At 64.8% G+C, this 54,936-nt stretch carries 50 protein-coding genes, 2 tRNA genes, 2 pseudogenes and 1 riboswitch (1 of these 55 only partly in view); of the genes and pseudogenes, 32 read left to right on the top strand and 22 right to left on the bottom strand.

What is annotated here, in order from left to right; all coding sequences use genetic code 11:
* Nucleotides 1–396 precede the first annotated feature (396 nt).
* The 3 genes from gndA to PARACOCCUSGL_RS0113695 all read right to left on the bottom strand — a co-directional run bounded on the left by gndA (nucleotide 397) and on the right by PARACOCCUSGL_RS0113695 (nucleotide 3,580).
* A complete protein-coding gene (gene gndA / locus PARACOCCUSGL_RS0113685; protein WP_010397615.1) occupies nucleotides 397–1,797 on the bottom strand; it encodes an NADP-dependent phosphogluconate dehydrogenase in 1,401 nt (466 codons plus the stop codon).
* A gap of 127 nt (nucleotides 1,798–1,924) precedes the next feature.
* Nucleotides 1,925–3,229, bottom strand: a complete 1,305-nt coding sequence (locus tag PARACOCCUSGL_RS0113690; RefSeq protein ID WP_010397616.1) for a class I SAM-dependent methyltransferase — start codon at nucleotides 3,227–3,229, stop codon at nucleotides 1,925–1,927.
* Between the two features lie 276 nt (nucleotides 3,230–3,505).
* Nucleotides 3,506–3,580 (bottom strand) — tRNA-Gly (locus PARACOCCUSGL_RS0113695).
* Nucleotides 3,581–3,768: 188 nt separating this feature from the next.
* Between PARACOCCUSGL_RS0113695 and PARACOCCUSGL_RS0113700 the strand changes: the two genes are divergently transcribed.
* Nucleotides 3,769–4,389 (top strand): DUF5671 domain-containing protein, encoded by a 621-nt coding sequence (locus tag PARACOCCUSGL_RS0113700; RefSeq protein ID WP_010397618.1) that lies wholly within the window; start codon nucleotides 3,769–3,771, stop codon nucleotides 4,387–4,389.
* Nucleotides 4,382–4,816 carry a hypothetical protein gene (locus PARACOCCUSGL_RS0113705; protein WP_010397620.1) on the top strand — a complete coding sequence of 145 codons (435 nt, stop codon included), beginning with the start codon at nucleotides 4,382–4,384 and terminating at the stop codon, nucleotides 4,814–4,816. The genes PARACOCCUSGL_RS0113700 and PARACOCCUSGL_RS0113705 overlap by 8 nt, the downstream gene beginning before the upstream one ends.
* Here PARACOCCUSGL_RS0113705 and PARACOCCUSGL_RS0113710 read toward each other — a convergent pair.
* Nucleotides 4,813–6,171: a condensation domain-containing protein gene (locus PARACOCCUSGL_RS0113710; RefSeq protein WP_010397623.1), complete on the bottom strand. Its 1,359-nt coding sequence runs from the start codon at nucleotides 6,169–6,171 to the stop codon at nucleotides 4,813–4,815. The genes PARACOCCUSGL_RS0113705 and PARACOCCUSGL_RS0113710 overlap by 4 nt on opposite strands.
* Nucleotides 6,172–6,363: 192 nt before the next feature.
* On the opposite strand from PARACOCCUSGL_RS0113710, the gene PARACOCCUSGL_RS0113715 reads away from it, so the two are divergent.
* Both PARACOCCUSGL_RS0113715 and PARACOCCUSGL_RS0113720 read left to right on the top strand, forming a co-directional pair.
* Nucleotides 6,364–7,986, top strand: a complete 1,623-nt coding sequence (locus PARACOCCUSGL_RS0113715; protein WP_010397625.1) for a (2,3-dihydroxybenzoyl)adenylate synthase — start codon at nucleotides 6,364–6,366, stop codon at nucleotides 7,984–7,986.
* 11 nt (nucleotides 7,987–7,997) lie between these two features.
* Nucleotides 7,998–8,240 carry a phosphopantetheine-binding protein gene (locus tag PARACOCCUSGL_RS0113720; RefSeq protein WP_227493394.1) on the top strand — a complete coding sequence of 81 codons (243 nt, stop codon included), beginning with the start codon at nucleotides 7,998–8,000 and terminating at the stop codon, nucleotides 8,238–8,240.
* A 19-nt stretch (nucleotides 8,241–8,259) separates the two neighbouring features.
* On the opposite strand, the gene PARACOCCUSGL_RS0113725 is transcribed toward PARACOCCUSGL_RS0113720, so the two are convergent.
* From PARACOCCUSGL_RS0113725 to PARACOCCUSGL_RS0113735, 3 genes are read right to left on the bottom strand one after another with little or no spacing between them, the layout of a single operon-like run.
* Nucleotides 8,260–9,030: a 2,3-dihydro-2,3-dihydroxybenzoate dehydrogenase gene (locus PARACOCCUSGL_RS0113725; RefSeq protein WP_010397630.1), complete on the bottom strand. Its 771-nt coding sequence runs from the start codon at nucleotides 9,028–9,030 to the stop codon at nucleotides 8,260–8,262.
* Nucleotides 9,031–9,034: 4 nt separating this feature from the next.
* A complete protein-coding gene (locus tag PARACOCCUSGL_RS0113730) occupies nucleotides 9,035–9,676 on the bottom strand; it encodes an isochorismatase family protein (RefSeq protein ID WP_010397632.1) in 642 nt (213 codons plus the stop codon).
* Nucleotides 9,676–10,884 carry an isochorismate synthase MenF gene (locus tag PARACOCCUSGL_RS0113735; RefSeq protein ID WP_010397634.1) on the bottom strand — a complete coding sequence of 403 codons (1,209 nt, stop codon included), beginning with the start codon at nucleotides 10,882–10,884 and terminating at the stop codon, nucleotides 9,676–9,678. Before PARACOCCUSGL_RS0113735 ends, PARACOCCUSGL_RS0113730 begins: the two co-directional genes overlap by 1 nt.
* 338 nt (nucleotides 10,885–11,222) lie before the next feature.
* On the opposite strand from PARACOCCUSGL_RS0113735, the gene PARACOCCUSGL_RS0113740 reads away from it, so the two are divergent.
* Entirely contained in the window at nucleotides 11,223–12,197 is a 975-nt protein-coding gene (locus PARACOCCUSGL_RS0113740; protein ID WP_010397636.1) for a diacylglycerol kinase family protein, read from the top strand.
* Nucleotides 12,194–12,982: a metallophosphoesterase gene (locus PARACOCCUSGL_RS0113745; RefSeq protein WP_010397638.1), complete on the top strand. Its 789-nt coding sequence runs from the start codon at nucleotides 12,194–12,196 to the stop codon at nucleotides 12,980–12,982. The genes PARACOCCUSGL_RS0113740 and PARACOCCUSGL_RS0113745 overlap by 4 nt, the downstream gene beginning before the upstream one ends.
* On the opposite strand, the gene PARACOCCUSGL_RS0113750 is transcribed toward PARACOCCUSGL_RS0113745, so the two are convergent.
* Complete coding sequence (locus PARACOCCUSGL_RS0113750) at nucleotides 12,979–13,782, bottom strand: VOC family protein (RefSeq protein ID WP_010397641.1); 804 nt, start codon at nucleotides 13,780–13,782, stop codon at nucleotides 12,979–12,981. The genes PARACOCCUSGL_RS0113745 and PARACOCCUSGL_RS0113750 overlap by 4 nt on opposite strands.
* 163 nt (nucleotides 13,783–13,945) lie before the next feature.
* On the opposite strand from PARACOCCUSGL_RS0113750, the gene PARACOCCUSGL_RS0113755 reads away from it, so the two are divergent.
* On the top strand, nucleotides 13,946–15,130 hold the full coding sequence (locus tag PARACOCCUSGL_RS0113755; protein ID WP_138918353.1) for a class I SAM-dependent RNA methyltransferase: 1,185 nt from the start codon (nucleotides 13,946–13,948) through the stop codon (nucleotides 15,128–15,130).
* A gap of 104 nt (nucleotides 15,131–15,234) precedes the next feature.
* Nucleotides 15,235–15,984 carry an SDR family NAD(P)-dependent oxidoreductase gene (locus PARACOCCUSGL_RS0113760; protein WP_010397645.1) on the top strand — a complete coding sequence of 250 codons (750 nt, stop codon included), beginning with the start codon at nucleotides 15,235–15,237 and terminating at the stop codon, nucleotides 15,982–15,984.
* A gap of 6 nt (nucleotides 15,985–15,990) precedes the next feature.
* Here the strand turns inward: PARACOCCUSGL_RS0113760 and PARACOCCUSGL_RS0113765 are convergent, their stop codons facing one another.
* Nucleotides 15,991–16,506, bottom strand: coding sequence for a L,D-transpeptidase (locus PARACOCCUSGL_RS0113765; protein WP_138918354.1), 516 nt, complete (start codon nucleotides 16,504–16,506; stop codon nucleotides 15,991–15,993).
* 17 nt (nucleotides 16,507–16,523) lie between these two features.
* Nucleotides 16,524–17,585: a GTP cyclohydrolase II gene (gene ribA / locus PARACOCCUSGL_RS0113770; protein WP_010397650.1), complete on the bottom strand. Its 1,062-nt coding sequence runs from the start codon at nucleotides 17,583–17,585 to the stop codon at nucleotides 16,524–16,526.
* 133 nt (nucleotides 17,586–17,718) lie between these two features.
* Here ribA and PARACOCCUSGL_RS0113775 point away from each other — a divergent pair, with 133 nt between their 5' ends.
* The 5 genes from PARACOCCUSGL_RS0113775 (at nucleotide 17,719) to PARACOCCUSGL_RS0113795 (ending at nucleotide 21,267) form a co-directional block, all read left to right on the top strand.
* A complete protein-coding gene (locus PARACOCCUSGL_RS0113775) occupies nucleotides 17,719–18,405 on the top strand; it encodes a response regulator transcription factor (RefSeq protein WP_010397653.1) in 687 nt (228 codons plus the stop codon).
* A gap of 247 nt (nucleotides 18,406–18,652) precedes the next feature.
* On the top strand, nucleotides 18,653–19,438 hold the full coding sequence (locus tag PARACOCCUSGL_RS0113780; RefSeq protein WP_010397655.1) for an exodeoxyribonuclease III: 786 nt from the start codon (nucleotides 18,653–18,655) through the stop codon (nucleotides 19,436–19,438).
* Nucleotides 19,439–19,524: 86 nt separating this feature from the next.
* Nucleotides 19,525–20,439 (top strand): co-chaperone YbbN, encoded by a 915-nt coding sequence (locus PARACOCCUSGL_RS0113785; protein WP_010397657.1) that lies wholly within the window; start codon nucleotides 19,525–19,527, stop codon nucleotides 20,437–20,439.
* 1 nt (nucleotide 20,440) lies between these two features.
* Nucleotides 20,441–21,079, top strand: a complete 639-nt coding sequence (locus PARACOCCUSGL_RS0113790; RefSeq protein WP_010397659.1) for an LON peptidase substrate-binding domain-containing protein — start codon at nucleotides 20,441–20,443, stop codon at nucleotides 21,077–21,079.
* Nucleotides 21,076–21,267, top strand: coding sequence for a Trm112 family protein (locus PARACOCCUSGL_RS0113795; RefSeq protein WP_010397661.1), 192 nt, complete (start codon nucleotides 21,076–21,078; stop codon nucleotides 21,265–21,267). Before PARACOCCUSGL_RS0113790 ends, PARACOCCUSGL_RS0113795 begins: the two co-directional genes overlap by 4 nt.
* A 61-nt stretch (nucleotides 21,268–21,328) precedes the next feature.
* Here PARACOCCUSGL_RS0113795 and PARACOCCUSGL_RS0113800 read toward each other — a convergent pair whose 3' ends face one another.
* From PARACOCCUSGL_RS0113800 to PARACOCCUSGL_RS0113820, 5 genes are all read right to left on the bottom strand, one after another.
* Complete coding sequence (locus PARACOCCUSGL_RS0113800; protein WP_010397664.1) at nucleotides 21,329–21,658, bottom strand: DUF779 domain-containing protein; 330 nt, start codon at nucleotides 21,656–21,658, stop codon at nucleotides 21,329–21,331.
* Nucleotides 21,659–21,714: 56 nt separating this feature from the next.
* Nucleotides 21,715–23,241, bottom strand: a complete 1,527-nt coding sequence (gene adh / locus PARACOCCUSGL_RS0113805; protein ID WP_010397667.1) for an aldehyde dehydrogenase — start codon at nucleotides 23,239–23,241, stop codon at nucleotides 21,715–21,717.
* Between the two features lie 105 nt (nucleotides 23,242–23,346).
* Nucleotides 23,347–24,345: a helix-turn-helix domain-containing protein gene (locus tag PARACOCCUSGL_RS0113810; protein WP_010397670.1), complete on the bottom strand. Its 999-nt coding sequence runs from the start codon at nucleotides 24,343–24,345 to the stop codon at nucleotides 23,347–23,349.
* 85 nt (nucleotides 24,346–24,430) lie between these two features.
* Nucleotides 24,431–29,932 carry an alpha-2-macroglobulin family protein gene (locus PARACOCCUSGL_RS0113815; protein ID WP_010397673.1) on the bottom strand — a complete coding sequence of 1,834 codons (5,502 nt, stop codon included), beginning with the start codon at nucleotides 29,930–29,932 and terminating at the stop codon, nucleotides 24,431–24,433.
* Nucleotides 29,933–29,991: 59 nt separating this feature from the next.
* Nucleotides 29,992–31,050 (bottom strand): quinoprotein relay system zinc metallohydrolase 2, encoded by a 1,059-nt coding sequence (locus PARACOCCUSGL_RS0113820; protein ID WP_010397675.1) that lies wholly within the window; start codon nucleotides 31,048–31,050, stop codon nucleotides 29,992–29,994.
* 142 nt (nucleotides 31,051–31,192) lie between these two features.
* On the opposite strand from PARACOCCUSGL_RS0113820, the gene pqqA reads away from it, so the two are divergent.
* From pqqA to PARACOCCUSGL_RS0113850, 6 genes are all read left to right on the top strand, one after another.
* On the top strand, nucleotides 31,193–31,285 hold the full coding sequence (gene pqqA, locus PARACOCCUSGL_RS0113825; protein ID WP_010397677.1) for a pyrroloquinoline quinone precursor peptide PqqA: 93 nt from the start codon (nucleotides 31,193–31,195) through the stop codon (nucleotides 31,283–31,285).
* Nucleotides 31,286–31,351: 66 nt separating this feature from the next.
* Complete coding sequence (gene pqqB / locus PARACOCCUSGL_RS0113830) at nucleotides 31,352–32,242, top strand: pyrroloquinoline quinone biosynthesis protein PqqB (protein WP_010397679.1); 891 nt, start codon at nucleotides 31,352–31,354, stop codon at nucleotides 32,240–32,242.
* Nucleotides 32,239–33,018 (top strand): pyrroloquinoline-quinone synthase PqqC, encoded by a 780-nt coding sequence (pqqC, locus tag PARACOCCUSGL_RS0113835; protein WP_010397681.1) that lies wholly within the window; start codon nucleotides 32,239–32,241, stop codon nucleotides 33,016–33,018. The genes pqqB and pqqC overlap by 4 nt, the downstream gene beginning before the upstream one ends.
* Nucleotides 33,015–33,314 (top strand): pyrroloquinoline quinone biosynthesis peptide chaperone PqqD, encoded by a 300-nt coding sequence (gene pqqD / locus PARACOCCUSGL_RS0113840; RefSeq protein ID WP_010397683.1) that lies wholly within the window; start codon nucleotides 33,015–33,017, stop codon nucleotides 33,312–33,314. The genes pqqC and pqqD overlap by 4 nt, the downstream gene beginning before the upstream one ends.
* Nucleotides 33,311–34,447: a pyrroloquinoline quinone biosynthesis protein PqqE gene (gene pqqE / locus PARACOCCUSGL_RS0113845; protein WP_010397685.1), complete on the top strand. Its 1,137-nt coding sequence runs from the start codon at nucleotides 33,311–33,313 to the stop codon at nucleotides 34,445–34,447. Before pqqD ends, pqqE begins: the two co-directional genes overlap by 4 nt.
* The gene (locus tag PARACOCCUSGL_RS0113850) at nucleotides 34,444–35,214 is read left to right on the top strand and encodes a quinoprotein dehydrogenase-associated SoxYZ-like carrier (RefSeq protein WP_010397686.1); all 771 of its coding nucleotides are present in this window, start codon (nucleotides 34,444–34,446) and stop codon (nucleotides 35,212–35,214) included. The genes pqqE and PARACOCCUSGL_RS0113850 overlap by 4 nt, the downstream gene beginning before the upstream one ends.
* Here PARACOCCUSGL_RS0113850 and PARACOCCUSGL_RS0113855 read toward each other — a convergent pair.
* From PARACOCCUSGL_RS0113855 to PARACOCCUSGL_RS0113865, 3 genes are read right to left on the bottom strand one after another with little or no spacing between them, the layout of a single operon-like run.
* Nucleotides 35,202–35,792 (bottom strand): ATP-binding cassette domain-containing protein, encoded by a 591-nt coding sequence (locus PARACOCCUSGL_RS0113855; protein WP_010397689.1) that lies wholly within the window; start codon nucleotides 35,790–35,792, stop codon nucleotides 35,202–35,204. The genes PARACOCCUSGL_RS0113850 and PARACOCCUSGL_RS0113855 overlap by 13 nt on opposite strands.
* Nucleotides 35,782–36,564, bottom strand: a complete 783-nt coding sequence (locus tag PARACOCCUSGL_RS0113860) for an ABC transporter permease (protein WP_010397691.1) — start codon at nucleotides 36,562–36,564, stop codon at nucleotides 35,782–35,784. The genes PARACOCCUSGL_RS0113855 and PARACOCCUSGL_RS0113860 overlap by 11 nt, the downstream gene beginning before the upstream one ends.
* A gap of 7 nt (nucleotides 36,565–36,571) precedes the next feature.
* Nucleotides 36,572–37,561 (bottom strand): ABC transporter substrate-binding protein, encoded by a 990-nt coding sequence (locus tag PARACOCCUSGL_RS0113865; protein WP_010397692.1) that lies wholly within the window; start codon nucleotides 37,559–37,561, stop codon nucleotides 36,572–36,574.
* A 188-nt stretch (nucleotides 37,562–37,749) separates the two neighbouring features.
* Between PARACOCCUSGL_RS0113865 and PARACOCCUSGL_RS0113870 the strand changes: the two genes are divergently transcribed.
* From PARACOCCUSGL_RS0113870 to PARACOCCUSGL_RS0113915, 10 genes are all read left to right on the top strand, one after another.
* Entirely contained in the window at nucleotides 37,750–38,460 is a 711-nt protein-coding gene (locus PARACOCCUSGL_RS0113870; protein WP_010397695.1) for a response regulator transcription factor, read from the top strand.
* A complete protein-coding gene (locus tag PARACOCCUSGL_RS0113875) occupies nucleotides 38,457–39,659 on the top strand; it encodes an FIST N-terminal domain-containing protein (protein ID WP_010397696.1) in 1,203 nt (400 codons plus the stop codon). Before PARACOCCUSGL_RS0113870 ends, PARACOCCUSGL_RS0113875 begins: the two co-directional genes overlap by 4 nt.
* A gap of 3 nt (nucleotides 39,660–39,662) precedes the next feature.
* Nucleotides 39,663–40,988 (top strand): hybrid sensor histidine kinase/response regulator, encoded by a 1,326-nt coding sequence (locus tag PARACOCCUSGL_RS0113880; protein ID WP_010397697.1) that lies wholly within the window; start codon nucleotides 39,663–39,665, stop codon nucleotides 40,986–40,988.
* 85 nt (nucleotides 40,989–41,073) lie between these two features.
* Nucleotides 41,074–41,688 (top strand): hypothetical protein, encoded by a 615-nt coding sequence (locus PARACOCCUSGL_RS0113885; RefSeq protein ID WP_010397698.1) that lies wholly within the window; start codon nucleotides 41,074–41,076, stop codon nucleotides 41,686–41,688.
* Nucleotides 41,685–42,020 carry a hypothetical protein gene (locus tag PARACOCCUSGL_RS0113890; protein WP_010397700.1) on the top strand — a complete coding sequence of 112 codons (336 nt, stop codon included), beginning with the start codon at nucleotides 41,685–41,687 and terminating at the stop codon, nucleotides 42,018–42,020. Before PARACOCCUSGL_RS0113885 ends, PARACOCCUSGL_RS0113890 begins: the two co-directional genes overlap by 4 nt.
* Before the next feature lie 58 nt (nucleotides 42,021–42,078).
* The gene (locus PARACOCCUSGL_RS0113895) at nucleotides 42,079–42,861 is read left to right on the top strand and encodes an SDR family oxidoreductase (protein WP_010397701.1); all 783 of its coding nucleotides are present in this window, start codon (nucleotides 42,079–42,081) and stop codon (nucleotides 42,859–42,861) included.
* A 55-nt stretch (nucleotides 42,862–42,916) separates the two neighbouring features.
* Nucleotides 42,917–43,006: riboswitch (glycine riboswitch) on the top strand.
* A 131-nt stretch (nucleotides 43,007–43,137) separates the two neighbouring features.
* Nucleotides 43,138–44,250 carry a glycine cleavage system aminomethyltransferase GcvT gene (gcvT, locus tag PARACOCCUSGL_RS0113900; protein WP_010397702.1) on the top strand — a complete coding sequence of 371 codons (1,113 nt, stop codon included), beginning with the start codon at nucleotides 43,138–43,140 and terminating at the stop codon, nucleotides 44,248–44,250.
* A 10-nt stretch (nucleotides 44,251–44,260) separates the two neighbouring features.
* Nucleotides 44,261–44,617 (top strand): glycine cleavage system protein GcvH, encoded by a 357-nt coding sequence (gcvH, locus tag PARACOCCUSGL_RS0113905; RefSeq protein ID WP_010397703.1) that lies wholly within the window; start codon nucleotides 44,261–44,263, stop codon nucleotides 44,615–44,617.
* A 189-nt stretch (nucleotides 44,618–44,806) separates the two neighbouring features.
* Complete coding sequence (gene gcvP, locus PARACOCCUSGL_RS0113910; protein ID WP_010397704.1) at nucleotides 44,807–47,635, top strand: aminomethyl-transferring glycine dehydrogenase; 2,829 nt, start codon at nucleotides 44,807–44,809, stop codon at nucleotides 47,633–47,635.
* A gap of 121 nt (nucleotides 47,636–47,756) precedes the next feature.
* A tRNA-Ala gene (locus tag PARACOCCUSGL_RS0113915) sits at nucleotides 47,757–47,832 on the top strand.
* Between the two features lie 203 nt (nucleotides 47,833–48,035).
* Here PARACOCCUSGL_RS0113915 and PARACOCCUSGL_RS20655 read toward each other — a convergent pair.
* Nucleotides 48,036–48,251 (bottom strand): hypothetical protein, encoded by a 216-nt coding sequence (locus PARACOCCUSGL_RS20655; protein WP_040602125.1) that lies wholly within the window; start codon nucleotides 48,249–48,251, stop codon nucleotides 48,036–48,038.
* A gap of 997 nt (nucleotides 48,252–49,248) precedes the next feature.
* Here PARACOCCUSGL_RS20655 and PARACOCCUSGL_RS0113930 point away from each other — a divergent pair.
* Nucleotides 49,249–50,739 (top strand): annotated as a pseudogene (locus PARACOCCUSGL_RS0113930) (glycoside hydrolase TIM-barrel-like domain-containing protein); the annotation flags it as partial.
* A gap of 1 nt (nucleotide 50,740) precedes the next feature.
* Here the strand turns inward: PARACOCCUSGL_RS0113930 and tnpB are convergent.
* The 3 genes and pseudogenes from tnpB to PARACOCCUSGL_RS0113950 all read right to left on the bottom strand — a co-directional run.
* Nucleotides 50,741–50,932 (bottom strand): annotated as a pseudogene (gene tnpB, locus PARACOCCUSGL_RS20660) (IS66 family insertion sequence element accessory protein TnpB); the annotation flags it as partial.
* Complete coding sequence (locus PARACOCCUSGL_RS0113940; protein WP_010397711.1) at nucleotides 50,929–51,324, bottom strand: transposase; 396 nt, start codon at nucleotides 51,322–51,324, stop codon at nucleotides 50,929–50,931. The pseudogene tnpB and the gene PARACOCCUSGL_RS0113940, both read right to left, overlap by 4 nt.
* Nucleotides 51,325–51,920: 596 nt before the next feature.
* Nucleotides 51,921–52,817, bottom strand: a complete 897-nt coding sequence (locus tag PARACOCCUSGL_RS0113950) for a LysR family transcriptional regulator (protein WP_010397713.1) — start codon at nucleotides 52,815–52,817, stop codon at nucleotides 51,921–51,923.
* A 181-nt stretch (nucleotides 52,818–52,998) separates the two neighbouring features.
* On the opposite strand from PARACOCCUSGL_RS0113950, the gene PARACOCCUSGL_RS0113955 reads away from it, so the two are divergent.
* Nucleotides 52,999–53,721, top strand: a complete 723-nt coding sequence (locus PARACOCCUSGL_RS0113955) for an isochorismatase family protein (protein WP_010397714.1) — start codon at nucleotides 52,999–53,001, stop codon at nucleotides 53,719–53,721.
* 92 nt (nucleotides 53,722–53,813) lie between these two features.
* Nucleotides 53,814–54,936: the 5' portion of a hydantoinase/oxoprolinase family protein gene (locus PARACOCCUSGL_RS0113960; protein ID WP_010397715.1), read on the top strand. It continues 953 nt past the right edge of the window; only the first 1,123 of its 2,076 coding nucleotides appear in the window; it begins with the start codon at nucleotides 53,814–53,816; its stop codon lies off the right edge, out of view.

Genomic DNA, 54,936 nt, shown 5'->3' on the forward strand with positions numbered 1-54,936 from the left:
ACCATCAGGATCCACATGCTGGCCGATGCTCTGGGCAGACCGTCGCGGTTCATCATAACGACCGGCCTGGTTGGCGAGATTACGCAGGCCTCGTCCCTCCCGCAGCGACAGAGCGGTGATCTCGTGCTGGCCGATAAAGCCTACAGCAACGCCTGGCGGCAAATCATTGCCGGCATCGGAGCCGAAGCGGTCATCCCGTCAAACGGCTTGCGTAAAATCATCATTCCACACAATGAGCGCGCCTGTGCGCGTCGCAACCACATCGGACGTTGCTTCAGCCAGATGAAGCTCTTCCGCCGCTTCGCCTCTCGATACGACCGAAGAGCCGTTCACCTTCCGGGGCTTCGTTTATCTCGTTGCCGCTATGCCCCGGATGCGGTGAATGTCCGATCCGGCCTAGCTCGTCTTACCCCACGGTCCGTGGTGGCTGTCCTGACCGTCCAGCCTGTCAAAGCCGTGGGCACCAAAGAAGTCGCGCTGCGCCTGGATCATGTTCGCGGTGCCACAGCCGGTGCGCATCAGGTCGAACCAGCCAAGGCCAGCTGCCAACGCGGGCACGCCGTGACCGTTCAGCAGGGCGGTTGCCACCACACGGCGCAATGCGGGGATCGTTGCCTCAAGCCGCTGCGCAAAGAAGGGCGCGAGTACGAGGTTGCGCGACGGGTCTTCGGCCAGGGCAGCCGCCATGTCGTTGAGCATGGCCGAGCGGATGATGCAGCCAGCGCGCCAGACCCGTGCAATCCCCGGCAAGTCGAGTTGCCAGCCAAAGGCCCGGCCAGCGGCCTCGATCATCGCGAAACCCTGCGCATAGCACAGGATCTTGCCTGCAATCAGCGCGGCCTCAAGCTCGGTCAGGGCCAGATCCAGCGGCTGGAGACCGGCACCGAAACGCGCCTCGCCGGCCTTACGTTCTGTGACGCGGGCCGAGACGTTGCGTGCCATCACAGCCGCGTCGATTACCGGGATCGGTGCGGCCAGATGCTGCGCCTCGATCGCGGTCCAGCGGCCGGTGCCCTTTTGCCCGGCAGCATCCAGAATCACGTCGAGCATCGGCGCGCCCGTCAACGGATCAGCAGCGCGAGAAACGGCGGCCGAGATCTCGATCAGATAGGACTTCAGCGGCCCCTGATTCCATGTGGCAAAGGCTTCGCCAATGCCTGGGGCGGGCATCGCCATCCCGTCACGCATCAGTCCATAGATTTCGGCGATCATCTGCATATCGGCATATTCGATGCCGTTATGCACGGTCTTGACGAAATGGCCGGCGCCAGCCTCGCCCATCCAGGTCGCGCAGGGGGTGCCGTCCTCGGCGCGGGCGGCGATGGCCTCCATGATCGGGGCAACGCGATCCCAGTCGGCGCGGGCACCCCCGCCCATGATGGCCGGTCCGTGACGCGCGCCCTCTTCGCCGCCCGAGACACCCATGCCAAGAAAGCGCATCGGCAGACCGGCAGCGGCGCGGCGGTTGGTGTCATGGAAATTGGCGTTCCCGGCGTCGATCACCAGATCTTCGGGGTCAAGCAACGGGGCCAGCGCAGCGATCTGGTCATCGACGGCCTGACCGGCGGGGACCATCAGGATGATGGCGCGCGGCGGGGCGATGGCGGCGACCAGATCGGCCAGGCTTTCGGTCGGGATGACGCGTTCGGCCAGAGCCTCGGCTTCGGCGTGAAAACGGCGGGTGACCTCGGTGGTGCGGTTCCACACCACGATGGGAAAGCCTTTTTCGGCGATGTTCAACGCCAGCGCCGCGCCCATCGTCCCAAGGCCGATAAGGCCGATTCGTGCCTGTGTCATGACGGTTCCGCTCCGTTCCGCTTGGCATCGCCCGGCGCTTTTCCGGACAATGGAGGTTACAGGTCTTTAGCCCATCCGGGCTTATGTTACCGTTAACTACGCCGTGCGGAGCTGGTTTTCCAGAGGGTCATTCGGCACTGTTGCGCCAGGCCTCCTTCTCTGATCCTGCGGGCTGATAGATATAGTTGCGGCGGAAGGGATAGGCGGAATGCGCGCCGGGCAGATCGGGCGTTACCTGCCCCTGATCGGGATGGGTCATCAGGATCTGGTAAAGCGCCACCCAGCCTTGCTCAAAGGCCAGGGCGCAGCCCGCAAGGTACAGCCTGTAGGCCTGCAGAACTTCGGCGGCGCGGTCAGGGGGCATCGAGCGGGCCAGCACCTGCTCGGCCTCGGGCAGCCGCGCCTCAAGCGCGTCGGACCAGGCCCAAAGGGTCCGGGCGTAGTGCGGGCGCAGGTTTTCGGTATCGACCATTTCAAGCCCGGCTTGCGACAGGCTGCGGATCGCCTGGCTGACATGCACCAGCTCACCGCCCGGGAAGATATATTTCTCGATGAAATCGCCAAGGCCGCCGCCGACCATCGCGTCGTCCAGACCCGAGGCGGCGATGCCGTGGTTCAGCGCCATGCCGCCCGGCCTCAGCAGCCGGCGCAGGGTCTGGCTGTAAAGACCCAGATTGGCGCGGCCGACATGTTCGAACATTCCGACCGAGGCCAGCTTGTCAAAGGGCCGGTCTGGCGTCAGGTCGCGATAGTCGCACAGCAGGATGCGCACGCGATCGCCCAAGCCTTCGTCGGCAATCAGGCGGCTGACATGGTCGAACTGATTCTGCGACAGGGTGATGCCGGTTGCGTCGACGCCGTAATGACGCGCCGCATGCATCAGCAGCCCGCCCCAGCCTGCGCCGATATCAACGAAACGCTCGCCGGGGCGCAGGTCCAGCTTGCGGCAGATCAGGTCCAGTTTCGCCTCTTGCGCATCGGCCAGTGTCATCTGCGGATCGGCGAAATAGGCGCAGGAATAGACCCGTCGCGGGTCCAGCCACAGGGCATAGAATTCGTCCGACACATCGTAATGGGCGCGAATCTGGTGGGCGTCGCGTTCGCGGCTGTGGCGCAGGACAGAGTTCAGGCGATTGATCAGCCGCTGCCAGGCGTTGGGGCGAATCATCTGCCCCTCCTGGGGTATCAGCGCGGCGACGACCCGCATCAGATCGCGCATCGAGCCCTCGATCCGGGCGCGCCCGCGCACGATCTCATCCCCGAGCCGCCCCAGCTTAGCCGAGGCAAGCAGCGCCAAAGAAGTCACGTCCTGAAAGGCGATGGTTACGCGTGCATCCTGCGGACCCAGCCGCCGGCCCGAGGGCAGGCGCACCGCCAGAGGGACCGGGAGTTGCTGAAGTTTTCGTTCGATCAAAGTTTCCAGAGCCGGCATGATCACCTCACGCTTGGGCTGGCCGCGATGCAGGGGTGGAGGGGACGCAAAGCGCGGCAGCGTGTTCCTGACGTCTGTCCCGGATGCTGTTGCCGGGGCAACCTCTCCACCATACTAGCCCTGATTCCCGGAAAATGACCAGAGGCAGGAAGACCTGTCAGCAACGCGCTGACTTTGCGGTGTGGCGGCGGGCTTTGCGATGAGCGCTTTGTGCTGGGACCGGAAACGCCGAAAGCGGCCCGGAGGCCGCTTTTCGCCATTCCCGAAGGAAAATTTTGGAGCGGGCGATGAGATTCGAACTCACGACCCTTACCTTGGCAAGGTAATGCTCTACCCCTGAGCTACGCCCGCACTCCGTTCCGATGGCGCTTCGCCTTCGGTGAGGCGGCATTTATGGGACCGCGCAGGGGGATGCAAGAGGGAAAAAGCGGCCTGCCGAAAATTTTTCACAAAGGACCCGCAAAGGCCCTGTGATCGTAACGACTTGACCGCAGCCGCGCCTTGCCGAAAGGTGCGACGCCAGGAATGGGGAGGGGCCGATGAAACCGTCCGACCAGCTCTCGGAGTTTGTCCAGCACGCGCTTGCACAGGGTGGGGACCGCGACGGTATCGCCCATGCGCTTGCCGCTGCCGGCTGGTCCGCACCCGAGATCGAAGAGGCGCTGGAAAGCTGGGCTTCGGTGCCCGGCCTGCCGCCCGTGCCGCGGCCGCGCCCCTATGCCTCGGCGCAAGAGGCGCTGCTATATGGCCTGTTGTTTCTGTCGCTGGGCGTGATCGTCTGGCACCTTTGCCAACTTGGGGCAGTCCTGATCGACTGGCTGATTCCCGACCCGTTCGACGGCCCGCATTACGGCTGGGACAGTTCGGTGCGGTGGTCCATCGCCTCGCTGATCGCCTTTGTGCCGCTGTTTCTGGGGCTGAACCGCAAGGTGGCGCGGATGAGTGTCGGCGACGCCGGCAAGCGCCGCTCGCTGGTGCGCAAATGGTTCGCCTCACTGACGCTGCTGGTTGTTGCGTTGGTGTTTCTGGGCGATGGAGTCCTTGCCATATTTGCGCTGCTGAACGGCGATCTGACCCTGCGCTTTGCCGCCAAGGCGGTGCTGGTGGCGGGGGTTGCTGCGCTGGTCTTTGCCTATTACCGGGATGAGCTGGATGATTAAGGGCCGGGTCGCCATTGCCATCGCGCTTTTGGCCGCCTTTGCCATCATAGTCGGCCTGGTGCTGACCGGAGGTCCCGCTCAGGCCCGCAAAGAGCGGCGCGACCGCCAACGTGAAAGCGATATCGCCCATCTCAGTCGCCTTGTCGGCTGCCTTGCGCGCGAAAACGGCAACCGTCTGCCCGAGGAATTGCAGATCACGCCGCAATGTGACTGGCAGGTGCAGCTGGCCGATCCCTTTACGGGCGAACCCTATCGCTATGAGGTGACAGGACCGCGCAGCTATCGGTTATGCGCGGATTTTGAGCTGCTGCCGCACCACCCCTCGGGACTGGCGGTGCGCGATGAGCAAGGCTGTACCAGCCGGTTCTTTATCCCTACCGGCGCAGAGCGGCATGGTACCCGCCTTGCCCCCACCTCGCGCGGCTAGGGCTGCCAGGACGCCAGTTTTGCCAGCGGGCGCGACAGGCTTTCCGGTGCAGCCGCCAGTGCCAGAAAGTGCGGCAGTGCTGCCGAGAGGCGCGCGAAATCGGCGGGTGGAGTCAGGGTCGGATCGGCCTCGATCAACAGATCCAACCCCCGCGCTTCGCCATCGCCACGAATGGTGATGTTGAAACCGTCGCCGGGGCCATTCGACAGCACATGTCTGGTTGTTTCGCATCCGGCAAAGCGCGGCTCGTCAAAGGGCAAAACGTTGATCAGCGGGGAAAAGAAGAACCGGCTGCGCGGCTCCATACCCCAGTCCCCGGCGATCTGTTCGATGCGATAGCGTCCATGGCGGCGCAGCTTGCGCAGCCGTGTGCCCAGCCGGGCCAGCGCCTCGGATAAGGGTTCGGCCTCGTGCAACGTCACGTCAAAGGGCAGGATGTTCACCACCAGCGCCGGGACCGAGATGCTGACGCTGCCCATCCGGCTCATATAAGGCAGCCAGACCGGCATCGAGATTCGACCCTCGCCATCGCGCAGCCGCTGGGCCGAAGCATCGGTCAGGCACAGCGCGGTCCAGGCTGAACAAAGCACGGTCAGCAGATCGGGCCAGCCCATCTGGACCGACTGTGCCTGCTGCATCAGTGCCGGGTGCAGGTCCGACAGGTCGTGCATGACCGACAGCGCCTCGGTCGGGTAATTTTCCGAACCTTTACGCAGCACGCGCGGGCGCGGTTCATTTGCCAGCACCTCGGCCCAGTGGTGGCCATCTGCGGCGTGGCGTGGGCTGGCGCGGTAATCCAGCTCTTCGTTCAGATAATCGGCAAGCGGGCGCAGGGGGGCTCCGGCATCGGCACCGCCAAGTGCCGCAGCATAAAGCCGGGCGCATCGCTGTTCGATCAGGCTCATCGCATAGCCGTCCAGCGCAATGTGATGGCCGCGGTTGAACCAGAGGTAATGCCCCTCGGCCAGCCGGATCAGCCACTGTGCGGCAATCGGTTGCTCCATAAGGTTCAGCGGGGCCTCGACATCGGCCTGCATCAACGCAAAGGCGTGCTCGCGTGCATCCGCCCTCTCTGTCAGGTCAAGGACGCGCAGTTCTGGCCGGTAGGCGGGATCAACCCGCTGCACTGGTTGGCCATCGCTGCCCAGTGCAAAGCGCAGCGCCATGATGTCGGTTTCAGCGATTGTCGTCCGGATCGCCTGAATCAGCGCGTCGGGTTGGGCGACGCCGCCCAGTTCGACCGCATGGGCGACGGTCGAAACCGCTTCGCCAGGATGCAGCCGGAACTCTTCCCAGAAATCCAGTTGAGCCAGGGTCAGAGGCAGCCAAAGCCCCTCGGGCAGATGATGCGTCATTAAGTCCTGTCCCTGTTGCCGGACGTGCTGTTATTGACCTGAATGAGGCTGGCTTTGTTACGCCCCCGGGGGGCGAGGGCGCTGCTGGCTTGCTTCGAGAGAGAAAGCAAGATAAAAATACTCAACTATTGATCTCCGTCAAGGTGCCGTGGGCGCCTGTGGCGGGTCTTTGCTGTCAGGACAGGTATCCCGATGATTGAATTCAGCCCTTGGCCTCAGGACCTCGCGCAGCGCTATCGCGAGGCCGGTTACTGGATCGACCAGCCGCTGACCCACATTCTGGACGCGCAACTGGCCGCCAACCCCGAGGCCGAGGCGCTGGTCTGCGGTGACCGGCGTTTCAGTTATGCCGGTCTGGATCGACTGTCGCGCAACCTTGCCGCCCGGCTGGCGGCGCAGGGACTTGGCCATGGTGATACGGCGGTGGTGCAGCTGCCGAACGTGGCTGAATTCTACGTCGTATTCTTTGCCCTGCTGCGAATCGGCGTGGTGCCGGTGAATGCGCTTTTCAGCCATCGCCGGCTGGAGCTTGCCGAATATGTCCGCCAGATCTCGCCGCGGCTTGTCATCGCCTCGCGCGGGCATGAGCTGTTCCGCGACGATGCCTTTGCCGATGAGCTGCGTGCGGGTGGTGTCGTCCATCTGTTGCTGTTGGAAGAGGACGACCCGCAGCGTAGCCTTGCCCATTGGCTGACCTTTGGCGGTGATCTGCCCCAAGGTGTGGGGCCGACCCCAGCCGATCAGGTCGCCTTTTTCCAGCTTTCGGGCGGCAGTACCGGTACGCCCAAGCTGATCCCGCGCACCCATAACGACTATGATTACAGCATCCGTGCCAGCGTCGAGATCAGCGGTGTCACCTCTGCCACGCGCTTTCTTTGTGCGCTGCCGGCGGGGCATAACTTTCCGATGAGCTCGCCCGGCGCGCTGGGGGTGTTCCATGCCGGGGGCACGGTGGTCATGGCGCCGAACCCCGATCCGCTGACCTGTTTTGACATCGTGGCGTGTGAACGGGTGACGATGGTGCCGCTGGTCCCGCCTGCCGTGGCGCTGTGGCTGCGCGCGGTCGAAGAAGAGCCTTCGCGCCGCGCCGGGCTGGACAGTCTGGACCTGATGCTGGTCGGGGGCGCCAGCTTTGCCGAGGCCATGGCGCGGCGGGTGCCCGAACTGCTTGGCTGTCGCCTGCAGCAGGTTTTCGGCATGGCTGAGGGGCTGGTGAACTACACCCGGCTGACCGATCCCGAAGAGGTGATCTTTACCACTCAGGGCCGCCCGATCAGCCCCGATGACGAGGTGCGCATTCTGGACGAGGACGGCAATCAGGTCCCCGAAGGCACCCCGGGTGCGCTGGCAACGCGTGGCCCCTATACGTTCCGGGGCTATTACCGCGCCCCCGAACACAACGCCAAAGCCTTTGACGCCGAGGGGTTCTATCACTCGGGTGATGTTGTGGTGCGACAGGGCGGCAATCTGCGCGTGGTCGGCCGGATCAAGGACCAGATCAACCGCGGCGGCGAAAAGATCGCGGCCGAAGAGATCGAGAACCTGTTGGTGCGCCATCCCGACATCACCCACGCGGCGCTGGTCGCCGCCCCCGACGCGCATCTGGGCGAGAAAAGCTGCGCTTTCCTCGTTCTGCGTGACGGGGCCGGGAAACTGTCGCCCCCGGCGCTGCGCCGGCATCTGCTGGAACTGGGCGTGGCAGAATACAAGCTGCCCGACCGTTTCCGCTTTGTGCCCGAACTGCCGCTGACGGCGGTGGGCAAGATCGACAAGCGCCGCCTGCGCGACAGCCTCGTGGCCGAAACCGCCGCCTGAAAGGACCGATGATGGAAATTGCCGAAAAGACCGACCTGAGCCCCGAATGGCTGGCCGCCCGGGTCCGGAAGATGATCGAGGACGATTGCGAGATCGACCCTGCCGAGAACCTCGTCCTCTACGGGCTCGATTCCATCGCGGTAATGACCTTTTCGTCAGAGCTGAAGCAGATGGGTATCGAGGCCAGTTTCGAAGAACTGGCCCGCGAACCGTCTTTGGATAACTGGTGGGCGCTGATTTCGTCGCGGCTATAGGCCAGGGCGGGCGGGGCTATCAGGCGCGCAGCGTCGCCCCGCCATCGACGTAAATGTCGGCCATGGTGACATGGCCCGCCTGATCCGACAGCATGAACATGACAGCACTGGCGATGTCCTCGGGCGTCGCCAGTTTCCTTAGCGGGATGCCGGTGCGATAGGCCTCAAGGCTGCCTTCGATCACCGCACGCTCGCCCGCGCCGCCGTCCTCGGTCCACATGCCGGTCTGCATCGGCGTCAGGGTCGAGCCGGGGGCCACGATATTGCAGCGCACACCCTGTGCGGCAAGCTCAAGCCCCAGACAGCGGATCAGCATGGTCGCCGCCGCTTTCGAGGCCGCATAGACGCCCATGTTCAGGCGCGGAATCCCCGCAGCGTTCGAACTGACGGCGACGATCGAGCCGCCGCCATTGCGCACCATCGCCCGGCCAAAGGCGCGGGTGACGTTGAAGGTGCCGCGGGCGTTGACATTGATCACCCGTTCCCATTCCTCAACCGGCAGATCCAGCAGCGGTCCGATGGCCAGCACGCCTGCCGCATGGACGCCAAGGCCCAAGGGGCCATGCGCCGCCTCGACCTCGGTTACCAGCGTCTCGGCTGCCGCGCTGTCGCGCACATCAAGCACGCGGTTCTCGACCCCCGGTACGGGATTGCTGGCCAGCGCGGCCTCGGTATCGGTGGCGACGACTGTTGCGCCTGCGTCAAGCAGAGCGCGCACGACGGCACGGCCGATACCGCCCGCCGCGCCAGTGACGATCGCGGTCTTTCCCTCAAATCCGGTCAAGCGCATGATTTCACCCTTGTTCCTGCAATGCTTCCAGCGCCTGCCGGGTGGACATCGGCACGCCGCAGGTGGCAGCGATCCAGTCCATCGCCATCCCCAGCCGCTCGCGCGAGAAATCGGCCTGCGCATCGGCGACGGTAAAGGCCTCGATATCGCGCTGGAAGGCTTCGACGGCGGTGGCGAGGCAGCCGATATGGGCATAGACGCCGCAGATCATCAACTGGTCGCGTCCCCGCGCCCGCATCAGGGTTTCAAGGTTCGAGCGTTGAAAGGCGCTGTAGCGGTGCTTGACCAGAACGATATCGCCCCCAGCCGGGGCAAGCTCGGGCAGGATTTCTTCGTGTTCGGGGGTCGCGCTCATCCCCGGTCCCCACAGATCGGCCTGCAACCCGCGATCCGGGCGGAACTGATTGCCTTTCTGCGCGGTATAAAACACCGGCACGCCCGCCGCGCGGGCAGCACTGATCAGATGGGCGATGTTTTCGACCACAGGGGTGATCGGCTGACCCTCGGGGTAGATGCGGCAGAAATAGCGCTGCATGTCATGAACCAGCAGCGCCAGCCGGTCGCGCCGGGGCTGCCAGGGGCCGCGCGGGCAGGGCAGCTCGGCCTCGGCCAGAGGGGCGTAGGGGGCGATGCCGGGCAGGGCCATCAGTTCTCTCCGTTCCTGCGGGCGACCCCGGCCAGACCTGCATCCTGTGGCAGGCCCAATGCGGCCAAGAACGCGCCGAATTTCGCGCCAGTTTCGGCGGCTTCGGCCATCGGGTCAGAGCCGGGAACGATCCCGGCACCCGCGTAAAGCCGTGCCTGCCGACCGCTGATTTCGGCGCAGCGGATGGCGACATACCATGCACCGTCTCCGTTTGCGTCGCACCAGCCGACCGCACCGGCATAGAAATCCCGTGCCACGGGTTCAAGCTTGCGGATCAGATCCGCCGCCCGCGCCATGGGCATGCCGCAGACCGCAGGCGTCGGATGCAGGGCCGAGGCCAGAAGGACCGAGGGCGTGCTGTCATCCCTGAGCCGCCCCTCGATCCGCGTGCCCAGATGCCACATGCTGCGGGTCGAGGTGACGCGCGTGCCCTCGGGACAGCCCAGTTCGCGGCAATGCGGGGCAAGGGTGTCGAGAATCGATTCGACGACCAGCGCGTGTTCGCGGTGATCCTTGTCCGATTGGGCGAGAGCCTCGGCGGCGGCGCGGTCGGCGACCGGATCGGTCAGCCTGCGGGCCGAGCCTGCCAGAGGATGCGAGGCGATCTGCCGGCCCCGCTTTTCAATCAGCAGTTCGGGCGTCGCCCCGCAAAGCATCCGGCCTTGCGGGTGATCGGGCCCCGAGGGCAGGGCCACACGAAATGCCGTCACGCTGCGGTCGGCATGCAGCCGCGACATCAGCGCCTCGACCGGGATCGGGGCTGGCGCTTCGACCAGCAGGGTGCGTGCCAGCACGATCTTGGCCAGCGCATCGGCGCTGCCTGCCTCTTGCTCCATGATATCAAGGGCGCGGGCGACGCTGGCGGCATAAACCTGTGCCGAGGGTTCGGCACGCAGTTGCCAATCCACCAGCGGCAGACCCTGCGGAGCGATGCCCGTGGGGGCGGGGGTATCGGCGCGGGCGCATTGCCACAGGCAATCATCGGCCTCGCGGTCAAAGGGCAGGCTGCCGCCGATCAGGTCATCTGGCGCTGCCGCCGCCAGCGCAGCCGAGATTCGCGATTGCAGGGTTGCGGCATTTCCCGGCTCCAGCCGCCGCGCTGGACCCCGGCCAAGGATACAGCCCGCAGGGCCATCGAAACCAAAAAGAGCCGGTTCAGGCACTGGCGCCGCTGTCTCGTTCGGCGCCTCGGACAGGCGGATGTTCATGTTCCATCTCAATTTTTCTTGGCGGGCATCGTCCGTTGAACTGGGTCGATTACCCATGATGCGGGGCACGCAGTCATGAGCCATGCTGCGGTCAGATCTTTCGGGGCAGAACTCTCCTGCACAGATTTGCACCAACACGGGTGGCGCGCCGCCGCGGTCCCGGCGGTCACGCGGGGCGTGGAAGGGATTGGGACCCCGCCTTGGCTGCCCGGGCGCAATCTGTCAAAGCGCCCCAGGAAAGGCAAGTAAAAAGATCAGGTATATCGTCGCAGGCAAAATGCTGCCCGCTCCGGGTCTGGGCATGTGGAACCGGTCAGCGTTTTCAGAGGTTCCGGGACATGAGCACGCAAGAGAACGACATCACCGGCACGGGTCCCGATGCAGCGTTCGAGCTGTCCACGGCGCGCGTTTGCGCAATTGTGAATATGGGTTCGGGCCGCAAGGCAGGCGGCGATATCGCAGGCGCACTGCGCGAGGCGTTGGCTGGCCGTGTTGCGGCACTGGATATCCGTACCGCCAGGGGCGAGGACCTGCCTGCCGCCGCGCGTCGTGCGGTGGAAAAGGGCTTTGACCTGATCATTGCCGCAGGGGGTGACGGCACGCAATCCGCCGTCGCCGGGGCGGTTGCGGGCAGTAATGCCGTCATGGCGGTGATCCCGGGAGGGACCTTCAATTATTTTGCCCGCGATCTTGGCTCGGGTGAAACGGTGGAAGAGGCGCTGAGGATCTTTGATGCCCCCCGTGTGCGTCCCGTCGATATCGGCGAGATGAACGGTATGGTTTTTCTTAACAATGTCAGCTTCGGTGCCTATCCGGAGATTCTCAAGCACCGTGAAAGCGTCTATCGCCGCTGGGGCCGTTCGCGGATCGCGGCCTATTGGTCGGCGGTGGCGGCGCTGTGGAACCTGCGCCGCCCCCTGCACCTGACCGTCCGGGCGAATGGTAAGGAACAGCGTTTGGCCACGGCCTTGGCCTTTGTGGCAAAAAGCGCCTATCAACTGGATAGCTTTGGGCTGCTTGAGGGTGCCGATAGCGTGCGCCGCGGCCAGCTTGCGCTGCTGGTGGCGCGGGCGCGGCGACCGGGGCCTTTGGTGCGTTCGGCCCTGCGGCTCGCATTGGGCAAGACGGCGCGTTATGCCGATTTCGACCTGATTTGTGCCGAGGAATTCCAGATCGAGACCGTGCCCCGCCACGAATATGTTGCCCATGACGGCGAAAAGACCTGGATGGATTCGCCCTTTCAGGTGCGGGTGCGTCATGGCGCGCTGAAGGTTCTGGTCCCGGCGGAAAGCAAGGGGCAGGACGCGGAATGACGCGGATCCTGCATCTTTCCGACCTGCATTTCGGGCTTGAACGCAGGTCGCTGGTCGAGCCGCTGCTTGACCGGGTCAATGCTGCGCGCGCCGATCTGGTGGTGGTGACCGGCGATCTGACCCATCGGGGCCGCTCGGCGCAATTTGCGCAGGCGGCCGCTTTTCTGCGCCGGATCGAGGCTCCGCTTATGGCGGTGCCCGGCAATCACGACATCCCCCTGTTTCGTCTGACCGAGCGGATGATGCGTCCCTATCGCCGCTGGCGCGAGACGATTGCCGAAAACCTTGAACCCATCGGCAGCGTCGGTCAGGTACGTGTTCAGGGGGTGAACAGCGTTGATCCGATGGCATGGCAGCGGGGCATCATCTCGTCCGCTCAGGTTGGCCGGGTGATCAATGCGCTTGATCCGGGCTGCGTCAATATCGTTGCCCTGCACCACCCGATGCAGCAGCGTCCGCAGGTCGACAAGGCGCTGATGCACGGGGCCGAACCGGCGCTGGAGCGGTTTGAGCGCGCGGGCGTCCAGCTGGTTTTGACCGGCCATCTGCATCTGTGGGCGATCGGGGCGTTTCTGGGGCCGGGCGGCAGGCCGGTCCTGCAAGTGCAGGCCGGCACTGCCCTGTGCGACCGGCCCGGAGATCGCCAGAACGAATTTGCCGTGCTGGAGTTTTCTGGCCCCGACCTGCTGGTCGAGCGTCACGTTGCCCCGATGACCGAGCAGGGCTTTCGCCCGCCCGAGCATCTGCGCTTTGCCCGCAAGAACGGGGTGTGGCTGCCCGGTTAGGCGGCTTTGCCCTTGGGCTCGATCCGGATCGCCGTACCCCAGGGATCGCGGAAGGTCTCGGCCCCAAGGGCCTGCAACCGATCCGGGTCGGCGGCCAGCACTACCTCAGCCAGGCCGGTGGAATCGGCGCTGCGCAGCCCGGCGCCACGGCTGTGCCAGATATTGCCGGCCAGATGGTGGTGATAGCCACCGGTGGCAAAGAAGCTTGCTCCGGGCATATGGGCCATACGGTCCATGCCAAGCTGGTCCATGTAGAAGCGCTCGGCCTCGGCCACGTCGCCGACTTGCAGGTGGACATGGCCGACGACGCTGCCTTCGGGCGCGCCGGTCCAGGGGCCGTTTGCTGCACGCAGCAGACCCTGCAGGTCCAGCGGGATGGTATCCATCTGCACCCCGCTGCCGGTGTGCTGCCAGCTGTCACGGGGGCGGTCTGCATAGATCTCGATCCCGTTGCCTTCCGGGTCACGCAGATAGATCGCCTCGCTGACCAGATGGTCCGAAGCACCGTCCAGCGTGATCCCCAGTTCCGCCACATGCCGCAGCCAGCGACCCAAAGCGGCGCGGTCCGGCAAAAGAAAGGCGGTGTGGAACAACCCGGCCTCGCGCGGGCGGTGGCGGGCGGCTCGGTCCTGGCGCAACTCGACCAAAGGCAGGCCCGCGGCACCAAGCACCGTCTCTTTGCTGCTGCCAGAGATACGCTCAAGCCCGATGACCGAGCGGTAGTAATCCCCGACACGGTCGAGGTCGTTGACGATCAGCGCCACGCGGCTGACCTGAATGGGGGCATCACTGGTAGCCATTTGAGGTCTCCGTTATCTGGGTTGGTGCTAAGATAGGCTTAGCCATGATGGCATGAAATGGCGGCAATCGGGGAACACTGTCCCCAATCAGGGGATAATTGGTGCGGTTGCCTTCGCCCCCGCGCCGACGCATGATGCGGGGCCTTTCGCTTGCCGGACCCCGATGAAGCCCCGCACCCCCAAAACCGCACCCAAAACTGCACCCCGACCGCAGCCCGAACCCGCGCCACTTGCCGCTGATCCGGGGCGGATGGAGATATTTCTGGTCGCCACTCCGGGGCTGGAAGAGCCATTGGCCGCCGAGGCGCGCGAGCTTGGGTTTGATACCCGGATCCAGCCCGGCGGTGTGACTTTTACCGGCGGCTGGCCTGAGGTCTGGCGCGCGAACCTGAAAATTCGCGGCGCGACGCGGGTGCTGGCACGCATCGGTGCGTTTCGCGCCATGCATCCGGCGCAGCTGGACAAACGGGCGCGCCGCTTTCCCTGGGCCGACTGGCTGCGCCCGGACGTGCCGGTGCGGATCGAGGCCACCAGCCGCAAATCCCGCATCTATCACGCTGGCGCAATCATCCAACGGATCGAGGCCGCCATACGTGACAGTATCGGTGCGCCGATCGCCGAGGACGCGCCGGTCACGCTAAAGGTCCGGATCGAGGACGACCTTTGCACCCTCAGCCTTGACACCTCGGGCGAGTCGCTGCACCGGCGCGGCCATAAGCAGGCGGTCGGCAAAGCTCCGATGCGCGAAACCATGGCGGCGATGTTCTTGCGTCTGTGCGGCTTTAACGGGGCCGAGCCGGTGCTGGACCCGATGTGCGGCTCGGGCACATTTGTCATCGAGGCGGCTGAGATCGCGGCAGGTCTTGCCCCCGGCCGGATGCGGCATTTCGCCTTTGAACAACTGCCCGGCTTTGACGCGCAGTTGTGGGAACGTATGCGCGCCGCCCCCGCCATTCCGCCTGCGCCCGCAGCGATCCGCTATCACGGCAGTGACCGTGATGCAGGGGCGATCCGTATGAGTCGCGAAAACGCGGGTCGCGCCGGGCTGGAAAGCTGGACCCAATTCGAGAATCTGCCAATCAGCGATTTGCAGCGACCAGAAGGTCCGCCCGGCCTGGTCATCATCAATCCGCCTTATGGCGCCCGCATCGGAAACAAGGGGCCGCTGTTCGGTCTGCACGCCGCCTTGGGCGAGGTGCTGCGCGAGCGTTTTTCCGGCTGGCGTATCGGACTTGTGACCAGCGATGCCGCCCTTGCCCGGGCCACGGGACTACCATTCTACGAGCCGGGACCCTATATTGCTCATGGCGGGTTAAAGATCCGCTTGTGGCAGACCGGGCCTCTTTAGGTCGGGAAAGTCTTTTTGAAATTGCCGCATTTATACGATCTGCTGCGGGACTGCGCACCCGGCGGCAAGTACGATGGTTAACTAATAAGCGCAGGAGAACAGCAATGGATATTCGTTTTGATGGTAAGGTCGCGCTTGTTACCGGGGCCGGTTCGGGACTGGGCGAAGCGATTGCGCTGGAGCTTGGCGCTTCGGGGGCGACCGTAGTCGTCACCGACCTGCACGAGGAATCTGCCCGTGCCACCGCCGGCAAGATCATTGCGGCTGGCGGCAAGGCCGAGGCCGTAGTGGGCGATGTCTCGGACCCGGAACAGGTCCGCAAAGCTGTCGAGGCTGCCAAAAAGCTGGGCGGGCTGCATCTTCTGGTGAACAATGCCGGCATCAGCGGTCCTGTCGAACCGACTGGCGACTACCCGCTGGATGGCTGGAAAAAGGTCATCGACATCAACCTGAACGCGGTGTTTTACGGCATGCGCTACGGCATCCCGGCCATTCTGGAAGCTGGCGGAGGCGCGATTGTGAACATGGCCTCGATCCTCGGTTCGGTCGGGTTTCAGGGGGCCGGTGCCTATGTGTCGGCCAAGCACGCCGTTGTCGGTATGACCAAGAACGCGGCGCTGGAATATTCGTCCAAGGGCGTCCGCGTGAACGCGGTTGGCCCGGGCTTTATCGACACCGCGCTGCTGTCCCACATGGATCAGGAGGTCAGGCAGGCGATGATCGCCCGCCATCCCATCGGCCGGCTTGGCCGCGCGGAAGAGGTGGCAAGCCTGGTTGTCTTTTTGCTGTCCGACCGCGCCAGCTTCATCTCTGGCAGCTATCATCTGGTGGATGGCGGCTACACGGCCCAGTAGGCCGCATCAGTCCTTGTCGTGTCGGCTGGCGCGTTTGCGCGCCGGCCAACGCGGAAGGGCGGGAATTTCCAGCACATCGCCGGGCGTGACGGCCGAGGCCAGCCAGATCAGGTCGCGCCGCGCCATGGCAATGCAACCGGCGGTCGGGAAGCCCGGCCGCCGCCATTGGTGCAGAAAGATCGCCGAACCCCTGCCGGGTCGGGCATCGGGCCAGTTCCAGTCAGTGATCAGCACGATATCGTACAGCGGATCAGGCCGCCGCATCGCCTCATGACTGGGGGCGAAAGGTGCGCGGACCGGATGATTATAGGCCGGATGGCCTGATGCGTCGCACCACAGATCCCCCGGCACGATAGGCCGCGCCCAGCCATTGGGCGGGGGCAGCCGGTCGGGGCGATAAAGCAGCCCGACGATCCGATGCCGGCCGGTGGGGGTGGCTCCGTCTCCTTCGCGCTTGTCGGCCCGGATGCCTCCGCGCCCGACCGAGCAGGGAATGACCCGCGACCCTGCACGCAATCCCATCGGCGTCAGCAGCAGCCTCACAGCAGATGACCCGATTTCGCGGCTTTGACATCAAGATAGGCCGTATTGTGGCGGTTCCGGGGCGTGATCAGCGGCACACGCTCGGCTACGCTGATGCCGTGACTTTCCAGCATGGCGACCTTTTTGGGGTTGTTGGTCATCAGCCGGACCGAGGAAAAGCCCATCTTTCTAAGGATGCCCGCGCCGATACGAAAATCGCGTTCATCATCCTCAAAGCCAAGGCGGTGATTGGCCTCGACCGTGTCAAATCCCTGATTTTGCAAAGAATAGGCGCGCATTTTGTTGGCAAGGCCGATGCCGCGCCCCTCCTGGTTAAGATATAGCAATACGCCCTCGCCGGCCTGACCCATGGCGGTCAGCGCGGCATGCAGCTGAGGTCCGCAGTCACATTTCAGGCTGCCCAGCACATCGCCGGTGAAACAGGCTGAATGCAGCCGCGTCAGCACCGGTTTGGCACGCGAAGGGGCGCCGATCTCGACCGCGTAATGTTCTGCCTCGCCATTGTCGGGGCGAAAGATATGCAGGCGGGAATTTTCGGCCGAAAGCAGGGGCAGGCGGGCGTCGGCGACAGGTGCCATCACTGCCTCGGTTGCCATCTGTGCAAGCGCCGGACCGGGCGAAAGGCGCGTCAGCCCCTCGGGTGGCTCGGGGACCGGCACGACCAGAACGGCGGGTAAAAGCTGGGCAGATTTCGCCAGCGCGATCCCGGCGCGATGGGCGTCCACCTGACCGTCGCGGGGGCTGCGAAAGGGGCCTTTCATCGGCGTCATCAGATCGCCAGCCGGATCGGCCACGGCCCTGAGCCACGCCAGACCGGCATCCGGCGGCACCTCGATCCGTGCAAGATCCCGGTCATAGACCCGTACCTTCAGCGTTCTGGCGCGCGGTTCGGTGATCGCCAGAACCGCAGGCCCAAGGGCGCGCATCGTCTCCAGCCGGTCGGGGCGCAGCGTTTCGACCGCAGCGACAAGCTGGCTGCCGATGATCACCGGCAGGCCGATGCGCAGATCGGCGCGGGCGCGCGAAAGTGTTTCGGTCAGGGTCGGGATAAGGGTCATCGGGCCAGCTTGGTTGAAACAATCTGAAACATAGGACGGATTTCCGACAACTCCATGTGAGAATTGCTGCAAACCGCTGGACGCATACCGCGCCCCGCCGCAGTTTTCCGCCATAACGCCATAGGAGGCAAGAATGGCCGGACTGAAAAAGATCCTGTTGGTTGATGACGAAGAGGACCTGCGCGAGGCGCTGGCCGAGCAATTGGTCGCCACCGAGGATTTCGAGGTGTTCGAGGCCGGTTCGGGCCACGAGGCGGTCGAAAAGACCAAAGGCGCGATCTTTGACCTTGTGGTGCTGGATGTCGGCCTGCCTGATACCGACGGGCGCGAGCTGTGCAAGCGCCTGCGCAAGCAGGGGGTCAAATGCCCTGTCGTCATGCTGACCGGACATGACACCGATGCCGACACGATCCTTGGCCTCGACTCGGGTGCGAACGACTATATCACCAAGCCGTTCAAGTTCCCGGTCCTGCTGGCCCGGCTGCGTGCGCAGCTGCGCACGCATGAGCAGTCCGAGGACGCGATCTTCCAGCTTGGTCCCTATACGTTCAAGCCGGCGATGAAGATGCTGATCGACGCCAAGGACCGCAAGATCCGCCTGACGGAAAAGGAAACCAATATCCTGAAGTTCCTTTACCGCGCTCAGGACGGGGTGGTGCCGCGCGATGTGCTGCTGCACGAGGTCTGGGGCTATAATGCGGGTGTGACCACGCATACGCTGGAGACCCATATCTATCGCCTGCGCCAGAAGATCGAGCCCGATCCCTCGAACGCGCGGCTGCTGGTGACCGAATCCGGCGGCTATCGTCTGGTCGCCTGATCACAGCCCGCGTCAGGGAACCCACGCGTGGTTTGCGGGTTTTAACGCCAAGCCCGGTGGCCGGAGGATGCGGCCACATGTTTGCCCGGTCCCGGCCCCTGCCGGCGGCCGGGTTTTCGTTGGCGCGGTCCAGGTGGATATTTGAACACGGAAGAAGTCATGGGCCGGTGAAAGCCGGCTGCCCTGGTTCGGCCGGTGGACAAGGGGCCGCTGTGCCCCTAGGGTCCGTCCCGGAAAAGGAGCCGCCATGTTCACCATCGCCACCTGGAACATCAATTCGGTTCGCCTGCGCGAGGCGCTGGTCGCCCGCTTCCTGACCGAGGAGGCGCCCGATATCCTGTGTCTGCAAGAGACGAAAAGTCCGGTCGAGAATATCCCGCTGGAGGGTTTTCGTGCCCTTGGCTATCGCCATTTCGTCGCGCGTGGGCAAAAGGGCTACAATGGCGTCGCGATCCTGTCGAAACTGCCTATCGAGGATGCGGGCGACCGCGACTATGCGGGGCTGGGACATGCCCGGCATGTGGCGGCGCGGCTTGAGAACGGCGTTACCATCCACAATTTCTATGTTCCGGCAGGCGGTGACATTCCCGACCGTGAACAGAATATCAAGTTCGGCCAGAAGCTGGATTTCCTGACCGAGATGCGGGACGTCTTTCATGCCGACAAACCTGCGCGTTCGATCATGGTGGGTGATCTGAACATTGCTCCGCGCGAAGATGACGTCTGGAACCATAAGGCGTTGTTGAAGATCGTCAGCCACACTCCGATCGAGGTCGAGCATCTTTCGGCTACGCAGGATGCCGGGAAATGGGTGGATATCACCCGCAAGGATATCCCTGAGGGCTTACTTTACAGCTGGTGGAGCTATCGCGCCCGTGACTGGGATGCCGCCGACAAGGGACGGCGTCTGGATCACATCTGGGCAACGCCGGATATCGCCAATGCGGGCCATGGCAGCCGCATCCTGCGGCCGCTGCGTGGCTGGGAACAGCCAAGCGATCATGTGCCGGTACTGGCGAGCTTTGACCTCTGAGGCGGCTTGCCTCATGGGTGCGTAACCTTGCATCGTGTCCATGGCTGCGCCATCTAAGAGGCAACCCTTTGTAATGAGGAAATCTGATGCTCGAGCTTGGCTCTGCCCCTAAAGACGCGACCGCCTCGGCCGATATCATCAAGGACGTGACCGAGGCGACCTTCATGGCCGATGTCGTCGAAGCCTCGATGAACGTGCCGGTAATTGTCGATTTCTGGGCCCCATGGTGTGGCCCGTGCAAGACGCTTGGTCCCCAGCTTGAGGCCGAGGTTGCCCGCCACAAGGGCCGTGTCCGCATGGCCAAGGTCAATGTGGATGAAAACCAGATGATCGCTGGCCAGTTGCGGGTGCAGTCGATCCCGACCGTTTACGCCTTTTTCCAGGGTCAGCCGGTCGATGGTTTCCAGGGTGCGATCCCGCAAAGCCAGATCAAGCAGTTCGTTGACAAGCTGGTCGCTCTGGGTGGTGATGACGGCGGGCTTGCCGAGGCGCTGGAAGCGGCCGAGAGCATGATCACCGAAGGTGCGCCCGAGGATGCGGCCGAGACCTTTGCCGCTATCCTTGGCGAAGAGCCCGAGAATGCTGCTGCCTGGGGTGGTCTGATCCGCGCACATCTGGCCGCCAACGCTGCGGACCGCGCCGAAGAGGCCTTGGCGCAGGTGCCTGCCGCCGTGGCGGGCTCGGGGCCCGTCGAGGCCGCGCGCGCGCAATTGCAGCTGACCCGTCAGGCCGCAAGCGCGGGCCCTCTGGACGAGTTGCGCCAGAAGGTCGAGGCCGATCCCGCTGACCAGCAGGCCCGGTTCGACTATGCTGCTGCGCTGCATGCCGCCGGTCAGGTCGAAGAGGCGATCAATGAGTTGCTTGAGGCCTTTCGTCGTGACCGGGAATGGAACGATGGCGCAGCCAAGGCCCAGCTTTTGACCATTTTTGATGCGCTCAAGCCCACTGATCCGGTGGCGCAGAAGGGGCGGCGGCGGCTGTCCTCGCTGATCTTTGCCTGAGATGGCGCGGGGCATCGACCTGCCCGAAACGGTTCCGCTGTTCCCGTTGCCGGGCGCGGTCCTGATGCCGCGCACCCGCCTGCCTTTGCAGATCTTTGAGCCGCGCTACCTGCAGATGATCGAGGATGTGCTGAAGACCCCGTCGCGGCTGGTCGGAATGATCCAGCCGGCCGAGGGCGGGCTTGAGGCTTTGGCCCTGGTCGGTTGCGCGGGACGGATCGTTGCCTTTTCCGAACTGGACGACGGGCGGCTGATGATTTCGCTGAAGGCGCAGTCTCGTTTCCGGCTTGGCGAGGTGCGACCGGGCTTTACCCCCTATCTGCGCGGTCAGGTGGACTGGCGCGGCTATGAGGATGATCTGGCCGTTGAGGCCGAAGAGGACCCGGGCTTTGAGCGTCAGCCCTTCATGGCGCGCCTGGGCCGCTATATGGAGCAGCGCGACCTGTCCACCGATTGGGAGGCGGCCGAAGCCTCGGATCCTGAAACGCTGGTCAATTCGCTGTCGATGCTGCTGCCGCTGGCGCCCGAGGAAAAGCAGGCGCTGCTGGAGGCGCCGACGCTGGCCGAGCGTCGGGCGCTGCTGGAAGGTCTGTTGGAATACGCCCTGCATGGCGGCGATAATGAGGAGATGCTTCAGTGACCGAGACGACCGAACGCGGCTATGACCGTCATATGCTTGAGGCGCTGGTCTGCCCGGTGACGCATACGACGCTGCGCTATGATGCCCCGGCTCAGGAACTGATCTCGGATGCTGCCGGTCTGGCCTTTCCGATCCGCGACGGTATTCCGATCATGCTGTTGAACGAGGCGCGTCAGACCCGTGCCTGAGGCCGGAAAACAGGGGCGGACGCACGAGCAGCTGGGGAAGGCTCGCACGCCCGCGCCGCGGTCAGAGTCCGCAGATCTCGGACCGCACCAGAAAGCGCCGCTCCCGACCGTTGTCCAGGCTGAACATGCCACCGCGGCCCGGCACGACGTCGATGATCAGGCGGGTATGCTTCCAGGCATCGTATTGACTGGCTGAGATATAAAAGGGCATGCCGCCGATCTCGCCCAGTTTCACGTCGCGTTCGCTGATGCGGAATTCGCCCTGTGGATAGCACATGGGCGAGGACCCGTCGCAGCAGCCCCCGGACTGATGAAAAAGGACTGGGCCGTGCTCGGCGACGATCTCGGCCAAAAACGCCAGCGCGGCGGGGGTGGCGGAAACGCGGTCCATGGTTCTGGTCCCGATCAGGGGGGAAAGGCGGCCCCATCGCGGGGCCGCCCTGTCGGTCAGAAGAAGCCCAGTTTCCTGGGTGAATAGCTGACCAGCATGTTCTTGGTCTGCTGATAATGGTCGAGCATCATCTTATGCGTCTCGCGCCCGATGCCCGACTGTTTGTAGCCGCCAAAGGCCGCATGGGCGGGATAGGCGTGATAGCAGTTGGTCCAGACCCGACCCGCCTTGATGCCGCGGCCCATGCGGTAGCAGGTATTGGCATCGCGTGACCACACACCGGCGCCAAGGCCGTAAAGCGTGTCATTGGCGATCTCCAGCGCCTCGGCCTGATCCTTGAAGGTCGTGACCGAGACCACCGGACCAAAGATCTCTTCCTGGAAGATGCGCATCTTGTTATGGCCGCGGAAGATCGTCGGCTCGATGTAATAGCCGCCCGACAGTTCGCCGCCCAGATCAGCTGCCTTGCCGCCGGTCAGAACCTCGGCATCTTCTTTCTTGCCGATGTCGAGATAGCTGAGGATCTTTTCCTTTTGCTCGCTCGACGCCTGCGCGCCGATCATGGTGTCGCTTTCGCGCGGGTCGCCCTGCTTGATGGATTTGACCCGCTGGACTGCGCGCTCCATGAACCGGTCATAGATCGATTCCTGGATCAGCACGCGCGACGGGCAGGTGCAGACCTCACCCTGGTTCAGCGCGAACATCGCAAAGCCTTCCAGCGCCTTGTCGAAGAAGTCGTCGTCTTCGCGCGCCACATCGGCAAAGAAAATGTTGGGGGATTTCCCGCCCAGCTCCAGCGTCACCGGGATCAGGTTTTCAGCCGCATATTGCATGATCAGCCGGCCGGTGGTGGTTTCCCCGGTGAAGGCGATCTTGGCGATGCGGCTCGACGAGGCCAGAGGTTTGCCTGCCTCAAGCCCAAAACCGTTGACGATGTTCAGGACGCCCGGGGGCAGCAGATCGCCGATCAGGTTCACCCAGACCATGATGCTGGCCGGGGTCTGTTCGGCGGGTTTCAGCACGATGCAGTTGCCGGCAGCCAAAGCGGGGGCCAGCTTCCAGCACGCCATCAGCAGCGGAAAGTTCCACGGGATGATCTGGCCGACGACACCCAGCGGCTCATGGAAGTGATAGGCTACGGTGTCATCGTCGATCTGGCTGATCGCGCCTTCCTGAGCGCGCAGCACCCCGGCGAAATAGCGGAAATGGTCAATGGCCAGCGGCAGGTCGGCGGCCATGGTTTCACGGATGGGCTTACCGTTGTCCCAGGTTTCGGCCGTGGCGAGCAGTTCCAGATTCTGCTCCATCCGGTCGGCGATCTTCAGCATGATATTCGCGCGCTCGGCCGGGCTGGTTGCGCCCCATTTTTCCTTGGCGGCATGGGCGGCATCCAGCGCCAGCTCGATATCGCCGGAATCCGAACGCGCAATCTGGCCGATTTCGGCCCCGGTGATCGGCGTGGTGTTGGTGAAATACTTGCCCGAGACAGGCGCCACCCACTTGCCGCCGATGAAGTTGTCATAGCGTGCCTCGAAAGGCAGCGCGTTCACGCCCCGGAAGGGATGCGTCTGATCGTTCGGCATCTTGTTTCTCCTCTCATCCCGGCTCCTCCTGCCGGTTGCCTGAAAGGGTGGGGTGCGCGCCGTAACCGGTCAACTTGGGGGGCTGCATCGCCGCGCCGATGTGTTTCAGGGGCGAGACACTCGCCCCGGATTTTCCTCGATCCCCAGCCGTGCCATGCGGCGGTACAGCGTCGCACGCCCGACCCCCAGCGCACGCGCCGCGGCCGAGACGTTCCCCTGTGTCCGCGCAAGGGCACGAATCACGGCTGCACGTTCGGCGCGTTCAAAGCCTGACCCTTCGTCCTGGCGGCCTAAAAGGTCGGCGGCCGGGCGGGGGCGCAACTGCCCCTCTTTCTCAAGGCCAAAGGCGCGGCGTGCGGCGCGGTTTGCGCCGATGGCCAGATCATCCTTGTCCACCGCGATCAGCAGCGTTCCGTCCTCGGCACCTTCGGCCCCGGCGGTGATGATGCGCGCGCCGGGGAACGAGGCGCGAAAGAACGCGGCCTCGATCGCCCGGGCGCTATGGGCAACCTGTGCGGCGATCAGCGCGTTCAGGCGTTCGGTGTGATCAGCGCGCGCAGAGCTGACGTCGAGTGCAGCGATGATCCGCCCGTCCGGTCCCCAGATCGGGGCGTCCATACAGGACAGGCCGGTGTTGCGGGCATAGAAATGCTGATCGCGGTGGATGGTGACCTGCCGACCTTCGGCCAGACAGGTGCCGATGCCATTCGTGCCCTGCACCTCTTCGGACCAGTCCATGCCGCGCCACAGGCCCCAGCCGCGAAAGGTCGCGGCATCCCCCTCGCTGACGCGATGTTCCAGCACGATGCCGTCCGCATCTGTCAGCAGCAGGTTGCAGCCCGTGGGGCAGACCAGTTGAAACAGCTGGTCAAGCTGTGGCCGGGCGACGGCGATGAAACGGTCCATACGCTCGATCCGCCCGGACAGTTCACGCTCGGTCAGGCGGCGGGGTTCGGGCGGACGCGTCGGGTCCAGCCCGTGCTTGAGCATCGAGCGGCGCCAGCTTGCCGCCAGCCGGCTGACAGCGGCGGGCGATTGCGAGGCCTGCACCACGCGGTCTTCGTGGCGCAGCGGGGGTGATGCAACCGGGCGGGTCTCGGGCAAGGCTTCCTCCCTTCCTTACACGATTCCCGGAATATTGCCTGCCCCGACGTCGTGGGGCAAGCAATGCTTTCGTCCCCCTTTTGGCTTAAGGGGTGACCGTCACCGTGCCGCTGTCCGACCAGGCGCGGTATTCGGGCCGGTACATATCCTCGACGCTGGCGGCGGGTTGGCGGAAATCGCCGGGCGTCACGGCGCGGACGATATAGGCCAGCTTGAAGCTTTCCGCCGAGGTCCAGGTCAGCGCGGCGGCAAAGCGGTCGGCGCGGAACTCGGACATTTCGGTCGAGGTTTCTGCCTCAAGCCAGTCGAGCGACGACACATCGCCTGCGCGCAGCAGGTTCGGGTTGTCGATTTCCCACCCTGCGGGCAAGGGGTCCGCGATGACCAGACGCCCGCCGCCTTCGGAGTGCGGATAGACCTCGACCACCACCACCATGCGGGTGCCCTGCTTCACCGTCTCGGGGTCAAGCGGGCTGCCCTCCATGCTGAAATAGCTGCGCGAGATCGTGTAGCCTTTCCCACCCGCCGCAACCGGGCCTTGCGGCTTGCCGGTCGCGGTCAGCGTCACCTCAAGCGGGCGGTCGCCGTTATTGGCGATGCTGGCGTCCGCAGGCAGGTTCACCACCGGCTGATTCAGCGCCACCCCGTTCAGCGTTGCCGCCGGGGTCGAGCTAAAGAGCGATTGCGCCGCCAGCACCGTCCAGACCGCTTCTTGCGTCGAAAGGCTGCGTCCGGCCTCTTCGGCGTGGGCGATACGCTGGGCGATCTGGCCGGACAGGTCGGTAGTATCAATCGCCTGCGTTTTTGCCTCGGCCGCCAGTGCCAGAACAGCAGAGCCGTCGCGGAGCTTGGTGCCGTAATCGGCGCGATAGGAATAGGCCTCGGGCGCGCCGAGGTTCAGCAGGTTGTGCGCCTGCGTGAACATCCGGTCCGCCCGCTGCTGGTCGCCGTAAGAGGCCAGTGCCGCACCAAGGTTCGCCGCCGCCATCGGGGTCGAGAATGACCCGGCTGCGGTATCGGCATAATAGCGCAGATCACCCACCGTCGCCGCCCGTTCACGCGCAAGTACAGTCAGTGCATAGGCAAGGGCGGCGTTTTCATCGGCCGAGGCGGCCCCGGGTTCGGTAGCGTAATTGGCGCGGTTGCGCAGGTTGTTGATCGCCATGTCGAATGCGGTGTCGGGAACCCGATAGCCAGCAGCCCGTGCCCGCGACAGGAAGTCGGTGACATAGGATTCAAGCCACAGATCGCCGGAATCTGCGTACCACAGGCCGAAACCGCCGTTCGAGCTCTGGCGGGTCAGGATCTGGTCGATTGCCCGCTGGACCTGCTTTGAGGTGTCCTCGCCCTCCATCCCTTCGGCGGCGGCAAGGCTTGGCAGGTAAAGCAGTGGCATCGCGCCCGAGGTCAGCTGCTCGGTGCAGCCATAGGGATAGCGCGCAAGCCGCATCAGGGCGCCCGCCACATCCAGCCGGCCATAGGGGCCAAGCGCGGCCGTCACCTCGGCCCCTGGCAGCATGGACTGCATCAGCGTGGGCGGGATGGTCAGGCTTTGGCCCGGCTCGATGACCAGACGGTCCTGACGCTGGATATCGGCCTCGTTCAGCGAAACGGGGATGGCGATATCCTTGGTCAGTGCCTCGCCATCGGGCGTGGTCAGGGTAAGCCGCAGATTGGCAATCCCTTCGGCCTCGCCTGCTGTGACGGGCATCTGGACCTGCGCCTCGGCTTTTTCGGCCAGCGTCACGCTGTCCACGGGCAGGCTGGTCGTCAGCGGAGCCGAGCCGCTGACCTGTTCGACCGCCAGCCGCACCTCGCCCGCAGGACCCGAGGCATGGGTCAGGCGCAGCCCGACCTGTGCCCGGTCTCCGGGGGCAAGGAAGGCGGGGGCGGTGACGGTCATCACCACCGGATCGCGCACCAGAACCGAGGCATCGGTCTGGCCGACGCCCTTGGTGGACCAGACCACGGCCATCAGGCGCACTTCGCCGTTAAAGTCTCCGACCGGGATCTCGACCGTGACGGTGCCATCCGCGCCCACCGTGACGGGCCCCGAGAACCAGCTCATCAGCTTTTCGGTGGGCGGAGGTGCCTCGGTACTGCCGGCAAGGTTTGCGTCACCCCCTTCGCGCAGCGCGCCATCCGGGGCGCCCGTCGGCATGATCAGACGCCCGTAAAGATCGCGCAGCGCGACGCCCAGACGACGCTGGCCGAAATAGTGCTGCGAGGGGTTCGGCGGCTGAAAGCGCGTCAGGTTCAGAATACCCTGGTCGACAGCCGCGATGGTGGCATGAACGGTTTCGCCTGCCGCGCCATCAACCTTGAGCGTGACCGGAATCACGCCGCGCGGCCGGGTTTCGGCCGGGGCTTCAAGGCTGGCTGCAAGCTGGCGATCGCCCGGGTCAACTGCGGCATGGGCCAGACCCAGCGCCCGGACCGGCTGGCGGTCGCCGGGCTTGGTGTCGCCCAGCGGACGGATGGCGCTGACGGTGATATAGACGCCGGCGCCCCATTCATCTGTGACGGGCAGGTCCACGGTATTGTCGCCCGCCTTCAGCGCCACGGTCTGCATCGACACCAGCCGGTTCGACAGGACCGAGACGAGGCCCAGCCCGTCGCTGGCGGCCTCGACCCGGACGCGTGCGGTGTCGCCGCTGCGATAGGCGGGCTTGTCCAGAACGACCTTCAACCGGTCTGGTGTCTCGGTGCCGGAATTGGCGATAGCGCCCCAGCCAGCATAGAACCGGGCCGAGCTGGGACCGCCCTGACCCGAGGCCAGCTCCGCCACCAGTTCATATTCGCCCCATTCGACGGGGGCCGAAATCTCGGCCGGGGACTCGCCCGGTTCTGCCACGCCTTCGGTAATGCGGGTGCGGCTGGTAATGACCTCCCAGTTCCACTGGCCGCCGAGCGAGTACCACTGATATTCGGTATCGATGCGGTTCAGGACCCAGCGCACCGGCTGAGCCTCAGGTTTCAGGTCGGGGCCGACCGCCATCAGCGCAAAGCGTGCCTCGGTGCCTTCTGAAACTGTATCGCCTTCGAACATCGGACGGATGCCGACGACCGGGGCTTCGGGCATGACGATACGCGATTCGGTGCGCTCGACCGGGCGGCCCGCGCCTTCGCGGATGTCGACCACCACCTCGGCCTGAACGGGGCGTGCGCCAAGCTGTTCAGCCTCGGGCAGCGGGATCTGCGCCTCATACCCGCCCTGTGCCTCGGTGACACCGGCGGGCAGGCTTTCGGTCACAGGCGCTGTGTCGTCGTCGTGGCGGCCAAAGACATAGCCATCAAATCCTTGCAGGCTGCGGGTCGGCGACAGGCGCAACTGCCCTTCGACCGGCAGGTTGCCAGCCGGCGCACCAAAGAGCCAGTGCGCCGACAGCGACAGATCCAGCTGGTCGCCCGCGCGGGCCGGGCCTTCCGGCAGGCGCAGGGTAAAGTCGATCCGCTCGGGCAGGAAATCCTCGACCAGTATGCGGGCGGTCGCCAAAGCGGGGCCGTCCGCCTCGGTCCGCAGTTCCAGCCGCCAGGTGCCGCGCGGGGCGTTGCCGGGGATCTGCCAGTTGACGGTGCTGCCGCCCGCGCCGGCGTCCTGTGCAGGCAGGCGCGTCGCTTCGACCCCGTCGGGACGCAGGATCACGGCGGTCAGCGGCAGGTTTTCAAGCGCCCTTGTCTCGGCATTGCGGGCAAGGATGGTGGCATTCACCGTCTCGCCGACGCGATAGGCGCCGCGGTCGGTGGTCACGAACAGGTCGATGGGCGGCGCAGGCGGCTGGCCCTCGACCCCGCGATCCGACAGGTCGAATTCAGGATCGGACAGCGACAGGAAGGCCATGTCACGCGGCGCGCGTTCGGCCCCGTCGCCCTGCCATTCGGTCACGGTAACCAGTGCTGGGGCGGCGCCTTCTTTGCCAAGCGCGAGGCCCGGCGCGAAATGGGCAACGCCCTGATCGTCGGTTACTGTCTTGGCCAGAACTTCGTTCGAGCGGCTGATCAGCGCCACCTCGGCCCCGGCCTTGGCCGAAGTATCGGCAAGGCTGCGCACCGCGACCGTCAGCCCGTCCGCGCCCGAGAAGGTCGAAATCCCAAAGTCCGAGATCACGAACCATTGCGTTGCAAGGCCAGTGTCCTGCACGCTTTCATTCTCGATCCCGGCTTCGAGGATATAGATACCGGGTTCAAGCGGACCGACCTCTGCGGGGATGGCAAGGCTGGTCGTCAGCTCCTGGTTCATGGTCTGCTGACCCATGGGTTTGGCGACCTGTGCCGTGCCCTTCCAGATCTCGCGCGACATGCGGTCGCTGAAGTAATCCGCCTGCCAGCTGTCCAGAGGTGTGGCGAACATGTCCTCGGCCATGGCGCGGATCAGGTTACGGTCCGAGATGCGCAGCAGGCGCAGGCTGATCGTGTCGGCATTGACCGTGACCATCGACAGCCGCTGATCGCCCGAGGCGGGCAGCACATAGGCGCGGCCGGGGAAACGCACCGAGGGCGCGCGGTCGCGGACATAGCCTTTAAGCGTGACATCGCGTGCCAGTGCCTCGCCATCGGCCGAGGGCAGGCCAGCGCGCAGCGTCAGTTCGACCTCTTGCCCGTGGGTCAGCCCGGCAACGCAAAGACGGTCGCCGCTGGCCTCGACCGTCAGGTCGCGACCGGGCAGGCGCAGGAATTGTGCGTAATCGGTGGCCTCGGACAGTTTGTGGGACATGATGGCGCAGAAACGCGGCATCCGGCCCTCGGCCTCGATCTGCGTATTGGTGATGCGCATGCCGTTGCGGGCTTCGGATTCCTCAAGCGCCTGCGCGATCGAGCCGTCGCCGGGCGAAAGTTTTGCCGCCAGGCGCAGTGCCGCCAGCGCATCGCGACCGCGATCCAGCCGCTCCCATGCCATGGCCAGCCACGACAGCGCCCGCGCCGCGACCGCATCCTCGCCCGCGCGCAGATAGCCGTTGATTGCCATATTGGCGATCGAGGACGACGCCTGACGGTCGCCCTGATCGCTGATGTACAGCGTCAGCCGGGCAAGGTTCGTCCAGTCCTCGGCCCGGTCGTCGCGCGCGACCAGAGAGGCCATGAGCTGCGAGGCGTAAAGCAGGCCGCCGCCGTTCTCGGCCTCGACGGCCATCTGGGCGGTGGCGCTTGGGTCGATTGCCGGATGCATGGCGGGGAAGGTTCGCGCCTGATTACGTGCGGCTTCGTGATCGGTCGCGGCGATAAAGGGTGCGGCGGCCGAGCGCGATTCCGCGCGCAGACGCTCTTCGGCCGAGGTCGCCACGACCCGGCCCGAGATCGCCCCCACAAAAGCGGTGGGCGCGCCGGTGTCAGCGCCCTTTGGGAAACAGGCACCTGCGCGTTCGTTATAGGTCAGCGCGCGGCAGTCGGCATTGGCAAGACAGGCCTGCACGCAGGCTTGCAGCGTGGTGTCAAAGATCGGGCCCAGATCGCCTCCGGGCAGGTCGGTATCCGGCTGCAGCGACAATCGTCGGTCGGGAATCTGCCAGTCCTGCGCCCATGCGCTGCCCGAGACGATCAAACCGCCCAGGATTGCGGCGAAGAGACCTTGCCGAACCAGATATGCCATTGCCCGTACTCCGTTATGCGCGCAACAATCTTCTTACACCTGAGCGCGGGCGAGGCAATCTATTCCCATTCCAGTTCGGCATAGGCAGCGGCGGCATTGCGCGCCGTGGTGGCCTGAAAATCTGCCCAGCCCTCTGACACGGGTTTCATTCCGGCGACGATGGCTGGAATCGCCTGCGACAGGGGCAGGCCATCGGCGATCGCCTTGCGTGTTTCGTCACGCAGCGTCGTCAGGTAGTGGCGTTCGGGCGTCACGGCCTCGTCCCAACTTTCGGAAACCGGGCCATGGCCGGGGACGATCAGTGCCGGTTCGGGATCTGGTTTTTGCCCGATCCAGTTCAGCCAGCCCGCCAGCGTCCCGTCAAGCGAGGGGGTAAGGCCCAGAAACACCAGATCGCCAGTGAACAGCGTCGCGGTTTCCTCGTCCAGCACGGTCATGTCGCTGCCGGTATGGGCGGCTGGGACGGGCGCAAGATGTAACTGACGAGCCCCCAGGGAAAGGGTCTGCGGTGCCTCGACCTTCTGATCCACCGGGGCGATCTTGGTGCCTGCAAAGGCGGCCGCGCCGATCTGCCGCCCGGTCGAGGCCATCCAGCTTTCCGCGCGCCGCGCCACCGCCTCGGGCAGGCGGGCATCGGCGATGATGGTGGCGCCAGCCTCGGAAAACACCTCGGCGCCCAGGATGTGATCGGGGTGCATATGGGTCAGGATCAGATGGCTGACCGGCTTGTCGGTGATCTGGCGGATCGCGGCGTAAAGCGCCTCACCCTCGGCCCGGCTGCCGCCTGCGTCGATCACCGCCACCGTATCGCCGACAATAAACGAAAGGTTGGCGATCCGCCCGCGGTTCTGGGGTGAAATCTGCGCCATCACGCCTTGATGCACATGAACCCCCGGCGCCACCTCTTGCACGGTCAGGGCAGGCAGTTCCGAGGCTTCGACGCAATGCGTCCCGCCGTTGGCCACCAGATCGCGGTGGCGGGCCAGCCAGTCGCGGGCAATGGGATCGGCCCGTGCCTCGCAATCCTCGCGCGTCTGGGCATCGCCGGCGGGCAGCAGGCGCGATTCGCAGGCGTCGGGGTGGGCGGCCAGACAGGCCGCAAGCACCAGATGAAACATCCGCTTTCCTTTCGGACAGGCAGGCTAGCACAGCGTCGCGCCGTGTTCCATCTACGACCTTTGGCGCGTTGACTGATGGCGCAAGCAGCCTAGCATCGGGCTGTCCGCATCTGCTGTGGACGCTTTGGAGGAGGAGACCCATATGGCCTGGACCAAACCCGCGCCGAAGGAAATCACCTGCGGCATGGAAATCAACATGTATGCCCCGGCCGAGGACGAGCCGGTCCTGTTCTGACCCGCCGGTGACAACCCGGGCCCGGTTCCCACCTGATCGGGTGCCGGGCCTGCCGGAGCCTTTCCCATGCGCATCGTGATTCTCGGCACCGGCGCTGGCGGTGGCGTGCCGCAGTGGAACTGTGGCTGCCGCAACTGTGACGCCGCGCGTGCAGGGCGCATTCCCGCCATGAGCCAAAGCGGGATTGCCGTTTCCGCAAATGGCCGGGACTGGGCGTTGGTCAACGCCTCGCCCGACTTGCGCCAGCAATTGGCCGTGACGCCTGCCCTGCGGCCCGAGGGGTTGCGCGGCTCTCCGATTTGTTCGGTTCTGGTGACCAATGGTGATATCGACCATGTCGCCGGATTGCTGACCCTGCGCGAAGGGCAGGGGTTCGACCTGTTCGCCACGCCAGCTATCCATGCGGTGCTGGCGGCTAATCCGATACTGTCGGCGTTGAACCCGCAACTGGTTTTGCGGCGGGCGGTGACGCTTGACACCCGCTTTGAACTTGCGCCCGGCCTTGGCGCGACGCTTTTTGCCGTGCCGGGCAAGGTGCCGCTTTACCTTGAGGGCGACGAAGTCCGAACCGATCTTGTCGGAGAACAGACCGTCGGGGTCGAGCTGACTGCCAGAGGGCGCCGCGTCTTTTACATCCCCGGCTGTGCCTCGGTGCCTGACTGGCTGCGGGCGCGGATCTCGGGGGCGGATGCGCTGCTGTTTGACGGCACCCTTTGGACCGATGACGAGATGCTGCGCGCGGGTCTTGGCGCCAAGACCGGGCGGCGGATGGGACATGTCCCGGTCTCGGGTTCCGGCGGCAGCCTTGAGGCGCTGCGCGACCTTGATCTGGGCGCGCGCATTTATGTGCATCTGAACAATTCCAACCCTCTGGTCGATCCGGCCAGCCCCGAGCGCGCCGAGGCGCAGGCGGCAGGCTGGCAGGTTGGCCATGACGGCATGGAGATCGTGCCATGACATCAGCCGACCGCCACGCGCAGACCCGCGCCGGATTTCATGAGCGTCTGCGCCGCATCGGCGCCGAGCGTTACCATGACCGTCACCCGTTCCATAAACGCCTGCACGGCGGGCAATGCACGCCGGACGAGGTGCGGGCATGGGTGATCAACCGCTGGTACTATCAGTCGCGCATCCCGATGAAGGACGCCGCCTTCATGTCGCGCGTCGAGGACCCGCAGTTGCGCCGCATCTGGCGTCACCGGATCGAGGATCACGACGGTGATCCCGATCAGGGCGGCGGAATCCGGCGCTGGCTTGCGCTGGCCCATGCCGTCGGGCTTGATCCCGATTACGTCGCAAGCGGGGTGGGCGTGATGCCGGCAACGCGCTTTGCCGTTGATGCCTATGTCCGTTTCGTGCGCGACATGCCCTTGCTTGATGCGGTGGCCGCCAGCCTGACCGAGATGTTTGCGCCCAGGATTCATGCCGAGCGTATCGAGGGTCTGCTGAGGCATTACGATTTCGCCAATGAGGCCAGTCTTGCCTATTTCCGTAACCGGCTGAGCGAGGCCCCGAAAGATGTCGAATTTGGCCTGACCTATGTGCTTGACCATGCTGACACGCGGGAAAAGCAGGACGCGGCGGCTGCGGCGCTGACCTTTAAGACCGACGTTCTGTGGGCCCAGCTTGACGCTTTGTGGCATGGCTATGTCGAAGGCCGTATTCCCCCGGGCGCATGGCAGCCGGGCGAGGGGATGTTGAACCCGGCGCTTGCTGCTGCTGCGGTTTCATGAGCGGCGCGCGCATCAGCGGCGCTGCGGTGCCCTATCTGCCGCGCGGGGTCAGGCTGCATGACGACCGGGTGCGCGGTTTGCGCGTGTTGCTGGCGCCCGAGCGGGTGATCCAGCTTGATCCGGTCGGCCACGCCATTCTGTCAGAGCTGGACGGCAAGCGCAGCCTTGCCGAGGTGATCCTGACACTTTGTTCCCGCTATGACGCCCCGGCCGAACAGATCGAGGGCGATGTGCAGGAGTTTCTGCGTGATCTGGTCGACCGGCGTATGGTGTTTCTGGACGGAGGCGCGGCATGAGAGGCGATTGCGTTCCCCGCGACATCGACGGCAACCCGGTCAGCGTCGGCCTGCCCATGGCGATGCTGGCCGAACTGACGCATCGCTGTCCGCTGGCCTGTCCCTATTGCTCGAACCCGGTCGAGCTGACGCGGGTCAGTGCCGAGCTCAGGGCCGCGGAATGGGCCGATGTGTTCCGGCAGGCCGCCGATCTGGGGGTGCTGCATGTGCATCTGTCGGGGGGTGAGCCCGCCTCGCGTCGTGACCTGACCGAGATCGCCGCTTCGGCCCGGGATGCGGGGTTATATGTCAACCTTATCACATCGGGCATCGGCCTGACCGAGGCGCGGCTGCGTGAACTGGATGGTATTGTGGATCACGTCCAGCTGTCGTTGCAGGGGATCGACGCCGAGACGGCCGACTGGATCAGCGGCTATGGCGGCAGCTTTTCCCGCAAGATGCAGGTGGCCGAATGGGTGCGTGCGCTGGGCTTTCCGTTGACGCTGAATGCGGTGGTCCATCGTCAGAACCTCGACCGCCTGCCCGAGATGATCGACCTTGCCGAGCAGTTGGGCTGCCGCCGCATCGAGGTGGCGACCGTCCAGTTTCATGGCTGGGCCGACCTCAACCGCCGCCCGTTGATGCCGACGCAGGCGCAGGCAGTCCGTGCGCGCGAGGTGGTGGATGAGGCCCGCCGCCGTCTTTTGGGCCGTATGGTCATCGACTATGTGCCCGCCGACCATCTGGCGGCCTATCCGAAAAGCTGCATGGGCGGCTGGGGATCGACCGGGCTGAACGTGGCGCCCGATGGCACGGTCCTGCCCTGCCATGCCGCGCAGACCATCGCGGGGCTGACGTTTGAAAACGTGCGCGAGGTGCCGCTGGCGCGGATCTGGCATGACGGCGCGGCATTCAACGCGTTTCGCGGTACCGGCTGGATGCCTGAGCCCTGTGCCTCATGCGACCGGCGCGAGATCGACTTTGGCGGCTGCCGTTGTCAGGCCATGGCGTTGGCCAATGACCCGCGGGCGACCGATCCGGTCTGTTCACGCTCGTCCCTGAACGCCCGGCTGCGCGCCAATACCGAGGCCGAGGCGGCCAGCGATTCCACCGTTCTGGTCTATCGCCGCATGACGAGGGAGAAGCGATCATGAGACCGGCTGTTCTGCTGACGGCGCTGATCCTTGCTTCGGGTGCTGCGGTGGCCGGGGTGACGAACCCGATGCAGCCCTCGCCCCTGTGGGATGACATGCGGCTTGCCGTCATCGGCACCGAGGAAGAGCCGCCGACCGACCCGGCGATCTTTGACCTTGACGCGCCGCCGCGCGCCGACAACCCGGCGCTGGTGCCGGTGCGGATCACCCAGCCGCCCGGGGCCCCGGCGATCCGGTCCCTGGCGCTGGTGGTGGACGGCAACCCCGCCCCGGTCGCGGCCGAGTTTACCTTTGGCGAGGCGCTGATGCCCCTGGATTTTGAGGTGCGGGTGCGGGTCGACAGCTATTCCGACCTGCGCGCCATCGCCACGCTTGCCGACGGGCGCAAGGTGATGGCGGGGCGCTATGTCAAGGCTTCGGGCGGTTGTGCGGCCCCGGCGGGCAAAAGCATGGACGAGGTGCGCGCCACCATGGGCGAGATGCGCTTTCGTCAGGCCGAGGACGCAGGCCGCCAGATTGGCACGCTGATGATCCGGCATCCCAACTTTTCGGGCCTGCAGCGCGATCAGGTGACGCTTTTGACCATCCCGGCCGAGTTCATCCAGACGCTTGAGGTGAAACAGGGTGATGCCATGCTGTTCACCATGGATGCCGGGATTTCGATTTCCGAGGATCCGGTCTTTCGCTTTGCGCATACACCCGGGCAGGGGCCGGTCACGGTTCATGCCGAGGATACCGAAGGCCGGGTCTGGGATCAGTCTTTCTGAAACCGGGCCGGACAGCCGCCAAGATGCAGGGCCAGCGCCCCCAGTGTGCGCGCCTCGGCCGGGTCATGGGTGACAAGTACAGCCCCCGCGCCGGTCCGGTTCAGCAGCGCATCGGTCAGGGCCAGCATTCGTGCCGCTGTCGCGGCATCAAGCGAGGCAAAGGGTTCGTCCATCAGCAGGATATCCGGTCCGGCGGCAAAGGCGCGCGCCAGCGCCAGCCGCCGCTGCTGGCCAACCGAAAGCTGGCGGGGGAATTTCGTCTCATGCCCCTCAAGCCCGACCTCTGAAAGCCAGTCGCGTGCAGTCGTTGCGTCGCAGCCGGTGGGCAGGGTGATGTTCGCTACTGCATCGCGCCATGGCAACAACACCGCCTCCTGGAATACCATGGCGAGGCGTTCGGCACCCTGCAACTGGCCCTGATACTGCCGGTCCAGCCCTGCGAGGATGCGCAGCAGCGTCGATTTCCCGATGCCAGAAGGTCCCAGAATAGCCAGCCGCTCGCCCCGCGTGACGGACAGTGTCAGCGTCCCCAGCACCTGCCGGGGACCAAAGGATTTCGCTTCAAGGTCAAGCCGCATCCTGCCTCCAGCGATTGGCGCGGCGTTCTGCCGGGCGCAGCAGGAACAGGTCGATCGCCAGCATGACGGCGACAAAGGCCAAAGCCCAGGCCAGCACGCCCTCGACATCAAAGCTGGAAAACAGCAGGTGGATCTTGAACCCCACCCCGTTTGAGCGGCCCAGGAATTCGACCACCAGCACGATTTTCCAGATGAGCGAGATACCGGCCCGCGCCGCCCCGGCGATATGGGGCGCAAGCTGCGGCAGCACGATATGACGCAGCCGGGTCAGGGGTGACATGCGAAAGACACGGGCCATATCGTCCAGATCGGGGCGCAGCGCCCGCGTGCCCTCACGGATCATTACCGTCACGACCGGGATCTTGTTCAGTGCGACGGCCAGGATGGCGGCGGTCTCGTTCAGGCCGATCCAGATGTAGCACAGCACGATCACCACCAGCGCCGGCACATTCAGCAGGATGATCAGGCCGGGGTTCAGCCAATGATCCGCTGCCCGGCTGCGCCCCATCCACAGCCCCAGCGCCATTCCCGCCGCCATCGCCAGCGCGAAACTTGCCGCGACGCGGAACAGGGTCATGCCGCCGTTCAGCCACAGCTCGCCCCCCGAGGCAAGCCGCAGGATCCGCGCCGCTACCTCCCATGGTGCGGGCAGGGTCTGGGGCCGGTCGGTCAGCTGTGAGGCAAGCGTCCACAGCACCAGCATGGCAAGGACCGACAGCACCCCCGGCACAAGACCGGGACGCGATGGACGAGAGTTCTGCGTCTGCGTCACGCCAGCCTTACTCCGGCCACCAGAACAGACCTTCGGGCAGGGCGGTGACGCCTCCGGTCAGCTCGTCCCCGCCAAGCTCGGCCATGGTGGCGAACATCTTTTGCGCGTTTTCGGCATCGACCGGGCCATGGGCGGGGATACCGGCGCGCCAGCCTGCCTTTAACGCCTCAAACTCGGCATCATCGGCGGCCTCCATGATCGGGCGCAGATCCTGCCATGCGGCATCATCCCTGGCGAGGATGTCTTTGGCGCTGCGCGAGGCGCGGGCCAGCCCTTCGGCCAATTGCGGGTTCGAGGTGATCCATTCATCGCGCAGCACATAGCCCAGAAGCGGCGTCGAAGGATCCAGCCCCAGATCGCTGGCCGCTGTCTCGACATTGATGATCTCGCGCATGCCACGTGCCTTCATCTTGGCCTGAAAATGCCAGAAGTTGATCGCGGCATCGACTTCGCCCGTTTCGGCGGCGTTCAGGATCATCGGCGGCGCGCCGAATACCTGCTCGGTGACGCCTGCCAGATCCTCTCCCAGCTTTTCGCGCGACCATGCGCGCAGGATCAGCCAGCTTTTATCGACCGGGCCGCCGGCTATGCCGATCTTTCTGCCCTTCAGATCAGCCAGCGACTGCACCGGGCTGTCGGCGCGCACCATTACCCCGCCAACGGCAGTAGAGTAGGGCAGAAAGCGGAATCCTGTCCCGCGCGAACGCTGCTGGGCCACCCACAGCCAGTCCGAGACGATGGTATCGACCTCTCCGCCCTGCATGGCGACCTGAGTGGCGGGATTGCCGGCCAGAATCAGCGGCAGCAGGCGAAAGCCGTTCTCGACATCAAGGCCGCGCCGGCGGATCGTTTCGATTTCCCAGTTGACGGTGCCGTTCTCCAGCGTGCCGATGCGGATGGTGGGAAGTCGGGCATTGCCTTGTGAGTAGGCAGGCAGGGCCAGCCCGACAAGGGCCGCGGCCCCCGCCAGGAGGGTGGTTCTGCGGCTGAATTGCATGGTCTTTTCCCCCATCGATACGGTCAAATTGCCATGGCCCGGAGTTTCGTCCAATACCACCGAAGTTGTAGACAGATGGTACCCGACGGTCCAACAGGCTTGCGCCAGCGGGCTGCGGTCTTAAGATGGCCGCATCAAGGCCGGCTTGCCAATCCCCGGCCCTCTGTCGTTTCTTTGGGAGGAGAACGATGGCCTCAGCCGAAATGCAGTCGCATGACCGTGCCGCAACGCCAAGGCTTACCGCTGACCGAGTCCGCGAAATCCTGATCGTGGACGATCACCCGCTGATGTGTGACGCCTTAGCCCTGACATTGAAGATCAGCTTTGGGCTAAGGAATGTGCGCACTGCGCGCAGCCTGGCTGCCGCGCAAGAGCAGATCCGCAACCAGGGCGCGCCGGATGCGGTGATTCTGGACCTGAACCTGCCGGATGCCAAGGGTGCCGAAGGGCTTGTCATCCTGCGGCGCCAGATCCCGGATGTGCCAATCACCATGATCTCGGCCGATCTGGAAAATGCGATGATCTCGACCGCCATGGCGGCAGGTGCACAGGGCTATATCAGCAAGTCCCTGGGCCGCGAGGCGCTGGTCGACAGCCTGCGCCGCATGTGGGAGGGTGAGCGGGTAACCCCCGACAGCTATCAGCCCGACCATGACGGAGAAGAGGACGCGGCCCGCGCCGAGCTGGCGCGCCGATTCGCAACGCTGACGCCGCAGCAGATGAAAATCCTGCGGCTGATCTGTCAGGGCAAGGCGAACAAGGAAATCAGCTATGAGCTGTCCATCGCCGAGGCCACCGTCAAGACACACATCACCGCGATCATGTCCAAGATCAACGCCCGCCGCCGCACTCAGGCGGTGCTTTTGGCCAATAGCGTCAGGCTGTTCGACCCCGCATGAGCTCTGCCTCGCCCGAACCATGGCCGGGCAGCCGGGGGTCCGGCGAAAACGAGGCCGCCGACCAGCAGGTCAGGCGGCCTCCGCCTGCGCCGATTGCCGTGTCTGAACCGGCCGACGGTCCTGATACCGCGCAGCGCATCGCCGCCGCCATGGCGCCGCTGAAACCGGCGCTGGTTCTGCTTTTCGGCATGCCCGCCGAGGGGCTGCCCGCCCTTGGCACGGCCTTGCGCGAAGCCATGGGCGAGGGGTGCCGTGTCGTCGGCTGCTCATCCGTGGGCGAGATCGGGCCACAGGGCTATTGCGCCAGGACGGTGACGGCGTTGGGTTTTCCTTCGGCCAGTTTCCGGGTCGGGGTCTGCCTTTTGCGCGATCAGGCGCTGGTGCCGGTGTCGGAATGGATGGCGACGCTGCGCAGCTTTCACGCCGATTTCCGCCCTGATCTGCGCCGCTCCAGCTTTGGCGTCCTGCTGGCTGATGCGCTGGCCCGGCAAGAGGATGTGCTGACCGCGACGCTTGATGCGGCGATCCCCGGCCTGCCTATCGTCGGAGGGTCCAGTGCCGAGGGCATGCGCTTTGAGCCGACCTGTCAGATGGTCGATGGCGTGGCCCATCCCGGTGCGGCGCTGTTCTTGCTGATCGAGACCGACCTTGTGGCGACCGAGGTTTCATTCCAGCACTTCAGCCCCACGGACCGGCGCGCGGTGGTGACCGCGGCTGACCGGCACAGCCGTGTCATCCAGCAATTGAACGACGAACCCGCGGCACAGGAATATGCCCGGCTGGCCGGTATCCCGGTCGAGGCCTTGACACCGACCGAATTCGCCCGCCACCCGCTGCTTCTCAAGACCGGGCGGCGCCATCACGTCCGTGCCATCCGTGCGGTTACGCCCGAAGGGGGGCTGCAACTGCTGTCCGGGATCGAGGCCGGCCATATCCTGACCATCGGGCAGGCGATGGACATGACGCGCGGCTTTGCCGAGACGCTGGACGCGCTGCCCCGTCCGCCGCTGATGGTTCTGGGCTTTGACTGCGTGCTGCGGCGACTGGCGCTGGAGCGGGCGGGAATGGACAAGGAGATGTCCGAGCTTTTCGCCCGCTATCGCGTGGCTGGTTTCAACACCTATGGTGAGCAATACAGCGGCATGCATGTGAACCAGACCTTTGTCGGCATGGCGCTGATGCCACCGGCGCCGAGCTGACAGATGTTTCTGCGCGACGACGACAGCCCGCACCGGCGGGTCGAAAAGCTGACGCGCATCGCCGATGTGCTGGTCGAACGCATCGACCGGCTTGAGGAAAGCCGCGGCTCGGCATGGTCGATGTTTCAGGCCGCCGTGGCGCTGGAACAAGAGGTTCAGGCCCGTACCCGAGAGCTTGAGCAGGCGCTGGCCGACCTGTCCGAGCGCAACCGTGAACTGGCCGTCGCCCGCGCTGCCGCCGAAGAGGCGAACCGCTCAAAGACCCGCTTTCTGCGCGCGGCAAGCCATGATCTGTTGCAGCCGCTTTCGGCGGCCAAGCTGTTTCTGTCGGCGCTCAAGGACACCTCGCTGGATCCGTTGCAGCGCGAACTGACCGACCGCCTGTCCGGTGCCTTTGAATCGGTCGAAGAGCTGATGCACGCGGTGCTGGATATCTCACGCCTCGACAGTCAGCGCATCGAGTTCCAGCGCAAGCCCGTCGATCTGGGTGAGCTGTTTCGCCGCCTTGCCGTCGAATATGCGCCGATGGCCGAAGCCAAAGGCCTGCGGCTAAGCTTTGCGCCGACCTCGGCGGTGGTGGAAAGCGATCCGACCTTTCTGCGGCGGATTGCGCAGAACCTCATTTCGAATGCGATAAAATACACCGAGCACGGTGGCGTTCTGGTAGGTGTTCGCAAACGTGGTGAGCGCGCCTGGCTGGAAACCTATGACACCGGTATCGGCATTGCCGCCGCAGACCGTGCCCGCATCTTTGATGAGTTTCAGCGCCTGGGGCGCGAAAACAGCGCGCCGGGGATGGGGCTGGGTCTGTCTATCGTGCGCCGTGCCTGTGCCAAGCTTGGCCACCCGATCGCAATGGACAGCGAACCTGGGCGCGGCACCGTGTTCCGTGTCAGCCTGCCGCTGATCTTGGCCGGATGCGAGCCGACGCGGCCCGAGCGGTTTGATACGGCGCCGTTGCTGCGCGGCCTTGTTGCGCTGGTGGTCGAGAATGACGAGGCGATGCGCCGCGCCCTGCAACTGGTGCTCAAGGACCAGCTGGGCATGGTGCCGCGCGTCGCAGGCGGCATTGCCGAGGCGCTGGCGCAGATGGGTGATGAGCCCCCGGATGTGGTGATTGCTGACTACAATCTCGACAATGGCGACACCGGGCTGGATGCGATCATGGCGCTGCGCGAGGCGGCGGGTCGCGCGCTGCCGGCCATCGTCGTTTCGGCCCGGCGTGCCTCGGAACTCAGCCGGGCCTGCGGCCAGATGGGCGTGCCGGTGCTGGAAAAACCGATCCGCCCCGAGGATCTGCTGACCATGCTGCAAAAGCTGCTGACCTAAGACCAAAGCACGAAAGTCCCGGCGGCAGGCTTTCGCCGCGCGTTTCGCGGGGGCAGAGTCGCGAACAGGGAAGGGGAGACATCGCATGAGATTATGGCCGGGCCTTGCGCTGATCGGACTACTGGCCGTGCCGCTATGGGCGGGCGAGGCGGGTGACCTTGTCTTTGCCGACCGCGGCCCCTGGGACCTGTCGCAGGGAGGGCTGACCTGGGTGCTGCGCCAGACCGGGCCCGAGGCAGGGGATTTTAAACCCTTGGGCGAAGGGACGGTTACCCTGCAGGCGGTCACCGACCCTGCTGATGGCAAACCGGTGCTGGAACTGGCCGAAAAGACCGATCGCATCACGCGCCGCATCGGTCCTTTCCCTGTCTCGGGTGGCGATCCGGCGCTGGTGTTCTTTCTGGAAAACATTTCGCGCGATATGGCGATGCTGACCGGTGGCAGCCCCTTTTACATTCGCAACCGGCTCAAGGACGCGCTGTTTCGCGGCGGAGAAGTCCGGCAAGAGGGCAATGCGACCGTGGCGGTTTTTGCCCCTTTTCGCGGTGACCAGAACAGTGGGCGGATGCACGGCTTTGACAGGTTGGAGCTAAGCTTTACCTTTGGTGACCCCAAGCAGCCGATCCGGCGTATGCTGGCGCAGACTGGCCCCCTTGAAGGCGGCCTGCCAGCCTATCGCAGCGAAATGGTGTTGAAATGATCCGGGCAACCCTGACAGCCGCCCTGACGCTTTCGGCCGGCATGGCCTGGGCGCAGGCGGTGAATGATTATCCGACCAATGCGCGGGCCGATTACGTTTTCGTCTGCATGGCGGCGAACGGCCAGACGCGCGAGATGCTGGACAAATGCAGCTGTGCCATAGATCAGATCGCCGAGATCCTGCCCTATGAGGATTACGTCGCGGCCGAGACGGTGCTGGCCATGCGTCAGGTCGGCGGCGAACGTGCCGCTGTCTTTCGCAATATGGGCACCAATGAAAAGGTGGCGAATTTTCACCGTGCCGAGGCCGAGGCCGAGATCCTCTGCTTCTAATCTGGACAATGCCGGCATCCCGCGCTTCCCTGACGGCGAAACGAACAGGAGATAAGCGATGGATCTGGGGATCAGAGGCAAGCGTGGCCTCGTTTGCGCCGCGTCCAAGGGGCTGGGCCGGGCATCCGCCGAGGCCCTGGCCGAGGCAGGGGTTGATCTGGTCATCAACGCCCGCGGGGCCGACGCGCTTGAGGCCGCAGCACACGAAATCGCCACGAAACACGGCGTTTCGGTCACGCCGGTTGCCGCCGATATCACTACCGGGGAAGGCCGCGCCGCCGTGCTTGAGGCGCTGGGTGGGCGGGCCGATATTCTGGTCAATAATGCCGGCGGTCCCCCGCCTGGTGTGTGGACGGACTGGAGCCGGGATGATTTCATTAAAGCCATCGACGCCAATATGCTGACAGCTGTCGCGCTGATGCAGGCCCTTGTGCCCGGTATGATCGAGCGTGGCTGGGGGCGGGTGGTGAACATTACTTCGCAATCGGTGCGCTCGCCCATCCCGGTGCTGGGGCTGTCGAACACTGCCCGTGCGGGCCTGACGGGCTTTGTTGCGGGCATGTCGCGTCAGGTGGCTCCCCATGGTGTGGTGGTGAACAACCTGCTGCCCGGCATTCATGCGACCGACCGCGCGGACAGTCTGGACAGTGGCGTTGCCAAGGCCGAGGGCATCAGCCTTGACGAGGCACGCCGCCGCCGTGAGGCAACGATTCCCGCCCGCAGCTATGGCCAGCCCGAGGATTTCGGCGCGACCTGCGCGTTTCTTTGCAGCCAGCATGCGCGGTTTATCATCGGGCAGAACATCCTGCTTGATGGTGGAGCACTGAACGTCACCGTCTGAGGCTTGCGGGCGGCATTAGCCTCTTGCCAGAATGGTGCCGTCCGGCTACGACAAAAGTAGGAAATCGGGAGACGCTGGCGCACCGCCAGGGCCGAAGGAGCAACCGCCCCGGGAATCTCTCAGGCAAAGGGACCGTTTTCCTATGTACGCTCTGGAGAGAGACGGCATCCGCCGTCCGCCGAAGGGATAACGATCTCAGGCGCCCCCGTTCGGGGTAGGGACAGAGGGGGCATCTAACCGGGCGGGATTGGTCCGCCCGCAAGACAGGGGATGCCCATGGCCGAGCTTCGGCGTACGATGCTGTATGATCTGCACCTTTCGCGTGGCGCGAAGATGGTGCCCTTTGCCGGTTGGGAAATGCCGGTGCAATATCCGATGGGCGTTCTGAACGAGCATCTGCACACCCGCGCCCATGCCGGTCTGTTCGACGTCAGCCACATGGGCCAGGTGATCCTGCGCGGCCCGGGCGTGGCCGAGGCGCTGGAGACGCTGGTGCCGACCGATGTTCTGGGGCTGGCAGAGGGACGGCAGCGCTATGGTCTTTTCACCAATGCTGTGGGTGGCATCCTTGACGATCTGATGATCGCCAATAAGGGCGATCACCTGCTCCTGGTGGTGAACGCTGCCTGCGTGGAACAGGATATCGGGCATCTGCGTCAGCTTGAGGCGCAGGGCATCTCGGTCGAGCCAGTGACGGATCGCGGCCTGCTTGCCCTGCAGGGCCCCGAGGCGGAGGCGGTTCTGACCCGCCTTGTCCCCGGCGTGGCGGCGATGCGCTTTATGGATGTGGCCGAGTTCGACTGGCAGGGCGCGACACTATGGGTCAGCCGCTCGGGCTATACCGGTGAGGACGGGTTCGAGATCTCGGTCCCCGCCGATCACGCCGTCGCCTTTGCCGAGGCGCTGCTTGCCGAACCCGAGGTCGCGCCGATCGGGCTTGGTGCCCGCGACAGCCTGAGGCTGGAGGCCGGGATGCCGCTTTACGGCCATGACATGGACGCCACCACCACGCCCGGCAAGGCTGGTCTGGGCTGGTCCATTCCGAAGCTGCGCCGCGCGGGCGGTGCACGTTCGGGCGGTTTCCCTGGCGATGAAGAAATTCTGACCGAACTGGCCGATGGTCCGTCGCGTTTGCGCCGCGGTCTGCGTCCGGAAGGGCGTGCGCCGATCCGCGAAGGGGTCGAGATCTTTGACGCGCCCGAGGGCGGCGAATTGCTGGGCCGGGTCTCGTCTGGCGGCTTTGGTCCCTCGACCGGAGGACCGATTGCCATGGCGATCCTGCCGGCCGTTCTGGCCGATGGCACGACGCTTTGGGCCGAGTTGCGCGGCAAGCGCATTCCGGTGGCCATCACCCCGCTTCCTTTCCATCAACCAAGCTACAGGCGCTGAGAGGCCAGGCATGTTGAAATACACCGAAGACCACGAATGGCTGAAACAGGACGGCGATGAGATCATCGTCGGCATCACCGCCCATGCCAGCGACCAGCTGGGGGATGTCGTCTTTATCGAACTGCCCGAGGTCGGCCGCGAAGTCGCAGAGGGCGAAGAGATCGTGGTGATCGAATCAGTCAAGGCGGCCTCGGATATCGTTGCTCCGGTTGCGGGGGTGATCACGGCGGTGAACGAGGGGCTGCCCGATAACCCCGGTGCCGTGAACGCCGATCCTGCGGGAACGTGGTTCTTTCGCATCAAACCGGCCTCGGTCGATCTGTCCGGTTTCATGGACGAGGCGGCCTATCAGGCGCTGATCGGTTGAACTGGCCGGGCCTTGCGGCCCGGTGCCTGCCGGGGCTGACCGCCCCGGCAGGCGGTGGATATTTGAACACGAAAGAAGCCCGGCGGGGCGCCCGGTGGCCGGCCTGTCGAATGAGCGCGAGCCTTGCGCCGGGAATGCGGCGCAGCCTTTCGAAAATCTCTGTGAACATTAGATGCATCGAGGCCTGTGATGGGTAAGTGGACCCCGACCGATTATAATCCCGACGATTTTGCCAATCGCCGCCACATCGGACCTTCGCCGGCCGAGATGGAGGCAATGCTGAAGGTTGTGGGCGCAGCGACGCTGGACGACCTGATCTCTCAGGCCGTGCCGGCGAGCATCCGGCAGGACCAGCCTTTGGACTGGCCGGCCTTGTCCGAGGCGGGATTGCTGCAGCGCATGCGCGAGGTTGCAGCCAGGAACAAGGTCATGACCAGCCTGATCGGGCAGGGCTATTACGGGACCGTGACGCCCCCGGCAATCCAGCGCAATATCCTTGAAAACCCGGCGTGGTACACCGCCTATACCCCTTACCAGCCCGAAATCGCCCAGGGCCGGCTGGAGGCGCTGCTGAACTTTCAGACCATGGTTGCCGATCTGACCGGCCTGCCGGTGGCGAATGCCAGCCTGCTAGACGAAGCCACCGCCGCGGCCGAGGCGATGGCCATGGCGCAGCGCGTTGCCAAGTCCAGGGCCCGCGCCTTTTTTGTCAGCGAGAACCTGCATCCTCAGACCATTGCCGTGATCGAGACCCGGGCTGCGCCTTTGGGTATCGAGATCATCCGGGGCACGGAATGCGACCCTTCAGAGGTCTTTGGCGCGATTTTCCAGTATCCAGGCACCTTTGGTGAGATCCGCGATTATACCGCCGAGATTGCGGCCCTGCACGAGGCAGGCGGGGTCGCGATCATGGCGACCGACCTTCTGGCGCTGTGTCTGCTTAAAGAACCGGGCGCGATGGGCGCTGATATTGCCATCGGCTCGGCGCAGCGCTTTGGCGTGCCCATGGGCTATGGTGGGCCGCATGCTGGCTTTATGGCCTGCCGCGACGAGATGAAGCGTGCCATGCCGGGGCGGATCGTCGGTGTTTCGATCGATGCCAAGGGCAACCGCGCCTATCGCCTTGCCCTGCAAACCCGCGAGCAGCATATCCGCCGCGAAAAGGCGACCTCGAACGTCTGCACCGCGCAGGCGCTGCTGGCGGTGATGGCCTCGTTCTATGCCGTGTTCCACGGGCCGGTCGGGCTGCGCGCCATTGCCCAGCGGGTGCATCTGAATGCTGTCACGCTGGCCGATGCCCTGCGCGCCGCCGGGGCCGAGGTTGAGCCGCAGGCGTTCTTTGACACCATCACCGTGCGGGTCGGCGTGGGGCAAGCAGGCATCCTTGCCGCCGCCCGCCATCGCGGCATCAACCTGCGCAAGGTTGGCAATGACCGGGTCGGCATCTCGGTTGACGAGACGACGGATGCGGATGTTCTGGGCCGTGTGCTGGACGCCTTTGGCATCCCGGCCCCCGCAGAGTCGGCCTCAAGCCCTGCGGTCCCCGAGGCGCTGATCCGCGAAACCGACTACCTGACCCATCCGGTCTTTCATATGAACCGCGCCGAATCCGAGATGATGCGCTATATGCGCCGCCTTTCGGACCGCGATCTGGCGCTGGACCGGGCGATGATCCCTCTGGGCAGCTGCACGATGAAGCTGAACGCGGCGGCCGAGATGATGCCGATCACCTGGCCCGAGTTCGGCGCGCTGCATCCCTTTGCGCCCGAGGATCAGGCCGCCGGCTATCATGAGGTCTTTGCCGATCTGACCGAAAAGCTGTGCGCGATTACCGGCTATGACGCCTTTTCGTTGCAGCCCAACAGCGGTGCGCAGGGGGAATATGCCGGGCTGCTGACCATCGCCGCCTATCACAAGTCCCGCGGGGAAGAGCGTGACATCTGCCTGATCCCGGTTTCGGCCCATGGCACCAACCCTGCCTCGGCCCAGATGGCGGGGATGAAAGTCGTGGTGGTGAAGTCTGCCCCGAACGGCGACATCGACCTTGAGGATTTTGCCGACAAGGCGGCCAAGGCCGGTGATCGGCTGGCGGCGGTGATGATCACCTATCCGTCGACCCATGGCGTGTTCGAGGACACCCTGCGCGAGGTCTGCCGTATCACCCATGATCATGGCGGGCAGGTCTATATCGACGGCGCCAATATGAACGCCTTGGTCGGGTTGGTCCGCCCGGGCGAGATTGGCGGCGACGTCAGCCACCTGAACCTGCACAAGACCTTTGCCATCCCGCATGGCGGCGGCGGACCCGGCATGGGGCCGATCGGGGTCAAGGCGCATCTGGCGCCCTTCTTGCCCGCCGATCCGCGCAACGGTGCGGGGGCGGTGTCGGCCGCGCCATGGGGGTCGGCCTCGATCCTGCTGATCTCATGGGCGTATATCCTGATGATGGGTGGTGCAGGGCTGACGCAGGCAACGCGCGTTGCGATCCTGAATGCGAACTATATCGCCAGCCGCCTTTCAGGGGCCTATCCGGTTCTGTTCATGGGTAACCGTGGGCGGGTGGCGCATGAGTGCATCCTTGATATGCGGCCTTTTCAGGAGCATGGGGTTACGGTGGACGATATCGCCAAGCGGCTGATCGACAACGGCTTCCACGCCCCGACGATGAGCTGGCCTGTCGCCGGCACGTTGATGGTCGAGCCGACCGAGTCAGAGACCAAGGCCGAGATCGACCGGTTGATCACAGCCTTTCTCGCTATCCGGGAAGAGATCGGTGATATCGCCGGGGGTCGGATAAGCGCCGAATCCAGCCCTCTGCGTCATGCCCCGCATACGGTTGAGGATCTGGTGGCGGATTGGGATCGCCCCTATTCGCGTGAGCAGGGCTGCTTCCCGCCCGGGGCTTTCCGGGTGGACAAGTACTGGCCCCCGGTCGGGCGGGTGGACAACGCCTATGGCGACCGCAACCTTGTCTGCACCTGTCCTCCGGTCGAAGACTATGCAGAAGCGGCCGAATGACCCGGCCCCGAGGCCCTGCCGGCACTGCTGGCGGGGCTTTTTTGGCGGTGCGAAAGGCTTGTGTTTCCCTTTCCTCGGCCACTTGACAAGCCCGGGAAGGTAGGCGAGATAGCGCGTCAATGGGGCCGTAGCTCAGTTGGTAGAGCGCATCGTTCGCAATGATGAGGCCAGGGGTTCGATTCCCCTCGGCTCCACCAAGCATAATCTGCAAGTGTTTGATTTATCGATAAACTTCTTGGGATTTTTCCCAGCCGCCCCACAATTTACCCCACACCGCGCGCTGGATGCCCTGATACTTCACGATACCGCGTTAGACTTCGCCGCGCCTCAACCCGCGCAGAAACCGGGTCGTTTTCGACCCGGTTTGGGCCTGTTGCCATGACCGTGAAGGGGGATGAGATCAGATCAGGGTTGCCCAGATCGGCAGCTTGCAGGCTTCGTGGATTTCGTCACGGCGAAGGCCAAGGTCAGCGGCAGAATAAGCGTTGTCGCCTCCAACGCTTTTCGGACGACCTGTTTCCGGCCCCGCCACCTCTCCCCGCTCCTGCGCCGCGTCGTATTCCTCGGCCAGCCGCATCTCGGCGCGGGCGCTACAGCCCCACAGGGCCGCGCACACGCCAATCCCGGCCTCGCGGCATAGGGGCAATCAAAGGGCGGTCGCCCGCCTTAATGTTCTGACTTGCACCATGCTGCGGAAAATCCCCCTTCAAACTGCACGCAAAAAAATTCACTGGTCATCGCTGGTCCCCTGCTACAAGGTTTCAGACTTTGACCCACCCCCCGGCTATGCGCCAGACCATTGACAGCGGGAAGCGCCACAAGGCCGGGGTGACGGCAGGGGTTAAATCACAAAGCGCACCCCTTGCAGCAGGTTAGCCACACAGCCCCACAGCGCCGCACACAGACGCCTTCCGGCTTCACGGCGTGGAACGCCGCAATGGCAAAGGCGCGCCCCAGCGGCCTTCCTATGGCCGTGAAGGGGTATCCCTGCACTAGCACGGCATTAGGGTAATCTTAGGGTAATCGGGGACATACCTGCTTGGCGGGCTGCGTCGGTGCGAGAAAGAAGGTGGTCGCCCGCCTCTTTTACCGATGGGGAATTGTGCATACCCGTTGCGGGTTCGATCTGCTTAAGCAGTTCCTCTGTCTGACAAATGGCATGGGTACGGATGCGTTGTGCCATGCGCTCAAACTGGTTATCCTCGGCCTGCTTGGCCTTGTGTGGGGACCTTAACATTTCTTGACATGCGTGGCCTTGCTGCTTTGCAGTTCTGGCGCTGTATCCCGCTCTTTTTCTGGCGCAAAGAAATGTCAGGTTCTTATGCGGCATTGGGCGGGCCGGAATTTTTTCTTACGGTTTAGCAGCGGGAAGCTGGGCGGCGGGTCCGGGGCTGGCGGGGCTTGGAGTTTTGCATACCCCCCCCCGCTGATCGGTCAGGCGGTTTTGATTTTCTCTTGATATTTTTCAAGTGCCTGCCCTCGCGCGCGTATTGTGCTACGATACAGCCTGCCTCAGCCGCCGCGCCTTCGAACTTCTGTATGCGGACGCTTACGCTCCACGCGCGTAATGACCGGAAGCAAATCTTCACGCTCGGCTTCGTAGCGCCGTATCACACATCTGGGCCGACGGCAAACCGATGGACCTCTCGGGCGTCACCTGGCGCTGGTATCCGGGCGACGAGATGCAGACCGCCGATCCCTTCATGGCCACGAAGATGGGAGCTTTGAGCACGCCCGCCTATCGCGGCACGGCCTATGTCGTCTTCGAGGAACTGCCGCTCTCCAGCTACGGCAACCGCCTGCCGCAGCTTTCCTTCGAGGTGTTCCGGCCGCTCGCCGATCCCGACACGGCCGAAGGACTGACCCGCGCCGTCACCATGATCCCGGCCTCGGGTGAGTTCACCTATGCCACGCAGGCCATCCGCAAATCCGCAGGCGGTGCGACACAACCCGAAAACCTGAACGCGCTGCCGGATGCCACCGACATCGTGGTGGCGCTCGACCGGCTGCAGGCCATGGTCCCGGCGGTTGAGAGCGTGAGCCTCGTCGTCGCCTGGTTCGGCGACGATCTGCGCGTGGGATCCTGCAAGGTGCGGCCCGTCGTCGAGGTGTCCGCCAAGTCGACCACGCCTCTGTCTTGGTCGGTCAACGGCGTCAGCCGCGCCAATGCCTTCCTCGTCAGCCGCGACGATCAGGATCGCCCGGTCTATGGCGGCACGCCGTCCGACTTCGCCGTCGTGCAGGCCATCCGGGAGATGAAGGCGCGCGGGCTGCGCGTCACCTTCTACCCCTTCCTGCTGATGGACGTCCCGCCCGGCAACACGCTGGCGAACCCTTACAGCGCGAATGCCGCGACGCTGGGCCAGCCGAGTTTCCCTTGGCGGGGCAGGATCACCTGTTCCCCGGCGGCAGGCTTTGCGGGGACCGTCGACAAGACGGCCGTCGCCGCCGCGCAGGTCTCGGCCTTCTTCGGCGCAGCCACGCCGGCGCAGTTCGCGATCTCCGGCGACACCGTCAGCTGGACCGGTCCCTCGAGCGATTGGGGCCTGCGGCGGATGATCCTGCACTACGCCCATCTCTGCGCGGTGGCAGGCGGGGTCGATGCTTTCCTGATCGGCAGCGAGATGCGCGGGCTGACCACGATCCGCTCCAGCGCCAGCGCCTATCCGGCCGTTACCGCCTTCAAGGCGCTGGCGGCGGATGTGAAGTCGGTCCTCGGGCCGGGCACCAAGGTTGGCTACGCCTCGGACTGGTCGGAGTATTTCGGGCACCAACCGGGTGATGGGACCGGGGATGTGTTCTTCCACCTCGACCCGCTCTGGTCCGATGCCAACATCGATTTCATCGGCATCGACAACTACATGCCGCTGTCGGATTGGCGCGATGGGTTCGACCATGCCGATGCCCTGCAGAGTTGGCCCGCGATCCATGATCGCGGCTATCTGCAGGCCAACATCGCGGGCGGCGAAGGTTTCGACTGGTTCTATGCCAGCGCCGCCGACCGCTCGGCCCAGATACGCACCCCCATCACTGACGGAGCCTCGGGCAAGCCGTGGGTCTTCCGCTACAAGGATCTGCGCGCCTGGTGGTCGAACCCGCACTTCAAGCCCCTTGCCCGTCCCACCAGATGACCTTCACCAGATCGCCACGACGGCCCCGGAACACGAACAGATGCCCGGCAAACGGGTCCTGCTTCAGCACGGCCTCGGCCTGCGCCGCGAGCGCTGCAAAGCCCTTGCGCATGTCCGTCACCCCGGCCGCCAGCCAGACCCTCGTAGTGGCCGGAACCGGGATCACGCCGTGAGACCCCGGATCAGCCGCGCCAGCGCCTCGGGATCATAGCTCCCGCTGATCCGCATCCGGTGACCGCCGGCCAGCTCGATCTCGATGCGGTTCTCGGCGACAGGCGCTGCCGCAGGTGCCTGCTCTTCCGCGACTATCTCTACCGGCAAAAAGCGCGCCTCCTCCGACGAGGCCGGAACCGACGCCGGGTCGGGCGCAAAGCGGGGATCGCGCAACCACTTGAAGATCAGGTTCGCATTGACCGTGTAGCGTCGCGCCACCTGCGCTACCGAAACGCCCGGCGCAGCCGTCTGGAAACAGATCGACCGCTTCTCCTCATCCGTCCAGAGCCGCTTCGTCCGACGCGCCACGCCATCACCATAGTGTCCACTATCGATGGTGGACACTATCCCGCACCCTCAGCACGCGGCCGGGCGGTCAGGCCGGACGGTTACTGAGCCGATGGTGTTCCTCGGCTATCGCCTTGATGTTCTTGAGCCGCGAGGTTCTGCCGCAAGTCTGGCTCTCGAAGAAATCCTCGTGCTTCTTGCCGGCCACCACTCCGCGGATGGTTCCTTTCGGAGCGGCGGAGCGCTCCGCTGGCGCTTGAAGGGATCAGGCGGGATGCCGAAAGTCGCGCAAAGCGGATTGCCGGCTGTCGAAGATATTTTCGAGACCTGATTCACCTGACACCTCCATCGGACCTCAGTCAAGCGCAGTCAGGTAAAGAAAAGATTGGCCGCAGAGCGGCCAACCGAAGGGGTGTATCAACATTTACCGTAAGGGGCTGGCCGGACAAGCGGCCCCTTTCTTCGATCCCGCCACCTGCGACCGCCAAGCAGCGTTGTGCGGACGTGCCGATGTGGACTGACCCCCGACGGTCACGTCACACTGTCATGCCCCCCGGACCTCGGCCAGAAGCCTGACCCAAGGCCACCCGCTGCCGCGGGCCGCCCGACATCTGCTTGGGCAGCGTTCCCGCCCGTCCCTGAAGGCGCGCCCGTCAGCGCATTCCGGTCAGCTTCGCCACCTCCACGAATTCGCGAACCTGGCGCGAACGGTTCGACCGCTTCCAGGCCAGGACGGTGCTGATGCGAAAGCGCGGATGGATGATCGGCCGCACCTCGACACTGCGGCCCAGGAAGCCGATCAGGCTTTCGGGATAGATGGTCACCCCCAGCCCCGCCGCGACCAGGCCCAGCAGGGCCAGCGTGTTGGACGCCTCGATGGCGATGTTCAGCGATATCCCCTCGGCGCTGAACAGGTTGGACAGGCGCCAGCGGTATTCCTCCCATTCATCGGTGTCGCCCAGGATGATGTCCTGGGCCGCCAGGTCGGCAGGCGTCACCACCGGCAGGCGCAGCAGCGCGTGGTTGCGCGGCGTCACCACATACAGCGGTTCGGTGGACAGCGTCAGGCTGTGATAGTCGGTATGGTCGAACGGCCCGATCATGTAGCCCAGGTCGATCTCGTCATTGGCCAGGGCGATCTTCTGGCCCTGCGTGCGGATATAGCGGATCTTCAGGTCCACATGGGGATGGGCCTGGCGGAACCGCGCCACCGCCGCCGGCATCAGTTCCGTCGCCGCGAATGCCATATAGCCCACGTTCAGCGTCCCCAGCTTGCCTTCCGCGATCCGCCGGGCCAGCTGGATCGAATCCTCGTATCCCCGCAGCAGATGGGCGTTGTCGTCATAGAAGCTGCGCCCGGCCTGGGTCAGCCGGACCTCGCGCGTGGTGCGTTCCAGAAGGCGGAAACCCAGCGTCGCCTCCAGCTTCTGGATGCGGCGACTGAGCGCGGACTGGTCCAAGTGCAGGCGTTCGGCCGCCCGCCGAAAGCTGAGTTCCTCGGCAAGGGTGACAAAGGAATGAACATTCTCGATGCCGGAATGATCGCTCATGGAATGTCACTCCCCGATTGATGCGTATGGCGCATGAATAATTGCTGACATGCCATTTCACTTGGGTCAAGGAACCACGGAATATGATCCCCAGAGCAGCGGATCATCGGCCCGCACGGGGATTGAAGACGGCTCGGGACACAAGGGCGCAGCCCTGCCAACCAAGACAAGGATCACGAGAATGAGCGAAGTGGACACCAAGGAACTGGACCGCCTGCTGCAGGAAGCCTTTGACACCGCCAGCAAGCTTTACAAGGAACGCGGCTTCCAGCGTCGCGTGGGCTTCGGCAAGCGTCCGGCCCTGGTCAGCGTGGACCTGGCCAATGCCTGGACCCGTCCGGGCAACCCCTTCACCTGCGACCAGGAGAAGATGGACAACGAGATCATTCCGGGGATGCAGAAGCTGCTCAAGGCGTTCCGCGCCCAGAACCTGCCGGTCGTCCACGTCACCACCGCCTATGAAATCACCGACCGCAATGCCGATTTCACCGACATGGGCCTGTGGCACAACAAAATCCCCGTGGATGTGGTTGACCTGAAGAACAAGGACCTGTGGGCCATCGACAGCCGCATCGCCCCGATCGAAGGCGAATACACGCTGCTGAAAAAGCGCGCCTCGTCCTTCCACGGCACGGAACTGGCGGGCATCCTGCGGGCCAATAACGTGGACACGATCCTGGTCACGGGCGTCACCGCCTGCGCCTGCGTGCGCCAGACGATCTGCGACGGCATCGCCGACGGCTTCCGCACCATCGCGGTCAAGGAGGCGATCGGCGACCGGGTTCCGGGCGCGGTGGCCTGGAACCTGTTCGACATCGACGCCAAGTTCGGCGACGTCCACACCGTCGATGAATGCGTGGCTTACATCGACAGCCTCGCCGCCCAGAAGATCGCGGCGGAATAAGCACTCCCGCCTGCGCCGGCCCTTGTGGCCGGCGCCTTTTTACAGCGCCCCCCGAAGACGGGCGCGAGCCAACCAACACAGAGAGGTGTCACATGGCCAGGATTGGCGTCGATGTGGGTGGGACAAATACCGATCTTGTCCTTGAATGCGCAAAGGGTGTCTTCTATCACAAGGTTCCGACCACGCTGAAGAACCAGTCGATCGGCGTTGTCCAGGGCGTGCAGGGGATCTGCACCATGGCGGGCATCGACCCGGCCGAGGTCGAGACCATCGTCCACGGCACCACCACCGCCACCAACATCACCATCGAACACAATGGCGCGGAATGCGGGATGATCACCACGCATGGCTTCCGCGACATCCTGCATATCGGGCGGCACAAGCGCCCCTATAACTTCAGCCTGCATTTCGACGTGCCCTGGCAAAGCCAGCCGCTGGTCAAGCGCCGCAACCGCATCGCCGTGCGCGAACGCATCCTGCCCCCGACCGGCGAAATCGCCGAACCCCTGGACGAACAGGCCGTGCGCGACGCCTGCGCCTTGTTCCGCAAGCGCGGCATCAGTTCCGTCGTGATCGGCTTCATGTTCAGCTTCCTCAACGACGCCCACGAGGCCCGCGCGAAAGAGATCGTGCTGGAGGAAATCCCCGGCGCCTATGTCACCATGTCGTCGGAACTGGCCCGCGTGATGCGGGAATACGAACGCTTCTCGACCGCGGCGATGAACTGCTATGTCGGGCCCAAGACCGCCTATTACCTGCGCGACCTGGATGCCCGCCTGCGCGAGGCGGGCGTCACCGCGAAGCTGCGGATCATGCAGTCTAACGGCGGCGTGTCCACGGTTGACAGCTGCGCCCGCCGCCCGATCCGCATCCTGATGTCCGGCCCCGCCGGCGGCGTCATCGGCGGCGCGTCGGAAGGCGAGATGGCGGGCACGCTCAACATCATCACCGTCGATATCGGCGGCACCTCGGCCGACATTTCCACCATTCCCGGCGGGCAGTTGAAGATCATGAACCCGCGCGACACCTATGTGTCGGGCTATCCGGTGCTGACGCCGATGATCGACCTTGTGACCATCGGCGCAGGCGGCGGATCGGTGGCCTTCATCGACGAGGCGGGCGCCTTCAACGTCGGCCCGCGTTCCGCCGGGTCCGAACCCGGTCCTGCCTGCTATGGCCGGGGCGGGGAAGAACCCACCGTCACCGATGCGCAGA

The organism is Paracoccus sp. TRP (assembly GCF_000185925.1).
In the GTDB taxonomy this organism is placed as follows: Bacteria; Pseudomonadota; Alphaproteobacteria; order Rhodobacterales; family Rhodobacteraceae; genus Paracoccus; species Paracoccus kondratievae.

Coding starts and splice junctions, on each gene's coding strand:
- PARACOCCUSGL_RS0113780 (WP_010397655.1), top strand. CDS start 18,653: ATGTTCACCATCGCCACCTGGAACATCAATTCGGTTCGCCTGCGCGAG.
- PARACOCCUSGL_RS0113690 (WP_010397616.1), bottom strand. CDS start 3,229: ATGCCGGCTCTGGAAACTTTGATCGAACGAAAACTTCAGCAACTCCCG.
- PARACOCCUSGL_RS0113800 (WP_010397664.1), bottom strand. CDS start 21,658: ATGGACCGCGTTTCCGCCACCCCCGCCGCGCTGGCGTTTTTGGCCGAG.
- PARACOCCUSGL_RS0113730 (WP_010397632.1), bottom strand. CDS start 9,676: ATGGCCCTGCCCGGCATCGCCCCCTACGCCCCTCTGGCCGAGGCCGAG.
- PARACOCCUSGL_RS0113885 (WP_010397698.1), top strand. CDS start 41,074: ATGAGATTATGGCCGGGCCTTGCGCTGATCGGACTACTGGCCGTGCCG.
- PARACOCCUSGL_RS0113855 (WP_010397689.1), bottom strand. CDS start 35,792: ATGCGGCTTGACCTTGAAGCGAAATCCTTTGGTCCCCGGCAGGTGCTG.
- PARACOCCUSGL_RS0113705 (WP_010397620.1), top strand. CDS start 4,382: ATGATTAAGGGCCGGGTCGCCATTGCCATCGCGCTTTTGGCCGCCTTT.
- PARACOCCUSGL_RS0113875 (WP_010397696.1), top strand. CDS start 38,457: ATGAGCTCTGCCTCGCCCGAACCATGGCCGGGCAGCCGGGGGTCCGGC.
- PARACOCCUSGL_RS0113745 (WP_010397638.1), top strand. CDS start 12,194: ATGACGCGGATCCTGCATCTTTCCGACCTGCATTTCGGGCTTGAACGC.
- PARACOCCUSGL_RS0113820 (WP_010397675.1), bottom strand. CDS start 31,050: ATGTTTCATCTGGTGCTTGCGGCCTGTCTGGCCGCCCACCCCGACGCC.
- PARACOCCUSGL_RS0113720 (WP_227493394.1), top strand. CDS start 7,998: ATGGAAATTGCCGAAAAGACCGACCTGAGCCCCGAATGGCTGGCCGCC.
- PARACOCCUSGL_RS0113775 (WP_010397653.1), top strand. CDS start 17,719: ATGGCCGGACTGAAAAAGATCCTGTTGGTTGATGACGAAGAGGACCTG.
- adh (WP_010397667.1), bottom strand. CDS start 23,241: ATGCCGAACGATCAGACGCATCCCTTCCGGGGCGTGAACGCGCTGCCT.
- PARACOCCUSGL_RS0113755 (WP_138918353.1), top strand. CDS start 13,946: ATGAAGCCCCGCACCCCCAAAACCGCACCCAAAACTGCACCCCGACCG.
- PARACOCCUSGL_RS0113735 (WP_010397634.1), bottom strand. CDS start 10,884: ATGAACATCCGCCTGTCCGAGGCGCCGAACGAGACAGCGGCGCCAGTG.
- PARACOCCUSGL_RS0113710 (WP_010397623.1), bottom strand. CDS start 6,171: ATGACGCATCATCTGCCCGAGGGGCTTTGGCTGCCTCTGACCCTGGCT.
- PARACOCCUSGL_RS0113815 (WP_010397673.1), bottom strand. CDS start 29,932: ATGGCATATCTGGTTCGGCAAGGTCTCTTCGCCGCAATCCTGGGCGGT.
- pqqD (WP_010397683.1), top strand. CDS start 33,015: ATGAGCGGCGCGCGCATCAGCGGCGCTGCGGTGCCCTATCTGCCGCGC.
- pqqC (WP_010397681.1), top strand. CDS start 32,239: ATGACATCAGCCGACCGCCACGCGCAGACCCGCGCCGGATTTCATGAG.
- PARACOCCUSGL_RS0113890 (WP_010397700.1), top strand. CDS start 41,685: ATGATCCGGGCAACCCTGACAGCCGCCCTGACGCTTTCGGCCGGCATG.
- PARACOCCUSGL_RS0113715 (WP_010397625.1), top strand. CDS start 6,364: ATGATTGAATTCAGCCCTTGGCCTCAGGACCTCGCGCAGCGCTATCGC.
- PARACOCCUSGL_RS0113895 (WP_010397701.1), top strand. CDS start 42,079: ATGGATCTGGGGATCAGAGGCAAGCGTGGCCTCGTTTGCGCCGCGTCC.
- PARACOCCUSGL_RS0113870 (WP_010397695.1), top strand. CDS start 37,750: ATGGCCTCAGCCGAAATGCAGTCGCATGACCGTGCCGCAACGCCAAGG.
- pqqB (WP_010397679.1), top strand. CDS start 31,352: ATGCGCATCGTGATTCTCGGCACCGGCGCTGGCGGTGGCGTGCCGCAG.
- pqqA (WP_010397677.1), top strand. CDS start 31,193: ATGGCCTGGACCAAACCCGCGCCGAAGGAAATCACCTGCGGCATGGAA.
- gcvT (WP_010397702.1), top strand. CDS start 43,138: ATGGCCGAGCTTCGGCGTACGATGCTGTATGATCTGCACCTTTCGCGT.
- PARACOCCUSGL_RS0113950 (WP_010397713.1), bottom strand. CDS start 52,817: ATGAGCGATCATTCCGGCATCGAGAATGTTCATTCCTTTGTCACCCTT.
- PARACOCCUSGL_RS0113850 (WP_010397686.1), top strand. CDS start 34,444: ATGAGACCGGCTGTTCTGCTGACGGCGCTGATCCTTGCTTCGGGTGCT.
- PARACOCCUSGL_RS0113725 (WP_010397630.1), bottom strand. CDS start 9,030: ATGCGCTTGACCGGATTTGAGGGAAAGACCGCGATCGTCACTGGCGCG.
- PARACOCCUSGL_RS0113740 (WP_010397636.1), top strand. CDS start 11,223: ATGAGCACGCAAGAGAACGACATCACCGGCACGGGTCCCGATGCAGCG.
- gcvH (WP_010397703.1), top strand. CDS start 44,261: ATGTTGAAATACACCGAAGACCACGAATGGCTGAAACAGGACGGCGAT.
- pqqE (WP_010397685.1), top strand. CDS start 33,311: ATGAGAGGCGATTGCGTTCCCCGCGACATCGACGGCAACCCGGTCAGC.
- PARACOCCUSGL_RS0113700 (WP_010397618.1), top strand. CDS start 3,769: ATGAAACCGTCCGACCAGCTCTCGGAGTTTGTCCAGCACGCGCTTGCA.
- PARACOCCUSGL_RS0113750 (WP_010397641.1), bottom strand. CDS start 13,782: ATGGCTACCAGTGATGCCCCCATTCAGGTCAGCCGCGTGGCGCTGATC.
- PARACOCCUSGL_RS0113765 (WP_138918354.1), bottom strand. CDS start 16,506: ATGGGATTGCGTGCAGGGTCGCGGGTCATTCCCTGCTCGGTCGGGCGC.
- PARACOCCUSGL_RS0113785 (WP_010397657.1), top strand. CDS start 19,525: ATGCTCGAGCTTGGCTCTGCCCCTAAAGACGCGACCGCCTCGGCCGAT.
- gcvP (WP_010397704.1), top strand. CDS start 44,807: ATGGGTAAGTGGACCCCGACCGATTATAATCCCGACGATTTTGCCAAT.
- PARACOCCUSGL_RS0113955 (WP_010397714.1), top strand. CDS start 52,999: ATGAGCGAAGTGGACACCAAGGAACTGGACCGCCTGCTGCAGGAAGCC.
- gndA (WP_010397615.1), bottom strand. CDS start 1,797: ATGACACAGGCACGAATCGGCCTTATCGGCCTTGGGACGATGGGCGCG.
- PARACOCCUSGL_RS0113880 (WP_010397697.1), top strand. CDS start 39,663: ATGTTTCTGCGCGACGACGACAGCCCGCACCGGCGGGTCGAAAAGCTG.
- PARACOCCUSGL_RS0113865 (WP_010397692.1), bottom strand. CDS start 37,561: ATGCAATTCAGCCGCAGAACCACCCTCCTGGCGGGGGCCGCGGCCCTT.
- PARACOCCUSGL_RS0113760 (WP_010397645.1), top strand. CDS start 15,235: ATGGATATTCGTTTTGATGGTAAGGTCGCGCTTGTTACCGGGGCCGGT.
- ribA (WP_010397650.1), bottom strand. CDS start 17,585: ATGACCCTTATCCCGACCCTGACCGAAACACTTTCGCGCGCCCGCGCC.
- PARACOCCUSGL_RS0113790 (WP_010397659.1), top strand. CDS start 20,441: ATGGCGCGGGGCATCGACCTGCCCGAAACGGTTCCGCTGTTCCCGTTG.